General features: G+C 64.3%; 54 protein-coding genes, 5 tRNA genes, 1 pseudogene and 1 riboswitch (2 of these 61 only partly in view). Of the genes and pseudogenes, 27 read left to right on the forward strand and 33 right to left on the reverse strand.

Annotated features, from left to right (window positions below; all coding sequences use genetic code 11):
- Both trmB and OKW45_RS16805 read right to left on the reverse strand, forming a co-directional pair.
- Positions 1-666: the 5' portion of a tRNA (guanosine(46)-N7)-methyltransferase TrmB gene (trmB, locus tag OKW45_RS16800; protein ID WP_429469968.1), read on the reverse strand. It extends 141 nt beyond the left edge of the window; the window shows 666 of its 807 coding nt (coding positions 1-666); the start codon lies at positions 664-666; its stop codon lies beyond the left edge, outside the window.
- A 126-nt stretch (positions 667-792) separates the two neighbouring features.
- Positions 793-866, reverse strand: a tRNA-Gly gene (locus tag OKW45_RS16805).
- A gap of 224 nt (positions 867-1,090) precedes the next feature.
- Here OKW45_RS16805 and OKW45_RS16810 point away from each other — a divergent pair.
- Positions 1,091-2,749: a methyl-accepting chemotaxis protein gene (locus tag OKW45_RS16810; protein WP_429469970.1), complete on the forward strand. Its 1,659-nt coding sequence runs from the start codon at positions 1,091-1,093 to the stop codon at positions 2,747-2,749.
- On the opposite strand, the gene OKW45_RS16815 is transcribed toward OKW45_RS16810, so the two are convergent.
- The 3 genes from OKW45_RS16815 to OKW45_RS16825 all read right to left on the reverse strand — a co-directional run bounded on the left by OKW45_RS16815 (position 2,734) and on the right by OKW45_RS16825 (position 4,796).
- Positions 2,734-3,297: a YggT family protein gene (locus tag OKW45_RS16815; protein ID WP_018421532.1), complete on the reverse strand. Its 564-nt coding sequence runs from the start codon at positions 3,295-3,297 to the stop codon at positions 2,734-2,736. The genes OKW45_RS16810 and OKW45_RS16815 overlap by 16 nt on opposite strands.
- A 157-nt stretch (positions 3,298-3,454) precedes the next feature.
- The gene (locus tag OKW45_RS16820) at positions 3,455-3,775 is read right to left on the reverse strand and encodes an EthD family reductase (protein ID WP_429469971.1); all 321 of its coding nucleotides are present in this window, start codon (positions 3,773-3,775) and stop codon (positions 3,455-3,457) included.
- An 85-nt stretch (positions 3,776-3,860) separates the two neighbouring features.
- Positions 3,861-4,796 carry a Rossmann-like and DUF2520 domain-containing protein gene (locus OKW45_RS16825; RefSeq protein ID WP_429469973.1) on the reverse strand — a complete coding sequence of 312 codons (936 nt, stop codon included), beginning with the start codon at positions 4,794-4,796 and terminating at the stop codon, positions 3,861-3,863.
- A 277-nt stretch (positions 4,797-5,073) separates the two neighbouring features.
- Here OKW45_RS16825 and OKW45_RS16830 point away from each other — a divergent pair, with 277 nt between their 5' ends.
- The 3 genes from OKW45_RS16830 (at position 5,074) to OKW45_RS16840 (ending at position 7,105) form a co-directional block, all read left to right on the forward strand.
- Positions 5,074-5,235, forward strand: a complete 162-nt coding sequence (locus tag OKW45_RS16830; protein ID WP_184011158.1) for a hypothetical protein — start codon at positions 5,074-5,076, stop codon at positions 5,233-5,235.
- 385 nt (positions 5,236-5,620) lie between these two features.
- Positions 5,621-5,932, forward strand: coding sequence for a hypothetical protein (locus OKW45_RS16835; protein ID WP_018421528.1), 312 nt, complete (start codon positions 5,621-5,623; stop codon positions 5,930-5,932).
- Between the two features lie 207 nt (positions 5,933-6,139).
- The gene (locus tag OKW45_RS16840) at positions 6,140-7,105 is read left to right on the forward strand and encodes a threo-3-hydroxy-L-aspartate ammonia-lyase (protein WP_429469975.1); all 966 of its coding nucleotides are present in this window, start codon (positions 6,140-6,142) and stop codon (positions 7,103-7,105) included.
- A 71-nt stretch (positions 7,106-7,176) separates the two neighbouring features.
- On the opposite strand, the gene OKW45_RS16845 is transcribed toward OKW45_RS16840, so the two are convergent.
- Both OKW45_RS16845 and OKW45_RS16850 read right to left on the reverse strand, forming a co-directional pair.
- Positions 7,177-7,857, reverse strand: a complete 681-nt coding sequence (locus OKW45_RS16845) for a LysE family translocator (RefSeq protein ID WP_429469977.1) — start codon at positions 7,855-7,857, stop codon at positions 7,177-7,179.
- Positions 7,858-7,903: 46 nt separating this feature from the next.
- Positions 7,904-9,478, reverse strand: coding sequence for a UbiD family decarboxylase (locus OKW45_RS16850; RefSeq protein ID WP_018421525.1), 1,575 nt, complete (start codon positions 9,476-9,478; stop codon positions 7,904-7,906).
- A gap of 616 nt (positions 9,479-10,094) precedes the next feature.
- On the opposite strand from OKW45_RS16850, the gene OKW45_RS16855 reads away from it, so the two are divergent.
- Positions 10,095-11,309, forward strand: coding sequence for a transglycosylase SLT domain-containing protein (locus OKW45_RS16855; RefSeq protein ID WP_429469979.1), 1,215 nt, complete (start codon positions 10,095-10,097; stop codon positions 11,307-11,309).
- A gap of 99 nt (positions 11,310-11,408) precedes the next feature.
- Here the strand turns inward: OKW45_RS16855 and OKW45_RS16860 are convergent, their stop codons facing one another.
- The 4 genes from OKW45_RS16860 to ribBA all read right to left on the reverse strand — a co-directional run bounded on the left by OKW45_RS16860 (position 11,409) and on the right by ribBA (position 14,890).
- Positions 11,409-12,605 (reverse strand): pyridoxal phosphate-dependent aminotransferase, encoded by a 1,197-nt coding sequence (locus OKW45_RS16860; RefSeq protein ID WP_429469981.1) that lies wholly within the window; start codon positions 12,603-12,605, stop codon positions 11,409-11,411.
- A 159-nt stretch (positions 12,606-12,764) separates the two neighbouring features.
- Positions 12,765-13,199 carry a transcription antitermination factor NusB gene (nusB, locus tag OKW45_RS16865; protein WP_018421522.1) on the reverse strand — a complete coding sequence of 145 codons (435 nt, stop codon included), beginning with the start codon at positions 13,197-13,199 and terminating at the stop codon, positions 12,765-12,767.
- Positions 13,196-13,708 (reverse strand): 6,7-dimethyl-8-ribityllumazine synthase, encoded by a 513-nt coding sequence (gene ribH / locus OKW45_RS16870; protein ID WP_018421521.1) that lies wholly within the window; start codon positions 13,706-13,708, stop codon positions 13,196-13,198. Before ribH ends, nusB begins: the two co-directional genes overlap by 4 nt.
- 48 nt (positions 13,709-13,756) lie before the next feature.
- On the reverse strand, positions 13,757-14,890 hold the full coding sequence (ribBA, locus tag OKW45_RS16875) for a bifunctional 3,4-dihydroxy-2-butanone-4-phosphate synthase/GTP cyclohydrolase II (RefSeq protein WP_018421520.1): 1,134 nt from the start codon (positions 14,888-14,890) through the stop codon (positions 13,757-13,759).
- 328 nt (positions 14,891-15,218) lie between these two features.
- Here ribBA and OKW45_RS16880 point away from each other — a divergent pair, with 328 nt between their 5' ends.
- The 7 genes from OKW45_RS16880 to catA all read left to right on the forward strand — a co-directional run bounded on the left by OKW45_RS16880 (position 15,219) and on the right by catA (position 22,432).
- Positions 15,219-16,340 carry an enolase C-terminal domain-like protein gene (locus tag OKW45_RS16880; RefSeq protein ID WP_429469983.1) on the forward strand — a complete coding sequence of 374 codons (1,122 nt, stop codon included), beginning with the start codon at positions 15,219-15,221 and terminating at the stop codon, positions 16,338-16,340.
- Between the two features lie 28 nt (positions 16,341-16,368).
- Positions 16,369-17,406, forward strand: coding sequence for a hypothetical protein (locus OKW45_RS16885; protein ID WP_429469985.1), 1,038 nt, complete (start codon positions 16,369-16,371; stop codon positions 17,404-17,406).
- Positions 17,403-18,068 (forward strand): gluconate 2-dehydrogenase subunit 3 family protein, encoded by a 666-nt coding sequence (locus tag OKW45_RS16890; RefSeq protein ID WP_429469987.1) that lies wholly within the window; start codon positions 17,403-17,405, stop codon positions 18,066-18,068. Before OKW45_RS16885 ends, OKW45_RS16890 begins: the two co-directional genes overlap by 4 nt.
- Positions 18,058-19,701, forward strand: a complete 1,644-nt coding sequence (locus OKW45_RS16895; RefSeq protein WP_018421516.1) for a GMC family oxidoreductase — start codon at positions 18,058-18,060, stop codon at positions 19,699-19,701. Before OKW45_RS16890 ends, OKW45_RS16895 begins: the two co-directional genes overlap by 11 nt.
- Positions 19,702-19,963: 262 nt before the next feature.
- A complete protein-coding gene (locus tag OKW45_RS16900) occupies positions 19,964-21,100 on the forward strand; it encodes a muconate/chloromuconate family cycloisomerase (RefSeq protein WP_429469989.1) in 1,137 nt (378 codons plus the stop codon).
- Positions 21,101-21,127: 27 nt separating this feature from the next.
- Positions 21,128-21,418 (forward strand): muconolactone Delta-isomerase, encoded by a 291-nt coding sequence (gene catC / locus OKW45_RS16905; RefSeq protein ID WP_090801477.1) that lies wholly within the window; start codon positions 21,128-21,130, stop codon positions 21,416-21,418.
- Positions 21,419-21,496: 78 nt separating this feature from the next.
- Positions 21,497-22,432: a catechol 1,2-dioxygenase gene (gene catA, locus OKW45_RS16910; RefSeq protein WP_429469991.1), complete on the forward strand. Its 936-nt coding sequence runs from the start codon at positions 21,497-21,499 to the stop codon at positions 22,430-22,432.
- 300 nt (positions 22,433-22,732) lie between these two features.
- On the opposite strand, the pseudogene OKW45_RS16915 reads toward catA, so the two are convergent.
- Positions 22,733-23,083 (reverse strand): annotated as a pseudogene (locus tag OKW45_RS16915) (GTPase); the annotation flags it as partial.
- A gap of 143 nt (positions 23,084-23,226) precedes the next feature.
- On the opposite strand from OKW45_RS16915, the gene OKW45_RS16920 reads away from it, so the two are divergent.
- Positions 23,227-23,496: a hypothetical protein gene (locus OKW45_RS16920; protein ID WP_429469993.1), complete on the forward strand. Its 270-nt coding sequence runs from the start codon at positions 23,227-23,229 to the stop codon at positions 23,494-23,496.
- Between the two features lie 8 nt (positions 23,497-23,504).
- Here the strand turns inward: OKW45_RS16920 and OKW45_RS16925 are convergent, their stop codons facing one another.
- From OKW45_RS16925 to OKW45_RS16945, 5 genes are all read right to left on the reverse strand, one after another.
- Positions 23,505-25,043, reverse strand: coding sequence for a TonB family protein (locus OKW45_RS16925; RefSeq protein WP_429469995.1), 1,539 nt, complete (start codon positions 25,041-25,043; stop codon positions 23,505-23,507).
- A gap of 155 nt (positions 25,044-25,198) precedes the next feature.
- On the reverse strand, positions 25,199-25,834 hold the full coding sequence (locus tag OKW45_RS16930) for a riboflavin synthase (RefSeq protein ID WP_429469997.1): 636 nt from the start codon (positions 25,832-25,834) through the stop codon (positions 25,199-25,201).
- Between the two features lie 15 nt (positions 25,835-25,849).
- Positions 25,850-27,001, reverse strand: coding sequence for a bifunctional diaminohydroxyphosphoribosylaminopyrimidine deaminase/5-amino-6-(5-phosphoribosylamino)uracil reductase RibD (gene ribD / locus OKW45_RS16935; protein WP_429469999.1), 1,152 nt, complete (start codon positions 26,999-27,001; stop codon positions 25,850-25,852).
- Between the two features lie 63 nt (positions 27,002-27,064).
- The gene (gene hemL / locus OKW45_RS16940; RefSeq protein WP_429470001.1) at positions 27,065-28,348 is read right to left on the reverse strand and encodes a glutamate-1-semialdehyde 2,1-aminomutase; all 1,284 of its coding nucleotides are present in this window, start codon (positions 28,346-28,348) and stop codon (positions 27,065-27,067) included.
- A gap of 161 nt (positions 28,349-28,509) precedes the next feature.
- Positions 28,510-28,980 (reverse strand): hypothetical protein, encoded by a 471-nt coding sequence (locus tag OKW45_RS16945; RefSeq protein ID WP_018421507.1) that lies wholly within the window; start codon positions 28,978-28,980, stop codon positions 28,510-28,512.
- Between the two features lie 283 nt (positions 28,981-29,263).
- Here OKW45_RS16945 and OKW45_RS16950 point away from each other — a divergent pair, with 283 nt between their 5' ends.
- The 3 genes from OKW45_RS16950 (at position 29,264) to OKW45_RS16960 (ending at position 31,416) form a co-directional block, all read left to right on the forward strand.
- Positions 29,264-30,484 carry a Bcr/CflA family multidrug efflux MFS transporter gene (locus tag OKW45_RS16950; RefSeq protein WP_429470003.1) on the forward strand — a complete coding sequence of 407 codons (1,221 nt, stop codon included), beginning with the start codon at positions 29,264-29,266 and terminating at the stop codon, positions 30,482-30,484.
- A gap of 214 nt (positions 30,485-30,698) precedes the next feature.
- Positions 30,699-30,929: a hypothetical protein gene (locus OKW45_RS16955; protein ID WP_026225987.1), complete on the forward strand. Its 231-nt coding sequence runs from the start codon at positions 30,699-30,701 to the stop codon at positions 30,927-30,929.
- 82 nt (positions 30,930-31,011) lie between these two features.
- A complete protein-coding gene (locus tag OKW45_RS16960) occupies positions 31,012-31,416 on the forward strand; it encodes a RidA family protein (RefSeq protein WP_429356002.1) in 405 nt (134 codons plus the stop codon).
- Between the two features lie 155 nt (positions 31,417-31,571).
- Here OKW45_RS16960 and OKW45_RS16965 read toward each other — a convergent pair.
- The 4 genes from OKW45_RS16965 to rph form a co-directional block, all read right to left on the reverse strand.
- Positions 31,572-31,661 (reverse strand) — tRNA-Ser (locus OKW45_RS16965).
- A gap of 55 nt (positions 31,662-31,716) precedes the next feature.
- Positions 31,717-32,946 (reverse strand): radical SAM family heme chaperone HemW, encoded by a 1,230-nt coding sequence (gene hemW / locus OKW45_RS16970; protein WP_429470005.1) that lies wholly within the window; start codon positions 32,944-32,946, stop codon positions 31,717-31,719.
- Positions 32,943-33,605 (reverse strand): RdgB/HAM1 family non-canonical purine NTP pyrophosphatase, encoded by a 663-nt coding sequence (gene rdgB / locus OKW45_RS16975; protein ID WP_018421465.1) that lies wholly within the window; start codon positions 33,603-33,605, stop codon positions 32,943-32,945. Before rdgB ends, hemW begins: the two co-directional genes overlap by 4 nt.
- Complete coding sequence (gene rph / locus OKW45_RS16980) at positions 33,602-34,339, reverse strand: ribonuclease PH (protein ID WP_429470007.1); 738 nt, start codon at positions 34,337-34,339, stop codon at positions 33,602-33,604. The genes rdgB and rph overlap by 4 nt, the downstream gene beginning before the upstream one ends.
- A 325-nt stretch (positions 34,340-34,664) precedes the next feature.
- Between rph and OKW45_RS16985 the strand changes: the two genes are divergently transcribed.
- From OKW45_RS16985 to OKW45_RS17005, 5 genes are all read left to right on the forward strand, one after another.
- Entirely contained in the window at positions 34,665-35,588 is a 924-nt protein-coding gene (locus tag OKW45_RS16985) for a YicC/YloC family endoribonuclease (RefSeq protein WP_429470009.1), read from the forward strand.
- 19 nt (positions 35,589-35,607) lie between these two features.
- Entirely contained in the window at positions 35,608-36,291 is a 684-nt protein-coding gene (gene gmk, locus OKW45_RS16990) for a guanylate kinase (RefSeq protein WP_018421462.1), read from the forward strand.
- A 60-nt stretch (positions 36,292-36,351) separates the two neighbouring features.
- Positions 36,352-36,555, forward strand: coding sequence for a DNA-directed RNA polymerase subunit omega (rpoZ, locus tag OKW45_RS16995; protein ID WP_008921215.1), 204 nt, complete (start codon positions 36,352-36,354; stop codon positions 36,553-36,555).
- A 98-nt stretch (positions 36,556-36,653) separates the two neighbouring features.
- Positions 36,654-39,014 carry a RelA/SpoT family protein gene (locus OKW45_RS17000; RefSeq protein ID WP_018421461.1) on the forward strand — a complete coding sequence of 787 codons (2,361 nt, stop codon included), beginning with the start codon at positions 36,654-36,656 and terminating at the stop codon, positions 39,012-39,014.
- 123 nt (positions 39,015-39,137) lie between these two features.
- Positions 39,138-39,623, forward strand: coding sequence for a phage protein NinX family protein (locus tag OKW45_RS17005; protein ID WP_429470011.1), 486 nt, complete (start codon positions 39,138-39,140; stop codon positions 39,621-39,623).
- A 74-nt stretch (positions 39,624-39,697) separates the two neighbouring features.
- Here OKW45_RS17005 and OKW45_RS17010 read toward each other — a convergent pair.
- Together OKW45_RS17010 and OKW45_RS17015 are read right to left on the reverse strand one after the other, a co-directional pair.
- Positions 39,698-39,774, reverse strand: a tRNA-Arg gene (locus OKW45_RS17010).
- Between the two features lie 75 nt (positions 39,775-39,849).
- A tRNA-Arg gene (locus OKW45_RS17015) sits at positions 39,850-39,926 on the reverse strand.
- Between the two features lie 123 nt (positions 39,927-40,049).
- On the opposite strand from OKW45_RS17015, the gene greB reads away from it, so the two are divergent.
- A complete protein-coding gene (gene greB / locus OKW45_RS17020; protein WP_018421459.1) occupies positions 40,050-40,619 on the forward strand; it encodes a transcription elongation factor GreB in 570 nt (189 codons plus the stop codon).
- A 134-nt stretch (positions 40,620-40,753) separates the two neighbouring features.
- On the opposite strand, the gene OKW45_RS17025 is transcribed toward greB, so the two are convergent.
- Both OKW45_RS17025 and OKW45_RS17030 read right to left on the reverse strand, forming a co-directional pair.
- Complete coding sequence (locus OKW45_RS17025; RefSeq protein WP_018421458.1) at positions 40,754-41,923, reverse strand: porin; 1,170 nt, start codon at positions 41,921-41,923, stop codon at positions 40,754-40,756.
- 525 nt (positions 41,924-42,448) lie between these two features.
- The gene (locus OKW45_RS17030; protein ID WP_018421457.1) at positions 42,449-42,697 is read right to left on the reverse strand and encodes a hypothetical protein; all 249 of its coding nucleotides are present in this window, start codon (positions 42,695-42,697) and stop codon (positions 42,449-42,451) included.
- Positions 42,698-43,088: 391 nt separating this feature from the next.
- On the opposite strand from OKW45_RS17030, the gene OKW45_RS17035 reads away from it, so the two are divergent.
- The gene (locus OKW45_RS17035; protein WP_018421456.1) at positions 43,089-43,292 is read left to right on the forward strand and encodes a cold-shock protein; all 204 of its coding nucleotides are present in this window, start codon (positions 43,089-43,091) and stop codon (positions 43,290-43,292) included.
- 330 nt (positions 43,293-43,622) lie between these two features.
- A complete protein-coding gene (locus tag OKW45_RS17040) occupies positions 43,623-44,771 on the forward strand; it encodes an exonuclease domain-containing protein (protein WP_429470013.1) in 1,149 nt (382 codons plus the stop codon).
- A gap of 38 nt (positions 44,772-44,809) precedes the next feature.
- Here the strand turns inward: OKW45_RS17040 and OKW45_RS17045 are convergent, their stop codons facing one another.
- From OKW45_RS17045 to pepN, 7 genes are all read right to left on the reverse strand, one after another.
- Complete coding sequence (locus OKW45_RS17045; RefSeq protein WP_018421454.1) at positions 44,810-45,406, reverse strand: chorismate mutase; 597 nt, start codon at positions 45,404-45,406, stop codon at positions 44,810-44,812.
- A 282-nt stretch (positions 45,407-45,688) separates the two neighbouring features.
- Positions 45,689-45,838, reverse strand: coding sequence for a hypothetical protein (locus OKW45_RS17050; RefSeq protein ID WP_018421453.1), 150 nt, complete (start codon positions 45,836-45,838; stop codon positions 45,689-45,691).
- 968 nt (positions 45,839-46,806) lie between these two features.
- Positions 46,807-46,882 (reverse strand) — tRNA-Thr (locus tag OKW45_RS17055).
- 74 nt (positions 46,883-46,956) lie between these two features.
- On the reverse strand, positions 46,957-47,973 hold the full coding sequence (locus OKW45_RS17060) for a class 1 fructose-bisphosphatase (RefSeq protein ID WP_184011079.1): 1,017 nt from the start codon (positions 47,971-47,973) through the stop codon (positions 46,957-46,959).
- An 85-nt stretch (positions 47,974-48,058) separates the two neighbouring features.
- Entirely contained in the window at positions 48,059-48,511 is a 453-nt protein-coding gene (locus OKW45_RS17065) for a HigA family addiction module antitoxin (RefSeq protein ID WP_429470016.1), read from the reverse strand.
- 16 nt (positions 48,512-48,527) lie between these two features.
- Positions 48,528-48,710, reverse strand: a complete 183-nt coding sequence (locus OKW45_RS17070) for a type II toxin-antitoxin system RelE/ParE family toxin (RefSeq protein WP_429470018.1) — start codon at positions 48,708-48,710, stop codon at positions 48,528-48,530.
- A 266-nt stretch (positions 48,711-48,976) separates the two neighbouring features.
- Entirely contained in the window at positions 48,977-51,673 is a 2,697-nt protein-coding gene (gene pepN / locus OKW45_RS17075; RefSeq protein WP_429470020.1) for an aminopeptidase N, read from the reverse strand.
- Positions 51,674-51,996: 323 nt separating this feature from the next.
- On the opposite strand from pepN, the gene OKW45_RS17080 reads away from it, so the two are divergent.
- A complete protein-coding gene (locus OKW45_RS17080) occupies positions 51,997-52,692 on the forward strand; it encodes a DUF4136 domain-containing protein (protein WP_429470022.1) in 696 nt (231 codons plus the stop codon).
- A gap of 1 nt (position 52,693) precedes the next feature.
- Here the strand turns inward: OKW45_RS17080 and OKW45_RS17085 are convergent, their stop codons facing one another.
- Positions 52,694-53,266 carry a TMEM165/GDT1 family protein gene (locus OKW45_RS17085; protein ID WP_026225981.1) on the reverse strand — a complete coding sequence of 191 codons (573 nt, stop codon included), beginning with the start codon at positions 53,264-53,266 and terminating at the stop codon, positions 52,694-52,696.
- Positions 53,267-53,276: 10 nt separating this feature from the next.
- A riboswitch (yybP-ykoY riboswitch) is annotated at positions 53,277-53,490 on the reverse strand.
- Between the two features lie 439 nt (positions 53,491-53,929).
- Here OKW45_RS17085 and OKW45_RS17090 point away from each other — a divergent pair.
- Together OKW45_RS17090 and OKW45_RS17095 are read left to right on the forward strand one after the other, a co-directional pair.
- Positions 53,930-54,655, forward strand: coding sequence for a beta-ketoacyl synthase chain length factor (locus tag OKW45_RS17090; RefSeq protein WP_018421436.1), 726 nt, complete (start codon positions 53,930-53,932; stop codon positions 54,653-54,655).
- A protein-coding gene (locus tag OKW45_RS17095) for a lysophospholipid acyltransferase family protein (RefSeq protein ID WP_018421435.1) crosses the window boundary here: on the forward strand, positions 54,639-55,273 show its 5' portion. It continues 160 nt past the right edge of the window; the window shows 635 of its 795 coding nt (coding positions 1-635); the start codon lies at positions 54,639-54,641; its stop codon lies beyond the right edge, outside the window. Before OKW45_RS17090 ends, OKW45_RS17095 begins: the two co-directional genes overlap by 17 nt.

Genomic DNA, 55,273 nt, shown 5'->3' on the forward strand with positions numbered 1-55,273 from the left:
GCCGAGCACTTCGAGCATTTGTTCGGCGTAGTTCTGCCAGTCGGTCGCGCAATGCAGATACGCATCCGGCTTCAGACGCGACACGAGCAGCGCGACGAACTTCGGCTGGATCAGCCGGCGCTTGTGATGGCGTGCCTTGTGCCACGGGTCGGGGAAAAAGATGTGCACGCCGTCGAGGCTGTCGGGCGCGATCATGTGCTCGAGCACTTCGACCGCGTCGTGCTGGATGATGCGGATGTTCGTCAGCGACTGCTCGCCGATCAACTTCAGCAACGCGCCGACGCCGGGCTCGTGGACTTCGACGCCCAGGAAGTCGTCGGCGGGACGGTGCGCAGCGATCTCCGCGGTGGTGGCGCCCATGCCGAAGCCGATCTCCAGCACGCGCGGCGCTTCGCGGCCGAACACGCCGGTCCAGTCGGGTTGTTGTGGCGCATAGGGCACGACGAAGCGCGGGCCGAACTCATCGAGCGCGCGGCGCTGGCCGGTCGACACGCGACCCGCGCGCGTGACGAAGCTGCGGATGCGGCGGTGATGAAGCGTATCTGCCGGCGTTGCACCCGGCGTGCCGTCGACGTCGTTCGTCTCGTTGCCGGCGGGCTGGTCGGCTGCGCTCGTGGGGGTCGGGGAGAAGTCCGGGAGACCGGAGTCGTTTGGATCGTGGATCATCGTCGATGCTGCTGCAAGGGTGAGGGCTGCGCGGCTTGCGCGCTGTGCCGGGCCGTTGCCACTACAAAAAAGCCGCCTTCAGGGAGGCGGCTCTTGCTGGATTCCGCTGAACACTCAGCGGGCAAGTGGAGCGGGCGATGGGAATCGAACCCACGGCTCTAGCTTGGGAAGCTAGGGTATTACCATTATACGACGCCCGCAGAACTCGCGATTTTACAGGCTTTTGAGCCGTTTGGGCAGAGGTATGGTTCGCGCGCACGAGCAGCCGACCCGTCTTTTCGCTTCTGCGGTTCGAACGGCGCGAGCCTTCAGACTGTGTCTGCGCCTGCCGTTAACGCAAATACAGCCCGACACCGCGCGCTTGCGCACCCGCAAGCCGGCACGAACCCGGCGCTTCCCATCCCGATCAAGAGATTTTCCCAAGATGCAGTGGCTTTCCAATCTGAAACTGAGCCAGAAGCTTGTCGGCTCGTTGATGCTGTGCGCGTTCGTGACGGCCATCGTCGGCACCGTCGGTGTGCTGAAGGTGCGCGAAGTCGCGACGATGCAAACCGAAATGTACGACCGCGAATTCGTGCCTGTGCGCGACGACGGCACCGCCGCGTGGCAGGCGGCTTCGCACTTCCGGCGCCTCTATTCGTACATCCTGAATCCGGAGCCGGCAGGCCGCGCCGATACGGTGCGCCTGAATCACGGCGGTGAAGCGGCGATCCTGTCGGCATTCGACTACGAGCGCAAGCACGCGACCACCGACGCGCAGAAGCAATTGCTGAGCGACTTCGACGCCGCCTATCCGGCCTATATGAGTTCGGTCGCGAAGGTGATGGCGCTGGCCGATCAGGGCGATCAGACCGGCGCGCTCGCCGAGCTCAAATCGACCACCGACCCCCTGCACGTCAAGCTGCGCACGCTGATGATCAAGCTGTCCGACGTGCGGGATGAGTTGGCCAGACAGCGTGTCGCGAACGGCGTCGAGATGGTTCGCTCGGTGACGTGGTGGATCGCGAGCTGCGCGGTCGTCGGCGTCGCGGTTGCAATCGGCCTGGGGCTGCTGGTGACGCGCGCGGTCGTGCGGCAGATCGGCGGCGAACCGGCCGAAGTCGCGAAGGTCGTCGAGCAGATCGCGGGCGGCGACTTGAGCCAGCGACTGTACACCGGCGCCGCCGACGACGGCAGCATCTTGCGCGCGGTCACGCACATGCAGGAGCGTCTCGCGGCGACGATCGGTTCGATTCGCGAAAGCGCCGAGTCGGTCAGCATCGCTTCCCAGCAGATCGCGAGCGGCAACATCGATCTGTCCGCTCGCACCGAAGAGCAGGCCGCTTCGCTCGAACAGACCGCGGCGAGCATGTCGGAGTTGACGCAGACCGTCAGCCGCAACAGCGACAACGCGCGCAACGCGAGCGCGCTCGCGACTGAGGCGGCACAGGTCGCCAACACCGGCAACACTGCCGTCGAGGGCATGGTGCGCACCATCGGTGATATCAGCGGCAGTTCGACGAAGATCTCGGAGATCACCGGCGTGATCGAGGGCATCGCGTTCCAAACCAATATTCTCGCGTTGAACGCGGCAGTCGAGGCCGCGCGCGCGGGCGAGCAGGGGCGGGGTTTCGCGGTGGTCGCGAGCGAGGTGCGCAACCTCGCGCAGCGCTCGGCGAGCGCGGCCAAGGAGATCAAGGAGATGATCACGACGTCGGTCGCGATCATCGAAGGCGGCACGCAGCAGGCAGCCGAAGTCAGCACAACGATGTCGGATATCAAGGCCGCGATTCATCGCGTGTCGGATATCGTCAGCGAGATCGCAACGGCCTCCGAAGAGCAGAACCGCAGCATTCACCAGGTCGGCCAGGCCGTCACGCAGATGGACGAGACCACGCAGCAGAACGCGGCGCTCGTCGAACAGGCCGCGGCGGCCGCGCAATCGCTCGAGACGCAGGCGCGCAAGATGAAGCAGACGGTGTCGGTGTTCCGGACGGGGGAGAGCCGCGGTTTCGCGGCAGCCGTGTCGAAGCCGGCGCCGAGTCAAGCGGCCGCCGCGCGTCAGCCCAACTTTCCCGCGCAATCAGCTCAGATCACAAAATAAGTCAGCTGAACCGCCGCGCGCGTGACGACCATCTGCAGCACCTGCACGATCACGAACAGCAGGATCGGCGACAGATCGATACCGCCGAATTTCGGCAGCACGCGGCGCAACGGATTCAGAAACGGCGCGGTCAGCTGATACAGAATCGGCATCGCGGGCGAACGCGGATTGAGCCACGACAGCAGCGCCATCAGGATCGTCATCCAGATGATCAGATTGAGCGCCCACTTGATCGCGGTGAGCACCGCGACGATCAGCAGCGTCGGCACGAGCGTCAGCGGATCGGCGCCCGTCAGCACGATCATCAGGACGACGTAGATGATCGCGGCGATCAGCGTCGCGACCACGCTCGCCCAGTCGATGTTGCGCGTGCTCGGCAGGATGCGCCGCAGCGGCAGCACGATCCAGTTGGTCGCCTGCAGCACGGCGTTCGAGACCGGGTTGTACGGCGGCAGGCGCACAACCTGCAACCACGCGCGCAACAGCAGCGCGGCGCCAAACAGCGTGAAAACGGTATTGAGCAGAAAACGGGCGATATCGCCAAACATCTCGTGTCCTTATGCTTCTGATGGCGGCCGCCGACCGGCCGCGGGCTGCCGGCGTCGCCCGATCGGTGCGCGCCGGCGGTTTTCTGGATTTACCCGGTTAGCCAACCGGAGGTTCGACGTCATTGCGCGCCGCCTCCCGATGGCTGTCTGTCCGGCATCACACGGAAGTCCGGACCTCGCTGATCAGGATCGTGCCGTTGCCGCCGTCGGTGTAGTTCGGGATATCCGCTAATAGCTGCTCGGACGCGGGCTTGAACACTTTATAGAAGTCATCCGCGCTATCGAACAGGAAGTGTCCCGCGGCCACGTAAGGCGGTGTCGTGCCGGGCGGCCCGGCGTTCAGGCCCGCGTCGACCGACCAGCCTTTCAGCGCCGGCCCGAACAGCTTCGCCGCGAGCGGCATATGGGTCGCGCAGTAGTAGTCCATGTCGAAGCGGCCGTTTTCCCGGTACGGGTAGAGGATGCTGACCTTGATCATTGTGCGTTCTCGTCTGTTGGTCCCGAAGCGCGGCGCGGGTCGTCGCGTGGTTCGCCCAGCGTGCCGGACGTCACATTATCACGGCTTACTTGACGCTTGCACCTGCCGCGGCCTGATTCAGCGAGCGGCCCAGCGATTTTTCCACAGCTTCGGAGATCGCTTCAATCGTCGCGGCCGGCGTTGCGCGACGTCGGGCGAGATTGACCGCGCGGCGCGTCAGCAGACCATACAGCGCGGCATGGTCGCCGCCGAAGCCTTCGAGCAGCGCAAGCTGCTTCTCGACGACACCCGCGTCGCCGCGCGATACCGGCCCCGCGAGCGCGTTCGGCAGGCCCTTGTCGCGCGCGGTTTCGATCGTGCCGGCGAGCATCGGCAGCAGCGCGCGCAGCGCGTCGTCTTCGGCGAAGCCGAGCGTGCGCCACAACGCCACGCATTCGGCGAGGCTGCAGAGCGCGAAGCTCGCCGCGTAATGCGCGGCGGCGTGATACAGCATGCGGCCGCCCGGCGGAATCGACAGCGGATGGCAGCGCAGCGCGAGCGCGAGCGCGGTCAGCGTCTCCTTCAGTTCGCCGTCGGCTTCGATCGTCACCGAGCAGCCGACGATACGCTCGAGATCGGCGAACTCGCCGCTAAATAGATACAACGGATGAAAGCCGCCGATCGCCGCGCCCTGATCCCGCGCTGGTGCGAGCAGTTCGACCGGCGAGGCGCCGCTGCAGTGCACGAGCGCCTTGCCGGGGTGGCTTGCCGCATCGCCTCCAAAGCGAAGTGTGTGCGCTGTCGTACCGATGCTGTCGTCAGGAACGGCTAAAAAAACGATATCGGCGGCGTCGACGACCTGTTGCGGGTCGTCAGAGGCCGCGCAGTGTGCGATCTGGGCGGCGAGCCGGCGCGCGGAATCGGCCGAGCGGCTCGCCACCGCGGTGACCGGATAGCCGACGCGCGCAAACGCGAGCGCGAGACAACGCGCGAGCCGCCCCGCGCCAATGAAGCCGACGCGCGGCAAGGAAGACTGGGACATGGTCACCTGCTCCAGACGGATCGTGTGAACGGGAAAGCAGCAGTATCTCGCATCCGGCGAAGCGCGGGCGCGATCCGGCCCCTTGCACGGTTCGACAGCGGTCGTCGGATAAGTTTGCGGGCGATATGGCGCCCACGGTCGGTCATCGGGTGGCGTGACGCCCGCGGATGTGAAAACTGTTCACAATCGTACGTGACAGGGACAGTGGTCGATGAGCCGGTTTGGCAGTCGTATTTTCAAATACTTCGTTCACAGTCGGAAATTCGGGAGGGTCGAGATGAGTATTTTTTCTTACCGAAAGCACTTGCGGTTCCTGACGCATGCCCAGCGCCGTCGCTGGTGGGATCAGAAAAAGCGCCTTACGCCGCGCGTGCAGATCAGCGGCGCATACGTGCCGCCCAACGTGTCCCGCGAATTCGTGTACGTGAAGGTCGGTTAGTCGCGCCCTCTTTGCAGCTCAGAAAATGCCCGGCTCGAGCCATTGAGCCGGGCATTTTTATTGGGAAATTCCTTTCGGCTGTCAGGATTGAAGCGAATTTGTAATTAAAGATTACCGATGCGCGAACTCAAACTCCCGCGCTCGATCAGACCTGTGACGCGCGGCTCGTCGCCCGCGCGCAACCCCTTGATTCCCGGCTGATTTCGCTCAGGGCGGGGCGGCGGGTCGGCAAGCTCGCGCCGCGCTCGGCAAAACGCTTCGGCTCCCCTTTGCAATTTGCAACAAATGCGAACAGTTCGGCCGGGGCTTTTTAGATACATTGTGTCCAGAGCATGCGAGGCATGCGCAGTCGGCGACCTTGGCAGGCCGCGCTAGGAGAATAGAAGTGAAAAAGATCGTTCCGTTTGTCGTTGCAGCCGCACTCGGCTTGGGACTTGCCGGGGCTGCTGAGGCAGGTGTTTCCGTCGGTATCGGCCTTGGGGTGCCGATCGCGCCGGCCTATCCGGTCTATGCGGCGCCGCCGCCTGTCTATTACGCGCCGCCGCCTCCGCCGGTGTACGCGCCGCCGATTGTGGTCGCACCGGCTCCGGTGGTGGTCGGAGGCTATTACGGCTATGGCCGACCTTACTATCGTGGCTACTACCACGGCTACCATGGCTACTATCGCGGCTACGGGCACCCGTACTATCGTCGTTAAGAAGTGCGGGCGCGCTTGACGCGCGTGGGAACGTCGACGACGTAACGCCGGCTTGTGCCGGGTTACGTCGTTTCTTTTTGCCTCGCTGGCTTTTTGCTTTCCGCAGCGTTCCTGGCTGGTGTCGCGCGCTCGCGCGAGCGCCGTTCCAAAGCATTGAGGAAGCTGGGAGAATGGCGGCTTCGCCACCGCTCCAGGAGAGTTTCGCCGATGCAAGCGCTTCCCGCTCCCACCTTCGATGACGTCCTCGACGCCGCCGCGCGTCTCGAAGGCGTCGCGCACCGTACCCCCGTTCTGACGTCGAGCACGTTCGACGAGCGCACTGGCGCGTCGGTGTTCTTCAAGTGCGAAAACTTCCAGCGCATGGGCGCGTTCAAGTTCCGCGGCGCGTACAACGCGATTTCGCATTTCGACGAGGAGCAGCGCAAGGCGGGCGTGCTGACCTATTCGTCGGGCAATCACGCGCAGGCGATCGCGCTGTCGGCGCGCCTCGCCGGCATTCACGCGACGATCGTGATGCCGCACGACGCACCCGAGGCCAAGGTTGCCGCGACCAAAGATTACGGCGGCGAAGTGATCACCTACGACCGCTACAAGGAAAATCGCGAGGAAATCGGCCGCCGGCTCGCCGAAGAGCGCGGCATGACGCTGATCCCGCCGTACGATCATCCGCACGTGATCGCCGGCCAGGGCACCGCGGTCAAAGAACTGATCGACGAAACCGGCCCGCTCGACATGTTGTTCGTGTGCCTTGGCGGCGGCGGGTTGATCAGTGGCAGCGCATTGTCGGCGGCCGCGCTGAGCCCGGCCTGCACGGTGATCGGCATCGAGCCCGAGGCGGGCAACGACGGCCAGCAGTCGCTCGCACGCGGCGAGATCGTTCATATCGACACGCCGCGCACGATTGCCGATGGCGCCGCCTCGACGCATCTGGGCCATTACACGTTCGCGGTCATCCGCCAGCTCGTCGCGCGAATCGAAACGGTCAGCGATGCGCAACTGATCGAGACGATGCGCTTTTTCGCGCAGCGCATGAAGATTGTCGTCGAGCCGACTGGTTGTCTCGCGGCGGCGGCGGTGCTGAACGGCCTCGTGTCAGTGAAGGGCAAGCGCGTCGGCGTGGTGGTGAGCGGTGGCAATGTCGATCTGCCGAAGCTCGCGCAGTACCTCGCATGAGCGGCTCACGTCGAGTCGCATGAAGAAAACGGCTCGCCGATGCGAGCCGTTTTTTTTGTTCGCGAGCCGCTTCAGCTTGCCACTTGCGCGGTGCTCTGCACGATCAGATCGTGATACCCGTTGACGATCACGCTGTACGAGAAATAGGCGAACAGCAGCGCTGACAGAACGTGACACACGCGCAGCAGACCGGCGCCCGCGCGCTTGCGTCCCTGGCTGCCGAGCCCGCAGATGAAAAGCGTCCAGCACAGGCCGCCCAGAAAGAATCCGCCGAGGAAGATCAGCGCGGTTGTCGGGCTCGTTGCGCCGGCCTTCGCGATCAGCGCGCCGCCGACCGCCGCGAACCACAGGATCGCCGAGGGCGACGACACCGCGAGTAGCACGCCGCGCAGAAACCCGCGCCATGCCGACTGATGCGGCGCAGCCGCGTCGCCTTCGCCGGCAACGGCTGGCGCCGTGGCTGGGAACACCGCTTCACGCGCCATCTTCCAGGTGAGAAACAGGAGGATCGCCGCGCCGCCGATCCATACGACCCAGCGCACCGATTCGAACTGGAGCAGCGCGGCCATGCCCGCGAGCGCGAGCGTCGCGTAAATGAGATCGCCGACGCACGAGCCGAGGCCGAGCCAGAAGCCCGGCCGAAAGCCGTGCGACAGCGTCAGCGAAATGATCGCCACGTTGACGAGACCGATATCGAGGCACAGCGACAAGGACAGAAAAAAGCCGTCCGACATCATTGAAAAAGCGTGCATGCGCGCGAGCGCTCCATCCGTTATTGATCGTGTTGTCCGGCGCGCGTTACAGGCCGAGGCCCAACTCGTTCCACAAGCTATCGACACGCTGCTTGACCGCGTCGTCCATCACGATCGGGCGGCCCCATTCGCGGTCGGTTTCGCCCGGCCACTTGTTGGTTGCATCGAGCCCCATCTTCGAGCCGAGGCCGGCTACCGGCGACGCGAAATCGAGATAATCGATCGGCGTGCGGTCGACGAGCACCGTGTCGCGCGTCGGGTCCACTCGCGTGGTAATTGCCCAGATCACTTCCTTCCAGTCCCGGATATTGACGTCCTCGTCAACGACGACGATGAACTTCGTATACATGAACTGCCGCAGGAAGCTCCACACGCCGAACATCACGCGTTTTGCGTGGCCGGGGTAGCTCTTCTTCACTTGCACGATCGCCATGCGGTAACTGCAGCCTTCGGGCGGCAGATAGAAGTCCGTGATCTCGGTGAACTGCTTCTGCAGCAGCGGTACGAACACTTCGTTCAGCGCGACGCCGAGCACCGCCGGCTCGTCGGGCGGTTTGCCGGTGTAGGTGGAGTGATAGATCGCGTCGCGGCGCATCGTGATGCGCTCGACCGTGAAGACCGGGAACCACTCCTGTTCGTTGTAGTAGCCGGTGTGATCGCCATATGGGCCTTCGAGCGCGTGTTCGTATGTGGCCGACGCACCCTTCGACGGACGCGGCGGTGCGCCCGCCGGGGCGGGCGAGGGTGCGCCTTCCTGCGGATAGATGAAGCCCTCGAGCACGATCTCGGCGCGCGCGGGGACCTGCAGACCGTCGACGCCCGGTGTGACGCATTTCGCGAGCTCGGTGCGCCCGCCGCGCAGCAGGCCGGCGAACTGGTATTCGGACAGCGTGTCGGGCACCGGCGTGACCGCGCCGAGAATCGTCGCGGGGTCCGCGCCGAGCACGACGGCCACCGGATACGGCTTGCCGGGATTTTTCAGCGCGAACTCACGAAAGTCGAGCGCGCCGCCGCGATGCGCGAGCCAGCGCATGATCAGTTTGTTACGCCCGATCAGTTGCTGGCGATAGATACCCAGGTTTTGTCGACTCTTGTTCGGCCCTTTCGTGACGGTAAGACCCCAAGTGATCAGCGGCCCGGCATCGCCGGGCCAGCAGGTCTGGATGGGCAATTTGGCAAGGTCGACGTCATTGCCTTCCCAGACGATTTCCTGGCAGGGCGGTGCGCTGACCGTCTTTGGGGCCATGTCCCACACGGCCTTCGCTAGCGACAGCAGCTTGCCGGCGTCCTTGAGCCCTTTCGGCGGCTCGGGTTCCTTCAACGCGGAGAGGAGCCGACCGACGTCGCGCAGCGATTCGAGCGCCGCCTGATCGCCCGCGCCGGCTTCGGCATCGATGCCCATGCCAAGCGCGACGCGGCGCGGCGTGCCGAACAGATTGCCGAGCACCGGGAACGCGTGCCGCTCAGTGTTCTCGAACAACAGAGCCGGGCCGCCCGCGCGGAGCACACGGTCGCACAGTTCGGTCATTTCGAGATTCGGCGACACTTTTTGCGAAATTCGGCGCAATTCACCGATCGCCTCGAGGCGGCCGATGAAATCGCGTAAGTCTTTGTATTTCATCTGTGACGGTTCAGGGCCGCATGCGCGGCGCATAGGACGGGGAGGGCAGGAGGAACGGCGTTGGTACCTATCTGACGCAAAAAACGATTGTCGATTTTACCTGCGTTGGCCACCGCACGTAGATCAACCAAATGGTCTAATCCAAACAGCCAGGGTCGGATCGCCCGAAACGCGCGTTGAGCGCGGTTCTCGGACGACTGAACACTGTTCATAATTACAAATAGTTATAGTTCTTGCATTCTATAGTGTTGACGATCTATAAAACCGTGCATAGAATCCGTCCACATTGGGTTGCAGGGCGTTAACCTTTTTACCGTCGCCCCGGTCCTCAGACGCAACGCGTCACCGTTTTGCTTCCCTGCAGGGTAGAACGGCATTGTTGAAGTCCCTCACCAGCGTCCACCAACGCTGGTTTTTCGCGTGGGAGCCAAGCCCGATACACATCGAGTATGTGTGGGCTGTTTTTGAGATGGCTCCCCAAACGGTATTTGTTGCCGTTTTCCCGATGTCGCTGCTGCTCAACCAGAGAGCACGCGATGTCTTGACTCTGCGAGTGCGCTGTACCGCCTGATTTGTCCCGGCGGAGTTCGCGGATCATGCAAGATGGGAGATCTGAATGAACGCCTGGTTATCGTGGCGTCCCGATGAGCGTATTGCGCAGGTTGTGCGCGGTGCGCTGCGCCGCGGGACGCGATTGAGTCATCACCTGTTCAGTATTGTCGGCGGGATCGCCGTAGTGCTGGCTCTCGCACTGTGGCTGATGCCGACCTGGCGCGGCGCGCTCGCCGCGCGTCTGATGCCGGTTATTTCCGCCGCCGTGCAAGCGGGCCCCGCCCGCCTGCTTCAAGGCAATCCGCTGCCCGCCATCGGACCGACCAGAAACGCCGGCGCATCCTCCGACGAATCGCTGTCGGCCAATTCGCCGACCACGCTGACCGCGCCGAGTCCCACCGATGACTCGAACGACGGCAGCATGACCCTCACCGCGGCCACCACCAGCTTCGACGGCGCGTTCGACGGCGCTGGCACGTCGGGCACGAGCGCCGCCGCGCTCAACGGCCTCGATCCGCGCACGATGCAGGGCGTCAGCGCGCTCGCACGTCTGATTCCGCAGCAGCGCGTGTCCGCCGATGCGCGCGACGATCGCGTGCTCGTGTCGAGCCGCGAGCAGGACCTGGTCGCGTCGTACCTCGCGCGGCGTTATCGCGTAGCTCAGGAGCCCGTCGGCGAGCTCGTAAAAGCCGCGTTCGACACCGGCCGCGAAGTCGGCCTCGATCCGCTGCTGCTGCTGTCAGTGATGGCGATCGAATCGGGCTTCAATCCGTACGCCGAGAGCGGCGTCGGCGCGCAGGGCCTGATGCAGGTGATGTCGAAGGTGCATTCGGACAAATTCCAGTATTTCGGTGGCCAAAGCGCGGCGCTCGAGCCGCTCGCGAACATCAAGGTCGGCGCGCTCGTGCTGAAGGATTGCATCGCGCGTGGCGGCTCGCTGCCGGGCGGTCTGCGTCTGTACGTCGGCTCGACCACGCCGGATGACGGCGGCTACGGCGCGAAGGTGATGGCCGAGCGCGGCCGTCTGCGCGACGTCGCGCGGGGCCGTAAGGTGCCGATCAATGCGCCGCAGGCCCCGGTGCTGACCGCGTCGGCCACGCCAGCGCCAGCCGCGGCGACGAGCGGTGGCAACGGTAAGCGCGTTGAGGTGACGCTGCAAGGCGGTCACGCGCTGAGTCCGGCGACGTCGGCGGTGCACACGCAGCCGGCCGATCAGGACGACGCGAGCGCCAATTCGACGACGCGCCACGTGGCGTCGGCGTCGGAGCTGGGGGCTTGAGTTAGACGTTGCCGTGCCAGACGCAAAAAAGGACACCCTCGCAGGTGTCCTTTTTTTTGCGTCTGGCAGGCCGGTTGCTGCCGAATCAATCCCGATGCGTCAATGCCGCCCGAACAGCTTTGCCAGCCGCTCGACCGCCTCTTCGAGCTTTGGATACGCGGTCGCATACGACAGCCGGATGTAGTCCTTCGGCGCGTGCGTGCCGAAGTCCATGCCCGGCACCAGCACGACCCCGGCATCGTGCAGCATCGCCTTCGTGAGCGCCGCGCTGTCGCCGGCCGCCGGATGCGCGACGCCACGGCAGTCCGCGTACACGTAGAACGCGCCGTCCGGCATCACCGGTACGGAGAAGCCGAGCGATTCGAGCGCCGGCGCGATGAAGTCGCGGCGTCGCTTGAATTCGAGGCGCCGCGCTTCGTAGATCGCGATCGTCTCCGGCTCGAAACAGGCGAGCGCCGCGTGCTGCGCGAGCGCCGACGCGCAGATGAACAGGTTCTGCGCGAGCTTTTCGAGCGCGCTGACCATCGCGGGCGGCACGACGAGCCAGCCGAGGCGCCAGCCGGTCATGTTGAAGTACTTCGAGAAGCTGTTGACGGTGACTACGTCGTCGCCGAACGACAGCGCCGACACCGGCTTCGCGTCGTAGCTGAGGCCCTGATAGATCTCGTCGACGATCGTGAAGCCGCCGCGCGCGCGCACGGCCTTGACGATGCGCTGGAGTTCGGCGGGCTCGATCGACGTGCCGGTCGGATTCGACGGCGACGCGAGCAGCACGCCGCGGGTGCGCTCGCCCCACAGGCGTTCGACGTCGGCGGCGGTCAGCTGGAAGCGCTTGGCCGGCCCGCTCGGCACCATCACCGGCTTGCCTTCGGCGGCGATCACGAAATGGCGGTTGCACGGATAGCACGGGTCGGGCATCAACACTTCGTCATCGCGATCGACGAGCGCCGCGCAGGCCAGCAGCAGCGCCGCAGACGCACCCGCCGTGACCACGATCCGCGCCGGATCCACGTCGATGCCGTAGAACTCGGCGTAATGTGCGGAAATCGCATCGCGCAGCGCGTGCACGCCGAGCGCGCTGGTGTACTGCGTGACGCCGCGGCGCAGCGCGCTCGCGGCCGCCTCGATGACCGGCTCGGGCGCCGTGAAATCCGGCTCGCCGATGCCCATGTGAATGATGTCGCGCCCCGCGCGTTCGAGCAGCGTGGCCTCCTTGGCCAGTTCCATCACGTAGAAAGGCTGGATGGCATCGACGCGCGCGGCAAGCCGCACGAGAGGTTCGGTCACGGAGTTCATACGGTCAGTCCAGTTCAGAAGCAGGACGGCGCCTACCCATCAAACGATGCGCTCATCGATGCGCGCAGCGCCGTCCTCGCGGGCGATCGAGGTGCTTCGCCCTGTGCAGTGCGACGTGGCAAGGAGCCGATGCGCGGCATGGCCCCACCGGCGCCGCGCTCAGCTCTTGCGAGCCGCCTGCGTTTCAGTGGCCCGCAGTTGCGCCGAGAGCTTGTCGAGCACGCCGTTCACGTACTTGTAGCCGTCCGAGCCGCCGAACGTCTTGGTCAGCTCGACCGCTTCGTTGATGACCACGCGATACGGAATGTCGACGTGATTCTTCAGTTCGAACGCGGCGACCAGCAGCACCGCGCGTTCGACCGGCGACAGTTGATCGATCGGACGGTCGAGGCACGGCGCGATCGCGGCGGAAAGCGCTTCGGAATCGCGCATCACGCCATGCAGGATCGCGTTCAGATGCTCGTGGTCGGCCTTGTCGTAACCTTGCGCGCCGCGCAGTTGCGCGTCGATCTCACCGCCGGGCGAGCCCGACAGCAGCCACTGGTAAAGCCCCTGCGTGGCCAGTTCGCGGGAGCGTCGGCGTGCGCTCTTCATGCCTCTTCCTCGTCGCCTTCGTCTTCATCTTCGTCGTCATCGCCGCCGAGCTGCTCGAGCGCGACCGCGAGGTTCGCCATTTCGACAGCCACGCGCGCGGCGTCGCGACCCTTCTCGGTCATGCGCGCGACGGCTTGCTCGTCGTTCTCGGTGGTCAACACGGCATTCGCGACCGGAATGCCGAAGTCGAGGCCGATGCGCGTGATGCCCGCGCCGCTTTCGTTCGAAACCAGCTCGAAGTGGTAGGTCTCGCCGCGGATCACCGCGCCGAGCGCGATCAGCGCGTCGAATTGCGCGCTTTCCGCGAGCTTTTGCAGCGCGAGCGGGATTTCCAGCGCGCCCGGTACCGTGACGAGCAGCACGTCCTGGCCGGTCACGCCGAGGCGTTCGAGTTCTTCGATGCAGGAGTCGGCGAGGCCGTTGCAGACGGGTTCGTTAAAGCGCGCCTGGACGATGCCGATGCGCAGTCCGTCGCCGTCGAGATTCGGTTGGTATTGTCCGATTTCCATATGAATTCCGTAGTGTTTGAGTGGGCGCGAGGCGCGTGAGTGGCAGGATCAGACTTGCGGGGCTTGCGTTTTGCTGCCGGGCATCGGAATGAAGCCCGTGACTTCGAGACCATAACCCGACATGCTGCCGAGCTTGCGTGGGTTCGACAGCACCTGCATCTTGCCGACGCCGAGTTCGCGCAGAATCTGCGCGCCGATGCCGTAGGTCTTGAAGTCGACCGGCCGGCGCTTCAGCGCGTCCGCTTTTTCCTTCGAGTCGAACGCCTTGAAGACGTCGATCAGATGATCTTTCGAGTCGCCGCAGTTCAGCAGCACAACCACGCCGAGATCGCGTTCTGCGATTTCTTTGATGGCCGCGTCCAGCGTCCACGAATGGGTGGATTCGCCGACTTCGAGCAGATCGAGCACCGACAGCGGCTCGTGCACGCGCACCGGCGTGTCTCGATCGGGCATCGGCGTGCCGCGCACCAGCGCGATGTGCGGCTGGCCACTCGGCTGATCGAGATACATGACCGCGCGGAACGCGCCGTGCGCGGTTTGCATCGTGCGTTCGCAAATACGCTCGACGATCGACTCGGTGCGGCTGCGATAGTGAACCAGATCGGCGATCGTGCCGGTCTTCAGGCCGTGTTCCTTGCTGAACTCGAGCAGGTCCGGCAGACGCGCCATCGTGCCGTCGTCCTTGATCACTTCGCAGATCACCGCGGCCGGCGTGAGGCCCGCGAGCCTCGTGAAGTCGCAGCCGGCCTCGGTATGGCCGGCGCGCACCAGCACGCCGCCCGGCTGGGCCATGATCGGGAAGATATGGCCCGGCTGCACGATGTGCTCGGCCTTGGCGTCCGGCGCGACCGCGGCCGCGATCGTGCGGGCCCGGTCGGCCGCCGAGATGCCGGTCGTCACGCCTTCGGCCGCTTCGATGCTGACCGTGAACGCGGTGCCGTACTGCGTGCCGTTGCGGTAGGTCATCAGCGGCAGGTTCAGCTGCTTGCAGCGATCCTGGGTCAGCGTCAGGCAGATCAGGCCGCGGCCGTAGCGAGCCATGAAATTGATCGCCTCCGGAGTGACAAACTCGGCGGCGATCACGAGGTCGCCCTCGTTTTCGCGGTCTTCTTCGTCGACGAGGATCACCATCCGGCCGGCTTTCAGTTCGGCAATGATCTCTTGGGTGGAGGCGAGCGTCATGTTGGCGAGTTTTTCGGGAAAGCGCGTATTTTACGCCACGCGCGAGTCCAAGTCGCCTCCGCCAGACGACATAGGCCGTTTGGCCGACTGTGACGAGCCGGGCGGGGTTGCCATGCTCCTCGAAACGGTGGGCGAGCGCGCGACTGGCGTTGGCGGCAACGCGAAGTGTGCTCCAGCGCGGCCCGCTTTACGGATTGCAATAGTGCGGAACGGTACTTGCGACGCAGCAGGCAGCTTCGTCTCACTACCACCCGGAGACCGGAATGTCGGGGACCGTCGGCTGTTGCATCAATGAAGGGCGTCACGCATGCGCGCAAGGAGCGCGTCGATGAAGCGCGGCGCCACGAGCGGGGGCGCGTCGCAGGCGCCCGTGACCGCGCTGCGCGCGAGCGCGTACCGCATTCCGACCGACGCGCCGGAGGCCGACGGCACGTTCGCGTGGGACGCGACCACGCTGGTCGTCGTCGAGGTCGACGCGGGCGGCGACACTGGCCTCGGCTACACGTACAGCGATGCCTGCATCGTCGCGCTGATCCAGGGCGCGCTCGCCGCCTGCGTGCTGAATCACGACGGATTGGACGTCGGCGCGCATTGGCAACGGTTGCAACGCCAGGTGCGCAATCTCGGCCGCGCGGGACTGGCCGCGACAGCCATTTCGGCAATCGACTGCGCGCTGTGGGACCTGAAGGCGAAGCTGCTCGGCGTGCCGCTCGTCGGGCTGCTCGGCGCGTTGCGCCCGGCCGTGCCGGCTTACGGCAGCGGCGGCTTCACCACGTATACGAACCAGCGCTTGCAGCAGCAGTTCGCCGGTTGGGTCGCGCAGGACGGCTGCCGGTGGGTAAAGATGAAAATCGGCAGCGAGCCGGACAAGGACCCGGCGCGCGTCGCGGCGGCGCGCGCGGCGATCGGCGGCGCGGGCCTGTTCGTCGACGCGAACGGCGCGTTCACGCCGCAACGGGCGCTGTACTACGCGCAACGTTTCGCCGAGCACCAGGTGAGCTGGTTCGAGGAGCCCGTGTCTTCGGACGACGAAGCGGGTCTGCGCGGCGTACGCGAGCGCGTGCCGGCCGGCATGGACATCGCCGCCGGCGAATACGGCTACACGCTCGACGACTTCCGCCGCCTGCTCGCGGCGGGAGCCGTCGACGTGCTGCAGGCCGACGCGAGCCGTTGCGGCGGCATCACCGGCTTTCTGCAGGCAGCCGCGCTGTGCGACGCGTATCACGTGCCGCTGTCCGCGCATTGCGCACCGGCGCTGCATCTGCACGTCGCGTGCGCGGCGCCGCGCTTGCGCCATCAGGAGTGGTTCCATGACCACGCCCGGATCGAAGCCATGCTGTTCGACGGTGCGCCGCGGTTGCGCGACGGCCAGATGGAGCCGGATCTGTCGCGGCCCGGTTGCGGGCTCGAGTTCAAGCATGGCGACGCCGAGCGCTACCTCATCAAATAAAGCAGGCCACGACAAGGAAGCGATATCGATGGGCTCTTCACGCGTACCCGGATTGCTGTGCACGGCGGCGGCGGTCACGGCCGTCGCGGCGTTGGCCGCGCGCGGCGCGGGAAGACCTGAGTCGCATCGCGAACGGCGTGAGACCGGCCCGCAACACCACGGGCGTCGGGCATCCGTGACGTTCCCGACGTGTGCCGTCCGCAGCCATCAGCGCGCGCCGGCGCGCGTGCACGCGAGCGAACCCACCGCCGAGGTGGAGGCACACGTCGAAGCGGCCCGCACCTTCAACCACAGCTCCGCGCTGCTCGCGCTGTCGGTGCTCGCCGACAGCGCGATGGAGCACTACCGCGGCTCGTTCGACAACCCCGCGATGTTCACGCCACTCGTCAGCGCGAGTCTGTCGCTCGCCGCGGGCCTGCATGGTGGCGCGGATCGTCGCGGCCAGACGCACCGCGCGCGCCATGCGATCTATCTGGCCGCGGCGGCGACGGGCATCGCTGGCACGGGCTTCCATTTCTACAACGTGATGAAGCGGCCGGGCGGCTGGAGCTGGAACAACCTGTTTCACGCGGCACCGCTCGGCGCGCCGAGCGCGTTGCTGCTGTCAGGCGCGCTCGGTGCCGTCGCCGAACGCTTGCGCGACGAGCCCGCGGACGACCCGCAACTGCTCGGCATGCCGGCCGGTCAGGCGCTCGGTCTGCTGGTCGCGGCGGGTCTCGTCGGCACGGTGGGGGAGGCCGCGCTGCTGCATTTTCGTGGCGCGTTTCAGCATCGCGCGATGTACGCGCCGGTCAGCATTCCGCCCATCACCGCCGCGCTGCTCGCGCATGCCGCGCTGTCCGCTCCGCGCGAGCGCTGGTACACGCGGCTCTGGTTACGCATCACGACCGTGCTCGGCTTTGTCGGCGCGGGTTTTCACGCGCGCGGGATCGCGCGTCGTCAGGGCGGCTGGCGCAACTGGAGCCAGAATCTGTTCGACGGGCCGCCGCTGCCCGCGCCGCCGAGCTTTTCCGCGCTGGCGCTCGCCGGGCTCGCCGCACTGCGTCTGCGGGAGACTGAAAAATGACTAACCGACCACGCTCGACCCGAGCCACCCGCTATCCCGGCTATGACGTGCTCGACAAACGCACGACGCCGTCGTGGGACGCGCACACCCGCGCGGTGATCGCCGAACGCCTCGCGACACCGCTCGAGCCGCGCTTTTTCAACGCGGTGGAATGGCTCGCGGTCACGTCGCTGTGCGCCCGCATCGTGCCGCAAGCGAATGCTCAACCGGTGGTGCCCCTCGCCGTCCTGCTCGACGCGCGGCTCGCCGGCAATGGCAACGACGGCTACCGCGACGCCCGTTTGCCGCCGATGCGCGACGCCTGGCGTATCGGCCTCGCCGCGCTCGATGCCGAGTGCCGCGAGCGCGGCGGCCTGCCGTTCGCGAGCCTCACGGAGGACACGCAGATCGCGCTGCTCGGCCAGATGCAGCGCGGCGAACTGACGAACCCCGCGTGGCGCGGCATGCCGTCGAAGCTGTTCTTCGGCGAGCGCGTGCTGCACGACATCTGCGGGCTCTACTACTCGCACCCGCACGCGTGGAGCGAGATCGGCTTCGGCGGCCCGGCGAATCCGCGCGGCTATGTGCGCATGTACCTGAACCGGCGCGATCCGTGGGAGGCGGTCGAAGCGACGCCCGACACCCATGAGCAGGCCGCGAAGGAGAACCGCCGTGTCCGATGACGCGCAGCAACGGCCGCGCGGCAAGGACGGCCGCGCACCCGACGTGTTTCAGCGCGGCGGCTGGGTGCCGATGCGCACGTACCCTGACGGCGAGGAGGTCGATTTCGCGATCGTCGGCACCGGCGCCGGCGGTGGCACGCTCGCGTGCCGGCTCGCGGAGAAAGGCTTCAAGGTCGTCGCGTTCGATGCCGGCGCGTGGTGGCGCCCGCTCGAAGAGTTCGCGTCGGACGAAGCGCATCAGGAAAAACTGTTCTGGACCGACGAGCGTATCTGCGACGGCGACAATCCGCTGAAGCTCGGCAACAACAACAGCGGCAAGGCGGTGGGCGGCAGCACGGTCCATTTCGCGATGGTGTCGCTGCGTTTTCGGCCCGAGTGGTTCAAGTCGCGCAGCGTGCTCGGCTATGGTGCCGACTGGCCGCTCGACTGGCGCGAGATGTGGCACTACTACGGCCAGGTCGAGGACGCGCTGAAAATCTCCGGACCGGTGAACTATCCGTGGGGGCCGAAGCGGCCGCGCTATCCGTATCGCGCGCATGAGCTGAACGCGGCGGCGCTGGTGCTCGCGCGCGGCGCCGAGGCGCTAGGCATCGGCTGGAGCCCGACGCCGCTCGCGACCCTCTCCGCGCCGCGCGGCCGCGCGCATCCGTGCGTGTACCGCGGCTTTTGCGTGTCCGGCTGCGCGACCAACGCGAAGCAAAGCGCGCTCGTCACGTGGATCCCGCGTGCGCTGCGAGCCGGCGCCGAGGTGCGCGATCTGGCGATGGTCGGCCGCGTCGTCACCAACGACGCGGGGCTCGCCACCGGCGTCGAATATCTGCGCGAAGGACGCTGGCGATTCCAGCGCGCGAAGCACGTGGTGGTGGCCGGCTACGCGATCGAAACGCCGCGCCTGTTGCTGATGTCGGCCAACAGCCGCTTTCCCGACGGACTCGCGAACAGTTCGGGACTTGTGGGCAAAAACCTGATGGCGCAGTCGAATCAGGCCGTCTACGGCACCTTCGATGAAGACATCCGCTGGTACAAGGGGCCGCCGTCGCTCGCGCTCACCGAGCACTGGAACTACGAAGACAAGGGCAAAGATTTTTTCGGCGGCTACTGCTACATGAGCCAGGGGCCGCTGCCGAACGCATGGGTCGCGGTGCAGAACGGCCGCGGCTTGTGGGGCGACGCGCTCGGCGCGGAGATGCTCAAGTACAACCACCAGGCGGGGCTGAAGATCGTCGGCGAGATGCTGCCGCAGGAGCCCAACCGCGTGACGCTTGCCGACGAGAAAGACCAGTACGGGCTGCCGATCGCGCGCGTCACCTATTCATGGTGCGACAACGACAAGCGGCTCATCGCTCATTCGCTCGACTTCATGGAGCAGGCGCTCGCGGCCGCCGGCGGCAAGGAGATCTGGCGCGAGACCGACGACACCTGCCACCTGAACGGCACCGCGCGCATGGGTGACGATCCGTCGACGAGCGTCGTCGACGCGGACTGCCGCAGTTGGGACATCCGCAACCTGTGGGTGTGCGACGGCTCGGTGTTTCCGACCGTCGGCGGCGTGAATCCGTCGCTGACGATTCAGGCGATCGCGTGCCGCACCGCCGAGCGCATCGCCGCGCTGGCCGCGCGCGGCGAGTTGTAGCGTACTCACTGCGCGATCCGGGTGGTTACACAACATGCTCTGCATGCATCGAACATTGACTCACGTCATGTTTGCGGCGCAAAAACGGCCTCTTTTTCGATGCCCCAGCTGCATGGTGCAGTGCGATAACCATAGAAAGGCCGGGCTTGCTGACCTCACCATACCCTGCAGGTATGAAAAAGGACAGGAAAAGTATTGGACGGCCCAAACGGGCGAAGGGTATAAAAACATCCAATGAACTCACTTCCCCCCCGCAGCCGCCATGCCCCAAGCGACCATCGAACGTATCGAAACCCGCCTCGTCGATTTGCCGACGATCCGCCCTCACAAGCTGTCGGTCGCCACGATGTACGGGCAGACGCTGATGCTGGTCAAGGTGTACTGCAGCGACGGCATCGTCGGGATTGGCGAAGGCACCACGATCGCCGGCATGGCCTATGGCCCGGAAAGCCCCGAAGCAATGAAGCTCGCGATCGACGCCTACTTCGCCCCGGCGATGATCGGCAAGGACGCGACGCAGATCCAGGCGCTGATGGCGCACCTCGGCAAGCTGGTCAAGCTCAATCATTTCTCGAAGAGCGCGCTCGAAACCGCGCTGCTCGACGCACAAGGCAAACGTCTCGGCGTGCCGGTGAGCGAGCTGCTCGGCGGCCGTCGTCGTGAGCGCCTGCCGGTTGCGTGGACGCTCGCGTCGGGCGATACCGCGAAGGACATCGCCGAAGCCGGGCACATGCTCGACGTGCGCCGCCACAACGTCTTCAAGCTGAAGATCGGCGCGAAGGAACTGAAGACCGACATCCAGCACGTCGCCGAGATCAAGAAAGCGGTCGGCGAGCGCGCCGCGGTGCGCGTCGACGTGAACATGGCGTGGAGCGAGACCCAGGCCGCCTGGGCGATTCCGGCACTGGCCGACGCGGGCTGCGATCTGGTCGAGCAGCCGGTCGCGTCCGCCGCGGCGCTCGCGCGACTGATGCGCCGCTTCCCGGTCGCGCTGATGGCCGACGAAGTCTTGCAAGGCCCGGACAGCGCGTTCGAGATCGCGAAGAACGGCGGCGCCGATGTGTTCGCGATCAAGATCGAACAGAGCGGCGGCCTGTTCGCCGCGCAGCGCGTGGCCGCGATCGCGGATGCCGCCGGCATCGAGCTGTACGGCGGCACGATGCTCGAAGGCGCGTTCAGCACGGTGGCGTCGGCGCACCTGTTCGCGAGCTTCGCGAATCTGCAATGGGGCACCGAGCTGTTCGGGCCGCTGCTGATCACCGAAGAAATTCTGACCACGCCGCTCGACTACAGCGACTTCGAACTGACCGTGCCGAACGGCCCGGGTCTCGGCATCGAACTCGACGAGGCGAAGGTCAAACGATTCACGCGAGACGGGTTGATGAAGGTCACCCGCTAAACGGATTTAGATCAAGAGGATTCAACGATGCTTTTCCATGTGCGAATGGACGTGCACCTGCCGGTCGACATGCCGGCCGAAGTGGCGAACGAAATCAAGACCCGCGAGAAGGCTTACTCGCAGGAGCTCCAGCGTAGCGGCAAGTGGCGTCATATCTGGCGCCTCGTTGGCGAGTACGCGAATTACAGCATCTTCGATGTAGAGAGCAATGCCGAACTTCACGACATTCTGTCCGGCTTGCCTCTGTTCCCGTACATGAAGATTTCGGTGACGCCTCTGTGTCGTCACCCGTCGTCGATTCGGGACGGCGACATCTGAGCCCAGGGGCCAGGCGCTTTTGACGGCGAGCGCATCCAAAGCCATCTTTTCCCCCTATACCAACTGGAGACAGTCATCGTGAGCGTCAAAGTATTTGAAACCAAAGAAGTGCAGGATCTGCTGAAAGCCGCTTCCAACGTCGATGCCGGGAATGGCAACGCGCGTTTCCAGCAGATCGTTTTCCGTCTGCTGGGCGACCTGTTCAAGGCAATCGATGACCTCGACATCACGCCCGACGAAGTCTGGGCCGGCGTCAACTATCTGAACAAGCTCGGTCAGGACGGCGAAGCGGCGCTGCTGGCGGCCGGCCTCGGTCTCGAGAAGTATCTCGACATCCGCATGGACGCCGAGGACAAGAAGATCGGTCTCGAAGGCGGCACGCCGCGTACGATCGAAGGCCCGCTGTATGTCGCCGGCGCGACGATGCACGAGGGCGTCTCGAAGATCGACATCAACGCCGACGAAGACGCGGGCCCGCTGGTGATCCGCGGCACGGTCAAGGATCTGGACGGCAAGCCGGTCGCCGGCGCGGTCGTCGAGTGCTGGCACGCGAACTCAAAGGGCTTCTACTCGCACTTCGATCCGACCGGCGCGCAGAGCGACTTCAACCTGCGCGGCGCGGTGAAGACCGGCGCCGACGGCAAGTACGAATTCCGCACGCTGATGCCGGTAGGCTACGGCTGCCCGCCGCACGGCTCGACGCAGCAGCTGCTGAACGTGCTGGGCCGTCACGGCAACCGTCCGGCGCACGTGCACTTCTTCGTCAGCAGCGACGGCCATCGCAAGCTGACCACGCAGTTCAACATCGAAGGCGATCCGCTGATCTGGGACGACTTCGCGTATGCAACGCGCGAAGAGCTGATTCCGCCGGTCGTCGAGAAAAGCGGTGGCGCGGCGCTGGGCCTGAAGGCCGACGAGTACAAGGAAATCGAGTTCAACTTCACGATCACCCCGCTCGTCCAGGGTAAGGACAACCAGCTCGTCCATCGTCCGCGCGCTTCGGCCGAAGCGTAATCGCACGAGGCGGCGCCGTGGCGACACGGCCGCCGCCTTTCGTTGCCAACGGCCGGCGGTCCTGCCGGCCGAATCCCTGATGCGTCGAGGGGTAGACGGTGTCGAGCAAACTTCGTGAGCAGGCAGCACGCGATCTCGCGTCCGTGCAGCCCGATCGGGCCCACGATCTGGCGCGTCTGCTGATTCTGATCGACGACAGCGAACCGGGTTGCTTTGCAAGCTGCCGAGCGCGTTCTCTTCCAGATGATGCAGCAGCACTTCGGCCCGCTTGCGCCGTTTATACGCGAGCGCCGGTCCGGTGATGTCGAGCAACGCGGCGTCGTCGGGGAGCTGGTCGACTTGCGACAGCACGAACAGCGTTTGCCGCCCGGTCCTGACGCGGTCGGCGTCGAGCTCGGTCAACATCGTCAGTTCTTTCGCGTGGAGTTCGCCCTCTTTCGCGGCATGCACGAACAGGCGAATATCGGACTTCAGCCACGCGGCGCGCAACGCTTCGCGGTCGTCTTCGCTGCCGACGTCGGCGTCGAGTCCGGGTGCGTCGAGCCAGCGCACTCCCTGATGCACGCTATCGCCCAGGCGCACTGTTTCGCGCCGGTCGGAGACCGCGAACGCATCGCGGCCCAACAGCTCGTTGAGCAGGCTGCTCTTGCCGGCGACGCATGACGTGATCGGGCTGTGCAACGCTCTGTCGCAGTCGATCTTCGAGCTGTATCGTCGCGAGGCAGACAGGCTGTTGGGCGATGATTATCTGATCGAGCCCGACGCTTCGGTCGCGACCATCGAACTCGCTGACGATGTGGGTTTCGACGATATCGTCGTCGGGCGTGCGGGCGCAAATGGGAGCGGTGCGGGAAGTTGCGGACGTCGACTACGGACGCCTTCGCGCCGCGCTCAGCCACGCGATTCGCGAGTGCGTGCTGAGTCTGTCCGGCCATGCCGCGCAACGGTGCCGCGCGTCGATCGCTCAGCTGACGATGCTCGCGCGACGTCTCGAGGCGTCGTTGGCGATGCATGAGGAAGGCTTGCTCGATCTGAGGTCGCAGGTGCGGTCGGAAACTTTCTGAAGCGCCCTTCAAACGCCAGGCCTCAGCGTGATCGTGAACAATCGTGGTGTCTCACCGTTTTCATCGCGCGGCATCGGGTCGGAGCGCTTGACCGCCTCGATGGCGGCTTTGTCCCACGCCCGATCGCCACTTGATCGAACGATCTTTACCGATTCGAGACTTCCAGACGACGTGCAGTGCACTTCGACCACGGTTTCGCGATGCCCGGTCTTGCCATTCCAGACGATATTGGACTGCACGCGTTGCCGGACGAGTTCTGCGTAGTCGAATACTTTCGGCGCGGACGCCGGTTGTCGAGGCGCCGCCGAAGCGAAACTTGTCAGCGCCGAGATCAGTGACGCCGCCGAACGTCTGCTGCTGTCGAGTTCCGCTAGCGTGATCCATTCGCGCGCGGGTTGCGGCGTTTTATCGAACGCCTGGCGGTAAAAGCGCATGGCCTTGCACCACGCCTCGGGCGAAAGCTCGCCTTGGCGGCCGCTCGTCAACAGCCCCAGATCATCGGCCTCGGAAGGGTCGCGATTCAGCGCGTCCGCGAGCGACGCCGACAGCGCCAGCTGCCCGCGCAGCCGTTGTCCTGGCGTGACTTGCGGCAGCGGCGTGGTTTGCGTCGACTGTTTGACGAGGTTGAACATCGCCTGCAGTTGCGCCTGCAGTTCCGCGTCGGTCTCCTTATCCATCGACAGATAGCGCGACGTGATCAGTTGCAGATTCTTGAGCCCGCCGCAATCGGGCGGTGCGTCGTTCAGCGCGCGCGACGTCAGGCTCATCAGCTGTTCGCGGTCCTGCTGCGAGATGCGCGCCATGCCGTCCAGCACGCCTAGCGCGCGAGCGAGCACAGCGGAACCCGCCGTAGCCGCATTGCTATCGGACGAAAAGTAGTAACGCTGAATGTCCGGATCGGCTGTCAGTTTCTGCGCCCAGTCCGCGAGCAGCTTCGCTTTGGACGAGCCGGCCGCGATGCCCAAGCGGTTGGCCAGTTCGGCGGCATCGAGCGGTTGGCCGGGTAGAAACGGCAGGGCGGTTGACAGCAGCGAAGAACCGGTCGCGCCCGCGGGAGAAGACGGCAGTCGTGTGGAGTCCGCGTTGCTCGCGGCCGCCGCGACGCCTGCGCCGGAGCGAGCCGTATCGCCGCTCGCGTGCGGCAGCTTGAAAACGAAATTCGTTTCGACCGCCACAGGCTGATTGTCCATGCCCGTGAAGGGGCTGCACTGGGCACGCCGCGATGCCTGAAGGGCAAGGTTGTCGAACGCCGGATTGCCGGACGAGACTTCGACGGCCGCGTCGCTGATCTGTCCACGTTCGTCGACCCATGCGCGCACGATCGCATTGGGACGCGGCGACTGCGCGACCGCAGCGCCGGCGGACTTCAGATCGTCGTTGGACAAGCCGTAGGTGCAGGCCAGGCTCTGCGCGGACACGAAGTGCGGTGTCGACGTGATCGTGGCACTGGCTACGCCGGTACCGACGATGCAGGCGAGGATTAGCGACGCCTTCGTCAGGTGCACACGCAGCGGATTCCAGCGACTGAGCAGGTGCGGCTCTTTCATTGTGTTTGTCAGCTTCGGATCGTGCACGCGCGCTGGGTCACGGCCCCGGATTCGCCTCGCCCAAACCGGCTTGCTGCGCAGATCGATCGCTTTCCCGATACGCACCGAGCATGTGCTCCAGGTATCGCGTAACGGTCTCGAGGCACGTGGCCAGGTTACGTCGAGGATGGATCGCCATCGCGCGGCGCATTGAGCATCCGCTCCACATAGCGCGCAATCAGATCGATCTCCAGATTCACTTTTCCCCCGTCGTGCAGATGCTTGAGCGCCGTCACCTGCACGGTATGCGGAATCAGATTGATCGAAAACTCGCAGCCGTCGTCGCGATCAACGACGGAGTTCACGGTCAGGCTCACGCCATTGACCGTAATCGATCCCTTGTACGCGAGATAACGACCGATGTCGCGCGGCGCGAGAATGCGCAGCTCGTGCGATTCGCCGACCGGGGCGAAACGCGTGACGATACCGAGCCCGTCGACGTGTCCGGACACGATATGTCCACCGAGCCGGTCATGCGCGCGCAGCGCTTTCTCGAGATTGACCTCGCCGGTTTCGCCGAGACCGGCCGTGCGGTTCAGGCTCTCGCGCGACACGTCGACCTCGAACGAATGAGCGGTCTTCGCGACCACCGTCATGCAGGCGCCCTGGATCGTGATGCTGTCGCCGAGCTGCACATCGGCGAGGTCGAGCCCGCCCGCCTCGACGTTCAGGCGCACGCCCGCGTCGCCGCCCGTGCCGAGCGGCTCGACTGATTCGATGCGGCCCACTGCCGCGACGATTCCTGTAAACATCGTGCTAGTCCTTGATCATTTCGAAACGGTGGGGGACACGGCATCGGTCCCGGGTAAGGCTGCCGGCGCGAAACGCGCGAGGATCCGCAGATCGTCGCCGATCCGCTCGACCGTGTGGAAATTCAGCTTCACGCGGTCTTCGAGCCGGTCGGGCGCGTCCAGGTTGAACATGCTCATCGAGTCCACGCCGAGCAGGCTCGGCGCGAGATAGACCAGCAGTTCATCGACGCAGCCTTCGCGCAGCAGCGAGCCGTTCAGCTTGTAGCCGGCTTCGACGTGCAGCTCGTTGACGTGACGCTCGCCGAGCACGCTCAGCATGCGCGGGAGATCCACCTTGCCGAACGCGTTCGGCAGCGGCACGATCTCGGCGCCGCGCTCGCGCAGCGCGCTCGCGCGTTTTTCGAGCCGCGCGTCGAGCTCGCCGCAGAAGATCAGGGTCGGCGCGCCGGCCAGGATCTGCGCGTCGAGCGGCACGTCGAGCTGGCTGTCGATCAGCACGCGGTGCGGTTGGCGTGGTGTATCGACCGCGCGCACTGTCATGCGCGGATTGTCCCCTCGCACAGTGCCGATGCCGGTCAGGATCGCCGACGCGCGCGCACGCCACGCATGACCGTCGGCCCGCGCGGCCGCGCTCGTGATCCACTGGCTCTCACCCGACGGCAAGCCGGTGCGGCCATCGAGCGACGCCGCCACTTTCATGCGCACCCACGGACGGCCGCGCGTCATGCGCGACACGAAGCCGATGTTCAGCTCCCGCGCTTCGTTCGCGAGCAGACCGCAGCGCACTTCGATACCGGCTTCGCGCAGCATCGCGAGACCGCGGCCGGAGACGTGCGGGTTCGGATCTTCCATCGCCGCGATCACGCGGCCGATCTGCGCTTCGATCAGCGCGTTCGCGCACGGCGGCGTGCGGCCGAAATGGCTGCACGGTTCGAGCGTCACGTAGGCGGTCGCGCCGCGCAGGTCGTGGCCGCGCGAGCGCGCGTCCTTCAGCGCGCGAATTTCGGCGTGATCCTGGCCGGCCGGCTGCGTGAAGCCTTCGCCGATCACCTCGCCGTTTCTGACGAGCACGCAACCGACCCGCGGGTTCGGGTCGGTCGTGTACATGCCGCGCTTCGCGAGCGCGAGCGCGCGTTCCATGTGGACGAAATCGGTTTGCGAGAACATCGGTGTCCGTTGTGGTGCGGTGTCTGGGTCGTGCGGGTTGCGGCCTTTGCTTCGGGCCCGGCTTCAGCCCTTCAACGCTGTGAACGCGCCGCGCGCGGCGTCGATCGTCGCGTCGATCACCGCGTCGTCGTGCGCGCTCGACACGAAGCCGGCCTCATACGCGGACGGCGCGAAGTACACGCCCGCGTCGAGCATCTTGTGGAAGAACGCGTTGAAGCGCGGCACATCGCTCTTCGTGACCTCGGCGAAGCTCGTTGGGATCGATTCCCGAAAGTAGATGCCGAACATGCCGCCGAGCGCATCGGCCGCGAACGGCACGTCCGCTTCGCGTGCCGCCCGCGCGAGCCCTTGCGCGAGACGCGTGGTGCGCGCGGCGAGCGTGTCGTAGAAGCCGGGCGCCTGGATCAGCTGCAGCGTCTTCAGGCCGGCCGCGACCGCGATCGGATTGCCCGACAGCGTGCCCGCCTGATAGACGCCGCCGAGCGGCGCGAGGTGAGCCATGATGTCGCGCCGGCCGCCGAACGCCGCCGCGGGCATGCCGCCACCGATTATCTTGCCGAGACAGGTGAGGTCCGGCGTGATGCCGTAGAGTTGCTGCGCGCCGCCGAGCGCGACGCGGAAGCCGCACATCACTTCGTCGAAAATCAGCACCGCGTCGTACTCGGTGCACAGGCGCCGCAGCGCCTGCAGGAATTCAGGGGTCGCGCGCACGAGGTTCATGTTGCCCGCGACCGGCTCGACGATCACCGAGGCGATCTCGTTGCCGAACGCCTTGAACGCTTCTTCGAGCTCGGCGACGTTGTTGTATTCGAGCACGGTGGTGTGCTTGGCGATATCGACCGGCACGCCCGCCGAGGTCGGATTGCCGAAGGTCAGGAGGCCCGAGCCGGCCTTCACGAGCAGGCTGTCCGCGTGGCCGTGATAGCAGCCTTCGAACTTGACGATGCGGCTGCGGTTCGTGAAGCCGCGCGCGAGACGCAGCGCGCTCATCGTCGCCTCGGTGCCGCTCGACACCATGCGCACCTGTTCGATCGACGGCACCAGCTTGCAGATTTCCTCGGCGATCTCGACTTCCGACTCGGTCGGCGCGCCGAACGAAAAGCCATTCACGAGCACGCGCTGCACGGCTTCCAGCACTTCGGGATGAACGTGGCCGAGGATCATGGGGCCCCACGAGCCGATGTAGTCGGTGTAGCGCTGGCCGTCCGCGTCCCAGAAGTACGGGCCTTGCGCGCGCTCGACGAAACGCGGTGTGCCGCCGACGGAACGGAAAGCGCGCACCGGCGAATTCACGCCGCCGGGGATCGTGCGTTGCGCGCGTTCGAAGAGGGTTTCGTTTCTGGACATGGCGATGGCTGGAATAGGGAGCAGGGGTTGCGCAGCGGCGCGAGGGGCCTCGGACGATTCCCGCGGACACTTCGCGCGATGCTGGGATGGATCGAGAAATTGTACCGGAGTCGGCGCCGGCGGGCTGTGCGGACGGGCGGTCGCGCCGGCGCGTGTTTCGCCTAGCTGCCCGGTGCGGGTATCGTCGGCGACTTGCGCCTGCCGGTCAATTCGGCCCAGCGCTTCTCCAGCGCGCCTTCGGCGATCGGCTTGATGATCGTGCCCGAGCTTTGCGCATCCCACGTCTGCACCGACAACGGATGCACACGCAGCTGATCGCGCGTGATGACCGGCGCGTGATGCGCATCGACGAGCCAGTCGTAGACGAAATCGATGCACAGCCGGTAGCCGCGTTTGGTCGACGCGTCGGGGACTTCGTAGGGCGCGCGCGTCACGTAGCCCGAACCGAAGATGCCCTTCGGCTCCTGCGCGACGCGATGCAGGAACACGCGATCGCCGGGCAGGATGCCGCGCGCAAAGCCGCAGCCCCACGCGTCGGCCACCGCGTCGCCGGCCGCCACGCGTTTCGCGATGTCGGGCAACTCGGGCCACGGCCATTTTTTGGGGCTCCAGATCAGCAGGAAGGCGGTCATCGCGGGTTCGAACGGGATCAGGGGAGGGCGGTTGCGCGACGTCGAGCCTTTTATGTCGGGCCGTCAAGCTGCGCATACGTGAGCGCGTTGGACATGCTGGCGGCAGCCTAACCGATCGAGGCTGATTGCGCCGCGCGGCGCTGTCGCGCAACGTCCACGCAGCGGGCCACGAGCGCCGTCAGCGGATTAACCGTCGCGTACAATCGAGCCGGTCAACTGATGGCTGTTCCCGCTTCACCCGTTCCGCTGCCGATGCCGGCGCGGCGTTCCATTCGGATTTCCCATGTCTCACGTCGTCAGACGCCGGCCCGATGGCCGGCTGATCCTGTTGCTCGGCGCGCTGGCCGCGTGCGGGCCGATCTCCATCGACATGTATCTGCCGAGCCTGCCGACCATCGCGCAGGCATTCGCGGTCGGCACGGGCGCCGCGCAATCGACGCTCACGAGCTTCATGTTCGGCTTTTCGATCGGCATGCTGCTGTACGGTCCGCTGTCCGATACGTATGGCCGTCGGCCCATCCTGCTTGGCGGCATCATCATGTATGCGCTCGCCAGCATCGCCTGCTCGCTGTCGGTCTCGATCGGCTCGCTGGTCGGTTTCCGCTTCGTGCAGGCGTTGGGCGCGGGCGCGGCGTCGGTGCTGGCTCGCGCGATCGCGCGCGACGCGCACGAGCCGGGCGACGCGGCGCGCGTCCTGTCGATGATCGCGATCGTCACGGCGATCGGTCCACTGCTCGCGCCGCTGATCGGTGGACAGTTGCTGCTGCTGGGCGGCTGGCGCGCCGTGTTCGTCGCGCTGACGCTGTTCGGTTCCGTGTGCGCGGTGACCGCATTCCTGAAGGTGCCGGAGACGTGGCCGCGCGAGATGCGCGCGCAATCGGCGCTGCTGAAGTCGTTCGGCGCGTATGGCACGCTGCTGCGCGATCCGGTCGCGTGGGGACACATGTTGTGCGGCGGCATGGCGTTCGCGTCGATGTTCGCGTACATCACGGCGACGCCGTTCGTATACATCGAGTATTTCCACGTGTCCGCGCAGCACTATGGATTCCTGTTCGCGCTGAACATTGTCGGCATCATCTTCGGCAACTACCTGAACACGCGGCTCGTCGGCCGGCTCGGGCCGGTGCCGATCATCTCGTTCGCGGCGACCGTGAGCTTCGTCGCGTCGCTGTTCGTGTGTGTCGTGTCGCTGACGGGGTGGGGCGGCTTATGGTCGATCGTGTTCGGGCTGTTCTTCGTCGTCAGCGTGGTGGGCGTGTTGTCCGCCAACTGCACGACCGATCTGATGCATCGCTATCCCGCCAACGCGGGCGCCGCGGCGGCCGTGCTCGGCGCGGTGCAACTCGCGCTCGGCGCACTGTCGAGCCTCGCGGTCGGACTGTGGCAGGACGGCACGCCGAAGGGCATGGGTATCGTGGTCGGCGTGGCGGGCTGTCTGTGCTTTGTCGGACGCATGCTCGTGATGCGTTGGCACGGGACGAAGTCGCCGGTTGCGGCTGTGTGAGCGCGTTGTTCGGATATCGAGGGTGAGCACTGCGCGAGCGCTGTGAAAACGGCGTGAAAACTGGATGACGATCGTGCTATTCCGGCGGTGGGCATCGGCCGACGCGTGAGTTCATCGGACGCGTCTCCGGAAAACACCTGGTGTTGCGCGCGCACCACCGTGCGTCGCGGTGTGCATTGCTATGATGAAGTCACTGTTCCTCGGAGCGGCATTCATGGCGATCAAAGACCTGATGAACGGCGAACGGCAATTTGCCGCATTCGCCGAAGCGCAACGGCTGGCCGACAGCGGCGCTTATTACGATTACACCGACATCGAATACTTCTTGCGCTTTGATCACGGTTTGACGGATGTATCGGCTCTGCTCGATAGCCAGTTGATGCATCGCGATCTGAATCGTCGTTGCGCTGATGCGCGCGAAAAGCTCGAGATGGCGGGCGCGTGATGCGTGTTGCGTCCTGCGCGGGTTCGTGCGGAATGAAGCACGGCGATGAATCGCTCCGAGATTTTCACTTCTGGAGTGGTTGATGACCGATAGCACGCACGCCTTACGTTTGCCCCATACCGACAATCCGGCCGCGCTGGCGAAACCCGGCGGCCACTACAGTCATGTCGCGGTCGCGAATGGCTTCGTCTTCGTGTCCGGGCAATTGCCGATCAACGCGCAAGGCGAAAAGCTCGCCGATGCGTCGTTCGACGCGCAGGCCGAACAGGTTCTGGCCAATGTGAAGGCGGCGCTCGAAAGCGTCGGCAGCAGCGTCGCGCAACTGGTGCAGGTGCGCGTGTATGTCGTCGATGTCGAACATTGGGCGAGCTTCAATCAGATCTATGCGGGCTGGGCCGGCGAGGCAAGGCCGGCGCGCGCGGTCGTGCCGGTGCCGCAGTTGCACTATGGGTTCAAGATCGAGGTTGAGGCGGTGGCGGTGGTTTGAATTCGACATTAGCCGGCTACTGCATGGGCTCCTGAACGCGATTAATTGCAACGAAACCGGACAACTACATTTGGGAGTTTTGCGCTGAGAGCCTTAGCTGGTAAGGCTTTGCGCGATTGAATCGGATTGATCCGGACGGATTAAAACAAGCGTCCTGGCGGAGGCGGTGAGATTCGAACTCACGGAAGGATTGCTCCTTCGCCGGTTTTCAAGACCGGTGCCTTAAACCACTCGGCCACACCTCCAAGCCGCGAATTGTAACCTGAAAAGACCTCGTTGCGAGTCCCGGCCGACCGGCCATCACTGCGCATCTTTCAGAAACAGCGCCTGCAAGTCGTTCAGGAACGCCTGCCCAAGCGCCGTCGGCGCGATCCGTTCGTGGTCGCGTGTGATCAGCTTGCGCTGTTCCGCTTCCTGCAACGCCGGCTCGATCGTCGTGATCGACAGGCCCGTGCGCTCGATGAACCGATGCACCGGAAATCCTTCTACCAGGCGCAGCGCGTTCAGCATGAACTCGAACGGCAGATCGCGCGGCCCGACCTCATGCTCTTCCTGCACGCCTGCACCAGCCCTGGCCTGCTCGATGAACGTGGTCGGATGTTTGTAGCGCGCCTGGCGCACGATGCGATTAGGAAACGACAGCTTCGTATGCGCGCCCGCGCCGATGCCGAGATAGTCGCCGAAGCGCCAGTAGTTCAGATTGTGTTTGCTCTGCCGATGCGGCTGCGCATACGCGGACACCTCATAGCGCCCGTAGCCGGCCTCGGCGGTGCGTTGATGAATCCAGTCCTGCATGTCTGCGGACGCGTCATCGTCGGGCAACGCGGGAGGAAACTTGGCGAATAGCGTGTTCGGTTCGAGCGTCAGGTGATACAGCGACAGATGCGGCGGTGCAAACGACAACGCCGTCTCGACGTCGGTCTGGCATTCGGCGAGAGTTTGCTTGGGCAGCGCGAACATCAGGTCGAGGTTGAAGTTGTCGAACGTGGTCGCGGCGACTTCGACCGCGTGACGCGCCTGCGCCGCGTCGTGAATACGGCCGAGCGCCTTCAGATGCGTTTCGTTGAAACTCTGGATGCCCACCGACAGCCGGTTCACGCCACTTGCGCGAAACTGCGCGAACTTATCGGCTTCGAACGTGCCGGGGTTCGCTTCGAGTGTGATTTCCGCGTCGGCGTCGAGCGGCAGCAGCGCGCGAATATCCGACAGCATGCGATCGAGTCCCGCCGCCGACAGCAGACTCGGCGTGCCCCCGCCGATGAACACCGTATGCACCTGGCGCCCCCAGATCAGCGGCAACGCCATTTCCAGATCGGCGCGCAGCGCGTCGAGGTAGTCGTTCTCCGGAAACGTCTCGCCTTTCCACTCGTGCGAATTGAAGTCGCAGTACGGGCACTTGCGCACGCACCACGGGAAATGCACGTACAGCGCAAGTGGCGGCAGCGACGTCAAACGGATGCTGCCCGGCGACGTGAACGCACTGACGACACCTTTGCCGATGTCCGCCGGCGTCGATCGGATCGGAATCACGCTTCCTCCGATAGACGCGCGAGCAGTTGCCGCAGCGCGATCGCGCGATGGCTGCTCGCGTTCTTGACCGCCGGCTCGAGTTCGGCGGCGCTCGCGTTCAGCGACGGCAGATAGAAGTACGGGTCGTAACCGAAGCCATGCTCGCCGCGCGGCGCGTTCAGGATTTCGCCATGCCAGCGGCCTTCGGCGATCAGCGGTTCGGGATCGTCCGCGTGACGCACGAGTGCGAGCACGCAGTAGTAATAGCCGCGGCGGTCGCTCACGTCCCGCAGTTCGTCGACGAGGCGCGCGTTGTTCGCCGCGTCGCTTTTCTCGCCGCCGGCGAGTTGCGCGAAGCGCGCCGAATAGACGCCCGGCGCGCCGAGCAGCGCGCGCACGCAGAGGCCCGAATCGTCGGCGAGCGCGGGCAGACCGGTGAGCCTCGCGGCGTGACGGGCCTTCGTCAGCGCGTTTTCGACGAAGGTGGGATGCGGTTCTTCCGCTTCCGGCACGTTGAGCTCGCCTTGCGCGATCAACTCGATGCCGGCCGCGCCGAGCAGCGCCGCAAATTCGCGCAGCTTGCCCGCGTTGTTCGACGCGAGCACGACCTTTTTCAGAGGCATTCCCGACGTTACGCCGTGAGCATTGTTCGCGCCGCCGTCCTGACGAACCTCATTCACTGCTGCACTCCCAGCGCGTCTTTCTGCTTCGCGATCAGCGTGCTGATGCCGTCGCTAGCGAGATCGAGCAGCGCATTCATTTCTTCGCGCGAGAACGGCACGCCTTCCGCGGTGCCCTGAATTTCGACGAAGCCGCCCGCCCCCGTCATTACGACGTTCATGTCGGTGTCGCACTGCGAGTCTTCGTCGTAGTCGAGGTCGAGCACCGGCACGCCGTCGTACACGCCGACCGAAATCGCGGCGACGTAATCCAGGATCGGCGAGCTTTCGATGCGGCCCGTAGCGAGCAATCTGGCGACCGCATCATGCGCGGCGACGAACGCGCCGGTGATGCTCGCGGTGCGTGTGCCGCCATCGGCCTGGATCACGTCGCAGTCGAGATTGAGCGTGCGCGCGCCGAGCTTCTCGAGATCGAACACCGAGCGCAGCGCGCGGCCGATCAGCCGCTGGATTTCTTGCGTGCGGCCGGTTTGTTTGCCGCGCGCGGCTTCACGGTCGCTGCGGGTATGCGTGGCGCGCGGCAGCATGCCGTATTCGGCGGTGAGCCAGCCCTGGCCACGATCGCGCAGAAACGGCGGTACGCTCTCGCTGACGCTCGCGGTGCAGATCACCTTGGTGTCGCCGAATTCGACCAGCACCGAGCCCTCCGCATGCTTCGTGTAGTGACGCGTGATGCGCACGTCGCGCAACTGGTGGGGCTGGCGGCCGCTGGGGCGTTGGGTGTCGTTGCTCATGTCGGAATGGGTCGGGATGGGCCGGAGGAGGGCGGAAGAAAAACACTGATTTTACCGCCGATCGGATAGGGCGGTTGCCCAGACGGATGGCACGCGAGGTTGGGGGCGACGCGTGCGGCATGAGTACGTAAGCGCATCTTAACGACGAGCGGCAATCTGTAGTGATATGACGACCACGTCCGGAGCCGTATCCCTGCTCGCTCGCGAGGGGATGGCTGCGACAAAAATGGGATAATGCCGATTCCCCGCCCCGCGTCTCGTACACGCCGGGCGATCCGCTTCCCAGGCCATCGTTCAACGCATGGCCGCAATCGCGAGAAAAACGATGATCTACAGCATGACTGGCTATGCGAGCGCCACGCGCGAACTCGTGGCAGCCTCGGGCACGGGTGGCGTCAGCGTGTCGGTCGAATTGCGCACGGTGAACTCGCGCTTTCTCGATCTGAACTTCCGCATGCCGGAAGACGTGCGCGTCGTCGAACCGACGCTGCGCGAGATGCTGATGAACAAGCTGTCGCGCGGCAAGGTCGACATTCGCGTGAATCTGCAGCGCAGCGAGCAGTCGGCGAACGCGGGCGCGATCAACCGCGACGCGCTCGCGCAACTCGCGCAGCTGGAACGCACGGTGCTAGGCACGTTTCCTGAAGCTGGCCGTCTGCGCACCGGCGAAATTCTGCGCTGGCCGGGCGTGCTCGCCGAAAGCGGCATCGCGCCCGAGACGCTGCGCGAAGCGGTGCTCGGATGCGGCAAGCAGGCGATCGCGGACCTGATCGACGTGCGCGCGCGCGAAGGCGCGCAACTCGCGACGATGCTGCTCGCCAACGTCACCGAAATGGAGGCGATCGTCGTGAAGATCACCCCGCTCGTGCCCGAGCTGATTGCGCGACATCAGCAGAAAATCGTCGAGCGTCTGCAGGAAGCGCTCGGCATCGCCGCGCCGGATGCGGCCGTGACGATCGTGTCGCGCGAAGAGATCAACGAGCGGATTCGCCAGGAAGTGACGATGTACGGGATTCGCATCGACATCGCCGAAGAGCTGTCGCGCCTCACCGCGCACCTGAACGAAACGCGTCACGTGATCGAGAAGGGCGGCAAGGTCGGCAAGCGGCTCGACTTCATGATGCAGGAGCTGAACCGCGAAGCGAACACGCTCGGTTCGAAGGCGGCGGCGAAGGAACTCGCGGATTCGTCGATGACGCTGAAGCTCTTGATCGAACAGATGCGCGAGCAGGTACAGAATCTCGAATAAGGCTGGAGCACGACACATCATGACCGACCACCATCCACGCGAAACCGGCGCGGCGCGCCATCCGTACGCCGGCGCTTATCCCGGCAACCTGTTCATGGTCGTCGCGCCGTCGGGCGCGGGCAAGTCGACGCTCGTGAACGCGCTGCTCGCGGGCGACGACGCGATCCGTCTGTCGATCTCCTACACGACTCGCCCGCCGCGTCCGAAGGAGCAGGACGGCGAGCACTATCACTTCACGACCGTCGAAGATTTCATGCAGCGTCACGACGCGGGCGAGTTTCTCGAAAGCGCGGAAGTGCACGGCAACTATTACGGCACGTCGCGCGTGTGGATCGAGGAGCAGATGAAAAACGGCCATGACGTGCTGCTCGAAATCGACTGGCAGGGTGCGCAGCAGGTGAAGAAGCAATTCCACAACGCGGTGGAGATTTTCATTCTGCCGCCGTCGCTCGAAGCGCTCGAGGAGCGTCTGAGAAAACGTGGCCAGGACCAGCCGAACGTAATCACGCGACGCCTGCTCGCGGCGGGCGGCGAGATGGCGCACGCGGCCGAAGCGGAGTACGTCGTGATCAACGAGAACTTCGATCGCGCGCTCGCCGAACTGCAGTGCCTCGTCGGCGCGACGCGCTCGCGCTTCGCGTCGCAGTACGCGCGTCACACGCAGCTTTTCATGCAGCTCGGCATCCACCTGCCGCACGCGTGAGCGCGGCGTGGTGTCAAGCACATAAGGTAGAATGAGCAACATACTGAGAAGGAACCCAACATGGCCCGCATTACCGTCGAAGACTGCCTCAAACAGATCCCGAACCGTTTCGAACTCGCGCTTGCCGCAACCTATCGCGCGCGTCAGCTCGCTCAAGGCCACACGCCGAAAATCGAAAGCCGCGACAAGCCCACCGTCCTCGCGCTGCGTGAAATCGCATCGGGGCAGGTCGGCGTCGAAATGCTGAAGAAGGTGCCGGTCTAAGGCCCAGGGATTTTCGTTTTCGACTTGCCGGTATTCGCCACACCGGATTGCTCAACGTGCAGAACTGCGTCCAACCCTGACCGCTACCGGAGGCGACCATGAGTGCTACCCCGCCCACCGCCACGGAAGCGGAGCACGACACCGACTCGCCGTCGTCTGCACGCAAGTACATCGACGCAGTCCTCGAGCAATCGTTTCGTCATCTGTTCGGGCCGACCGCCACGCCGGAGCAGCCGCGCCGGCATGACGTCGTCTCCATCGCCAATCTGACGTCTGCGCTGTCCGGCTATCTGCAGCCGGAAGAGATCAAGGACATCAAGGCGGCGTTCCACTTCAGCGACGAAGCTCACCTCGGCCAGTATCGCCAGAGCGGCGAGCCCTACATCACGCATCCGGTCGCCGTCGCGGAAATCTGCGCGGGCTGGAATCTCGACGCCCAGGCGATCATGGCGGCGCTGCTGCACGACGTGATGGAAGACCAGGGCGTAACCAAGGCGGAGCTCGCCGAGCGCTTCGGCGCGAAGGTCGCGGAGCTGGTCGACGGTTTGTCGAAGCTGGACAAGATGGAGTTTCGCAATCGCGAGGAGGCGCAAGCGGAGAACTTCCGCAAGATGCTGCTCGCGATGGCGCGCGACGTGCGCGTGATCCTCGTGAAGCTCGCCGACCGGCTGCACAACATGCGCACGCTCGGCGCGGTGCCGCCGGAGAAACGTCGCCGTGTCGCGCGCGAAACGCTAGACATTTACGCGCCGATCGCTCACCGGCTCGGCCTGAATAATACCTATCGCGAGCTGCAGGACCTGAGCTTCGCGAACTTCAACCCGCACCGTTACGCGACACTCGAAAAAGCCGTGAAGGCGGCGCGCGGCAATCGTCGCGAGGTGGTCGGCAAGATTCTCGAATCGGTGCAGCGCGCGATTGCGGACGCGAAGCTCGACGCCGAAGTCACCGGTCGCGAGAAAACCATCTTCAGTATCTACAAGAAGATGCGCGACAAGCAGCTGTCGTTTTCGCAGGTGCTCGACGTGTATGGTTTTCGCGTGGTCGTCGAGAGCGCGCTCGAGTGTTATACCTGCATCGGCGCGTTGCATGCGCTTTTCAAGCCTGTTCCGGGCAAGTTCAAGGACTACATCGCGATCCCGAAGGTGAACGGCTATCAGTCGCTGCACACCACGCTCGTCGGCCCGTTCGGCGCACCGATCGAGTTTCAGGTGCGCACGCGCAAGATGCACGAGATCGCCGAGGCGGGCGTTGCCGCGCACTGGCTGTACAAGAACGGCAGCGCGGATCTGAACGACGTGCAGATGCGTGCGCACCAGTGGCTGAAGTCGCTGCTCGACATTCAGAGCGAAGCGGGCGATTCGAGCGAATTCCTCGAGCACGTGAAGATCGACCTGTTCCCGGATGCGGTCTACGTGTTCACGCCGAAGTCGAAGATCATGGCGCTGCCGCGCGGCGCCACCGCGCTCGACTTCGCGTACTCGATCCACAGCGACCTCGGCAACCAGTGCGTCGCGGTGAAGATCAACAACGAGCTGTTGCCGTTGCGTACCGAGCTGAAGAGTGGCGACATCGTCGAAGTCATTACGGCGCCGTATTCGAAGCCGAACCCCGCATGGCTCGGCTTCGTGCGCAGCGGCAAGGCGCGCTCGGCGATCCGTCATTATCTGAAGACGATGCGTCTGAACGAGTCGGTGCAGCTCGGCGAGCGTCTCGTCGATCAAGCGTTGAAGGGCTATGGCCTCGCGCTATCGGATGTGACGCCGGAGGCGTGGGAAAAGCTCGTGCAGTGGACGGGCAACAAGAACCGTCAGGAAATTTTCGCGGACATCGGTCTCGGCCGGCGGGTCGCCGCGGTGATGGCCAAGCGCATCGAAGTGTTGATGAGCGGGCGCGACGCCGACGACGACGGCTCGCGCTCCGAGTCCGGCTCGACGCCGCACGCGCCGCCGGTCGTCATCACCGGTACCGAGGGCATGTCGGTGCAGCTGTCCGCGTGTTGCCGTCCGATTCCAGGCGACGACATCATGGGCTATATCGGCATCGGTCTCGGCATGGCGATTCATACCACCGACTGCCGCGTCGCGCAGCGTATCCACCGGCGCGATCCGGGCCGCTGGATCGACGTCGCGTGGGCACCGCAGCCGGGGCGGCTGTTCGATGTCGCGGTCAAGGTACTCGTCAAGAACACCAAGGGCGTGTTCGCCCGCGTAGCGGCCGACATCACATCGGCGGACGCGAACATCGTCCATATCGCGATGGACGAGGATCTGTCGCAGGAATCCACGATTCTGCGCTTTGTGATTCAGGTCAGCGACCGTGTGCATCTGGCCAACGTGATGCGGCGCGTGCGCACGAATCTCGACGTGATGCGCATCACGCGTGAGCGGCCGAGCGAAGAGGGGCATCACCGCCACGACGGCGGCATGCGCATCGACCGCGAGCGCGCGGATTACTGAACGGCTTCAGGCTGGGCGTCGGCGCGGCTTGGACTGGCGCTTCGCGCCAGTCAGGCATCTTTCGTGCGGCGGCTCAGGATACAACTCAAGGCAGGTCTCACCTGAACTCCAGGGGGAACGCAGATGAACGTGTCCGACCTCGCTGGCGTGGCGCTCGATTACTGGGTGGCGCGCAGCCTGCACGACTTCGTGCGCGAAATCTACTTTACCGATAGTGGCGAGACTGTTGCGATCCGAGGCAACGATCGTGGTCGTCCGTGGGACGGGCGTTTCGCGCCTTCCGCGTCATGGGAGGCGGCTGCCGTTGTGCTCGAGCGCGCGATGCGGCTCGACGTGCGGGAGCAGAGCGATAAAGGCGCGGTATGCGTCGCTGAGTTCAAGGGTGGGCAGCGAGCCTCGGAGGGAATGGGCGATTCGCTGCGCATTGCTTTGCTGCGGGCGTTTGTCGTGAGCCATTTCGGCGATACCGTCGACGACGTGCTGCGCGAGCGCCAGGCACTGACCGGCATACGGACCGAGACGATCAGCGAGCAAACGGTGGGCGGGGTCGTCGAGGACTTGCCGCACCCGGATGGGCAAATTGGGGATATCCAGTCGCCGCCGCGATGAGTGCTGGCGCACGGGCACGGCATGGTGCGCCAGAAAAAACAAAGGGCCTTCTGGTTTGGAAGGCCCTTCATAGGTGGTGCGGCTGGCAGGATTCGAACCCACGACCCCTTGGTTCGTAGCCAAGTACTCTATCCAACTGAGCTACAGCCGCACGCAAAACGGTGATGCTTACTGTAAAAACTGATGAAACCTGAGAGCTCACTGTAAGGAGCGCCCTCGAATAAGGTGGCGCGGCTGGCAGGATTCGAACCCACGACCCCTTGGTTCGTAGCCAAGTACTCTATCCAACTGAGCTACAGCCGCACACAGAAACGAGATTATAGCCAACGGATTTGAAAAACGGAAGCCCATGACGGCGATTTGTGTCGCCGGCCCGATCGTGTAACCTCTTATGAGATTGTTGCTAGTTGCTGTTAACGGATGATTATGAACAAGGCCTTTGTCAAAGAGTCGAGCGAAGACAACGATGATGATCTCGACATCGCCCAGCCCGACGTGCCCGCAGGCACCAAAAACTACATGACTCCCGCGGGTCATCGGCGTATGCGTGATGAATTGCTTCGTCTGATCGATGTCGAGCGGCCCGAGGTTGTCAAGCTCGTGTCGTGGGCGGCGTCGAACGGCGACCGCTCGGAGAATGGCGACTACATCTACGGCAAACGCCGTCTGCGGGAAATCGACCGGCGCATCCGTTTTCTGACCAAGCGACTCGATCTAGCCGAGGTCGTCGATAGCAGCCGGCAGGAAAACGTCGACCAGGTGTTTTTCGGCGCGACGGTCGACTATGCGACCGAGGACGGCGAAGAGCATCAGGTGACGATCGTCGGTGTCGACGAGGTCGACCTGGACATCGGGCACGTAAGCTGGATTTCGCCCATTGCGCGTGCGCTGCTAAAGGCTAAAGTCGGCGATACGGTCACGCTGTTCACGCCGGCCGGTCCGCAGTCGATCGATATTCTCGACGTCAAGTATCCGCTGCCTGATAGCGGCCGCTAGGCCTCTGGCGAGGACCTGGGCTCACGTGCACGCACGCAGGCCTGCGCACAAAGCGGCAAAAACCCACGTCGGCACGGACATAAAAAAAGGCGCCGCGAACGGCGCCTTCTCTACTGCCAGTCCTTGCGCAGTGCCTAGAAGCGGTGACGCAGACCTGCGGTCACAGCGACTTGCTTGTTGTTGCCCGAAGCACCGCCCACGCCATTGATGTAGGCGTTAACGATCGAGTCTTCGTTTGCTGCCTGATACACGCCTTGCAGATACACGTCGGTACGCTTGGACAATGCGTAATCGGTTTGCAGGTTGACCTGGTTCCAGTGCACGTGCGAGCTGGAGAGGTTGGCGCGGGTGTACGTGTACGCGCCAGCGATGCTGATTGCCGGCGTCAGCGCGTAACGGGCGTTGGCTTCAAAGTTCTGGAACTGAGCGCTGTTGGTCGGAAAGCCGACGCCGCCCGTTATGCCCGATGCGGCCGCGCTGATACCTGCCAAGCCATGCAGGTTCGTCTGCGAGTACACGAGGCCGACCGTTGCCGGGCCGAACGCGTAGTTGGCGCCTGCGCCCCACGTTTGCTGACGCTGAGCGAAGAACGTGTTGTCGCCCGACACCGCGCCACCCGAGTTGAACGCAGCGGCTGCGCTGTTCGCGCCATTGCTGTTCAGTTGCATGTACGCAGCGGCAACGTTCAGGCCGCCCCAGTTATACGACGCGCCCGCACTGTAAGCGCGGTTGTTGGCGAAGCCGGCAGCCTGGTTCGAGAAGCCGTACAAGCCGCCAAACTTGAAGCCGCCGTAGTTCGCGCTCTGGAATTTGGCCGAATTGTTGATACGGAACGAGTTGTTCAAGTTGTCGTTGTCGAACGGGTGCGCGAACTGCGTGCCGCCGTACTGCGTGCCGGTCAGTGCCAGCGGGCCGACGTAGTCGACCATGCTGTCGTATTGACGGCCGAGGGTCACGGCACCGAACTGGTCGCTCGACAGACCGACGAAGGCCTGACGGCCGAACAGACGGCTGTTCTGCTTGAGCGTGCCGTCATTGATGCCGAAGCCGTTCTCCAACGTGAAGATGGCCTTCAGACCGCCGCCCAGATCTTCAGCGCCACGCAGGCCGAAACGGCTACCGTTCACCGAGCCGCTCGTCATCGCCACGTTGGCGCCGTGCTGGTTACTACTCGGATTCGGATGCTGGTTGTTCGTATAAGTGATTCCGGCGTCGATCAGGCCATACAGGGTGACGCTACTTTGTGCGTGCGCTGCAGTTACGAAAACGCCCGACAGGGCAGCGACCATGAGTGTCTTCTTCATTGATATAACTCCAAGAGCGAGAGAGGTATAAAACCCTGGCTTAGGAGACCTTCACGCGAGCGCTGCGAGAAGCGGAATCAGCGTGAGAAGCGCGTTGACCAGATCCGCGCCGGTTTCCGATTAGCCAGAGTGTAGAGAGACACTTCCAGGAGTTGGCGTTCCGATTCGCGCAATAAAGTATTACGCGAGGAGAAACGATCGTTAATCGCCATTCGAGCCTTATAGATAAAGGCTTTGCGCCGACTGGGCGGATTCAGCGTCTGAATTTTGCTAAAGTTCGTTGCTGATTCGCGACATCGAACGATGCGGAAAAACAACGGGAAGAAACGCGGAAAACGATTGTTGTAGTTGCGGCAATAGACGATTGTTAATTGTGTGAATAATCGAACTCGCATACGACCGTTATACTGTGATTTCTGCTTTCCGAAGCAGACTTTTTCACTGACGAAAAAGATCTCCAAACCTTTTGTCAGCGCGACCTTCGAGTCGCGCTTTTTTTATCGCGGACGAGCTTCGCGAATGTCTTTAATGAGCGGGCGCGGTACCTTCCGCGTCGTCCCAGTCCGCCTGCGCGGACACGCTCCAGTCTTCCATCACATAACGGCGCGCATCCATTGGCGAGGAGAGCAGGTTCTGCCAGTGGTCTCCGTGCCACATTGGATCGAAGTCGAAAACGGTGAATGAATCCCCGGTCCGTGCGGGCTGGTCGGATACGACCTTTGCATGCGAATGAGTGAGCCAGGCGAAGAGACGGCGAATTTCCTTGGGCAGCATGGCAACCTCCTGAAGCGCATCGCTACAACTGATTTACATCATGCGAGTGAGGCGGCGCCGCAACAAGTCGGACAAACACTTACGCAAAGATGGACTTTGTTACATTCGCATTGCATATTTTCGCAAATTTTCCCGTTTTTTGCCTCGGATTATTTTCGTTCAGGTAAATCTGACGCGCCGATCTGTATCCGTGGCATTTGAACTCTTATCTTTTTATACGCTAAACGCATTGAAAAGTTTACTTGACGGTCATTCTCTGTTCCCCGTATAACGGCAAAGCCCGAATTTGATTGGCTGTTTCTGTATTAATCAGATATAGGCAACTGAATCGGGGTTGGATCGATTCAAGGGCAATGCCCGCTTTGGATAAATCACAGAGGGAAACAGGAAAATGGAAACTGGTGTCGTCAAATGGTTCAACGATGCTAAGGGTTTTGGCTTCATCACGTCGGACGTGGGTGGCGAGGATCTGTTCGCACACTTTTCGGAGATCCGCAGCGAGGGCTTCAAGTCGTTGAAGGAAAATCAGCGCGTTTCTTTTGAAGTCAAGACCAGCCCGAAGGGCAAACAGGCGGCCAACATTCAGCCGCTGTAAATGCGCTGTGCGGGGCGCGTCGCCCGCGCGGTCGGGAGCGAAAAAACCCTCGCCGTCGCGCGAGGGTTTTTCATTTTTATCTAGATGCGCCTAAGTTGGATCTTCGGTAACTGCGTGGTTCAACAATACGCATTATTGTCGGAAGAAAATCCGTCGAAACCAATTGACTACGTCTATTAATGGTCTGGTTTAAGCGTCTGCTGGATTTCAGCGTCAAATCGACGGCCCATGCCGACGCAGTTTCCAACTGCGCACGCGTTGCGGTCTGGATGCGCAACGTCCAACTGGTGCATACTTGCCGCAAATTCATGCGCCCGAATCCCTTGTCCCATGTCTGAACTGCTTTCGCCGGAACCGGCACTCGATGCACCCATCGTTTTCGTAGATCTCGAAACGACCGGCGGCTCCACTAGCGAGCACCGCATTACTGAGGTTGGCGTCGTCGAAGTCGGGCTGGCCGGCGTCTCGCGCTGGAGCAGCCTGATCGACCCGCAGCAGCCGATTCCGTCGTTCATCCAACAGCTGACCGGCATCACGAACGACATGGTGCGCGGCGCACCGACGTTCGAGTCGATCGCGCCCGCGTTGTTCGAGCGTTTGAACGGCAAGCTGTTCGTCGCGCACAACGCGAGTTTCGATCGCGGATTTTTACGCAGCGAATTTCGTCGCGCGGGAATCGCGTTCGATCCGGACGTGCTGTGCACGGTGCGACTGTCGCGCGCGCTGTTTCCCGGCGAAAAGCGCCACGGTCTCGATGCGCTGGTCGAACGCCATGCGCTGGTGCCCTCCGACCGCCACCGCGCGCTCGCCGACGCCGATCTGATCTGGCAGTTCTGGCAGCGTCTGCCGACGTTCGTGCCGCTGGAAGCGCTGCGCGCACAGATCGAGCGCACGACGCGTCGCTACCGGCTCGCCGGCGACATAACCGAAGATTTGCTCGACACCGCGCCGGCGGGCTGTGGCGTGTATGCGTTTTACGGCGAAGACGATGCGCCGCTGTATGTCGGTCGCAGCGTGCGCGTGCGTCAGCGGCTGCGCTCGCATCTGACGGGCGAGCGGCGTTCGTCGAAGGATATGCGGCTAGCGCAGCTCGTGCGACGCGTCGAATGGCGCGCGACTGGCGGAGAACTCGGCGCGATGCTCGCGGAGGCGCAGTGGATCGCAACGCTGCGGCCGGGCCACAACCGCTTGCCGCGCGTGACGAAGAGCGATCCCGCGAACGCGCCGTGGCCATTCGAGGGGCCCATCGTGTTCGAAGAGCGTGAGGACGCGCAGCGTATCTTCCACGTGGTCGATCGCTGGCGCTACCTCGGGAACGCGCCGTCGCTCGTCGCGGCGGAGCAACTGCATGCGTCGACGCTGGCTGGGTCGTTCGAACTCTGGACGTACCGTATCCTGCAAAGCCATCTGGCGCGAGGTCTGCGCGTGATGCCGTTGAGCGTGTCGCGTGACAGCCCGGAGTCGAGCATCGTCGCGTGACGCTTATGCGACGTGCGCGCGCCGTCGCGTTACCAGAATCAGCCGGTGGCGCCGACTCCGCCCGTCTCGCACACATGACCTAGTGCGCGCGTCAACGCGCTCGAATGCGCAGAGTCATAGCGCGTCAACGCCTTCCAGTTAGCCAGCGATTGCGCGACCCGCGACGGACAATCGTCCGCCGCGCGCAGCGGCTGCACGCGCGCCAGGCTCGCCATCAACGATTGTGTCAGCTTGTCGAGCTGCGGTCGCGTACTGGTTGCGAGATCGGGTGCGGGACCTTGCGGCGGCTGGGTGCGACGCCAGTTCGCGAAGAGCGCGTTCTGCACGTCTTTGCTCGCATCGATCTGATCCTGGAAGAACGCGCGGGCGAACACCGGGTCGACGTTTGCCGCAGCGGCGCGCTTTTCCACCTCGGCGAGCAGCGCGTTTTCACGCGGCGTATCGGTGATCGGCTGGTGGTTTGCCCACTTCCAGCGCGCGACCGGCTCTGCGAGTGCAAGGCGCTGCGAAACCAGCGCGATCAGGCTCGTGAGCGCGGTGTCGCCGCCCTCGGCGAGGGCGGGGGCGGGCGAGAAGGCGAAGGCGGCGGCGATGACGAGCGCGCATGACGCGCCGAAGCGATGCAAATGATTCATGAGATGGACGTGGCCGGGCGGCCGTTGACGGAAAAAACCAGAAGAATAAATGATGCACCGCAAAGTGCGAGCACCGGGCCGATTCACACGGATTGTCGGGGGAAGTGGGCGCGAGAAGGACGCGCGCATTCGCGCGCTCGAGCCGCGTAGCCCAGCGCAACTGCTGTGATCAGGCGAGGTGATCCAGCGTCATGACGGAGGTGTCGGACGCGTAATGAGCGCGCGAGTATTCGCCGCGCGTGAATTCAACGAGCGCGTATGCTGCGTTGCGCCAGTGGTCCGTTACTTCGGATCGCACGACTTGCGTTGTTCGTCAAAGAAAGCGCGAACATGCTCGGGCAGCTCGGCTCCCAAAAACTCGACGGCCACAGGTTCCGGATCCGGGTAAAGAACTTTGTCCGGGGTCGGAATCTTCGGTGGTTTGGCATCCATGATCTTTCTCCTTTGCGAATCGATTATCGGCCTCGTTCCCTGCATCGCACCAGTGTCCGATGCGAGTCATACACACTCTGTTGCTTTAACGGCACAAGCCGACACGCCAGCCGAGGGATTGAATAAAATTTATCGTCTGACTATCGCCTACGTTTCGCGATCTGCTGATCCACTTAATTGCCAGCGCGAAATCACCTCTTTGCCGCTCCTTCTGCCAGTCCCTGTCGACCCTTGTCCAGCATAGGTTTCAGCACGACCGATCGATATTGTCGCTGCACTGCACCTAACGTTTTCGCATGACTAAAACGTGACAAACTTGTGCATTCCCGCATCGACAGATTTTCGCTTTCCGAACTGAACGTACGTAATTTGCCGATTGCATAACTCGCGGTCTAATTCTTTGTAAACGACCCATTCCCCGTCGCGTTGACCGCGCAAGCACTATTTAAAGATTTTTGTCGTTAATCAGCTGAGTGACAGTTGGTTGGCAAACTCACTCCCGCATTGCTGTGACAAAAGGACCTCAGTTGGTGACAAGTCATGCGCAGCGCACCGGGCCACCTGTGATTGAAGCAACTACTGATGGCTCGACGTGCGTTGGCAGACGGACACGCGAGGCGCAGCGCGGTTGATCGAGGCTGCGTGCGTTCGCGCCGTTGCCCGCGGTCGTTCATCACTTTGCCGACAACGAAAGGGGCTCCCACTCGGCATCGAGCAACTCGTCGATAACCAGGGTCTGGGGAGTCGACATCTTTTTCGTGCTGAGCGGCTTCATCCTTGCCTGGACGTATCTGCCTTCATGCGAGACTGCGTTCGGCTGGGCCGCCATCGATGTGCCTATCGTTTCTGTTTCCGCTGTGCGCGAGAGTGCTCTGGCGCGTCGCTCGATCATCGCGAAGTCGCAGGGGTGGCGCGACGGCAAAACAAAAAGCCCAGTCGCGAGGACTGGGCTTTTTGCTTGAACTTGATGGTGCCGGAAAGAGGAATCGAACCCCCGACCTTCGCATTACGAATGCGCTGCTCTACCGTCTGAGCTATTCCGGCATCAGGAGAAGCGAGATTATAGGGACTACTTTAGTGCCTTGGCAAGCCCCCTTGAGGCATTTTTTCTTTCGAGATCACTTCTTCGCTTCGATGTGATAGCGGGTCACGCGATCGACCTCGTTCTTCGAGCCGAGGAACACCGCGACGCGCTCGTGCAGGCTCTTCGGCTGGATGTCGAGAATGCGCTTCTCGCCGTTGGTTGCGGCGCCGCCGGCCTGCTCGACGATGAATGCCATCGGATTGGCTTCATACATCAGACGCAGCTTGCCCGGCTTGTCCGGCGTGCGCTTGTCGGCCGGGTACATGAAGATGCCGCCGCGACTCAGGATGCGATGCACGTCGGAGACCATCGACGCGATCCAGCGCATGTTGAAGTCGGCCTGACGCGAACCTTCCTTGCCCGCTTTCAGTTCGCCGATGTATTGCTGAACCGGCGGATACCAGTGGCGTTCGTTCGAGGCGTTGATCGCGTACTCGCGTGTTTCGACGGGAATGCGCATGTCGCTTTGCGTGAGCACCCACGAGCCGAGCTCGCGATCGAGCGTGAAGCAGTTCACGCCGTTACCGGTGGTCAGCACGAGCACCGTTTGCGGGCCGTACACCGCATAGCCCGCGGCGACCTGCTGCGTGCCCGGCTGCAGGAACGATTGCTCGGTGGCCTGATGGCCGTCCGGGCAGCGCAGCACCGAGAAGATCGTACCGATCGACACGTTCACGTCGATGTTCGACGAGCCGTCGAGCGGATCGAATACGAGCAGATATTCGCCCTTCGGATAGTTGGCCGGAATCGGGAAGAATTGTTCCATTTCCTCGGAGGCCATGCCCGCGAGGTTGCCGCCCCATTCGTTCGCCTCGAGCAGAATTTCGTTCGAGAGGATGTCGAGCTTCTTCTGCACTTCGCCCTGGACGTTTTCGCTGCCCGCCGAGCCGAGCGCATCGCCGAGCGCGCCCTTGCTGACGTGGTAGCTGATCGCCTTGCACGCGCGCGCGACGACTTCGATCAGCAGGCGCAGGTCGGCGGGCAGGTTGTTGGTTTCGCGCTGCTGCTCGATCAGGTACTTCGTGAGAGTGGTACGACGTTGCAAAGACATTGCTGTACTCCGGAAGGCTAGAAGAATGATGGGATTCTAACCGCTCGTTTGTGTCGGCTCCGTGCTTTTGGTCGCACGGCCGGCTTCAGGTCTTGCGGCGCGCCTTGGCCGAGACGGTGCCGCTGACGCTGGCCGCGAGGGCCGCGGCCCGGGCGTGTCCGGCCGGCACGCGGGGTAGTTTCGGGCGCTCGGCGCGCGGCATCGGTTCGATTTCCCGTTCGATCTGCTCGCCGGCGGCGGCGGTGGCGACGCGCAGGTCGTAGGCGATTTGCAGATTGAGCCAGAACTGCGCGCTGGCGCCGAAGTAGCGCTCGAGCCGCAGCGCAGTATCGGCGGAGATTGCGCGGCGGCCGCGCACGACGTCGTTGATGCGCGGCGCCGGCACCCGCAGCGCGAGCGCGAGCGCGTTGACGGACATGCCGAGCGGCTCGAGGAACTCGCTGCGCAGAATTTCGCCCGGATGGATCCCGGCAATGGCCGCGCCCGTATCGACGTCGGAGAAATCGATGCTGTTGAGCGCGGAGCGTTTGATGACCATGTCGGTCTCCCAGTAGTCAGTGATAGGCGATGATCTCGACATTCAGCGCGTCCTCGTCGACGAAGTGAAAACAGACGCGCCACTGCGCATTGATGCGGATGCTCCATTGCCCGCTGCGCTGGCCTTGCAAGGCTTCGAGCCGGTTTCCGGGCGGCGCGTGCAAATTCGAGACGGAGCTCGCGGCGTCGATCGTCAGCAACTTGCGATGCGCTAGCGCCTGGATCGAGCGTGGAAAATTGCGGTGGCCTTGTCTGCGAATGTCGCGATCATCGAATCGTATAACGCTTGCGTTAAATGCAAACCATCAAACCTGCACGTATACTTTCTGCCCGGCGAGGTCCGATGAACACTCGGCCAAGCGGCTAACGGCGCGACACGAGCGCGTGAACGCAGCTGAAAACAACGCGAAAAAAAGCCGGCAACGCGTGCCGGCTTTCCGATGTGACTCGAGAACTCAGAGAGGCATCACGCCAACGCCTTCTCGACGATCTCGCGCACGTCGCGCGACTTGACCTGTGCGGCCACTTTCTCGAGCGCCGCGCGCATGCTGTCGCGCAGCGCCGGCGTGAAGCGTCGCCACAGTTCGAGCGAGCGCGCGAGGCGCGCGGCCACCTGCGGATTGAGCGCGTCGAGCGCGATCACCTGGTCGGCCCAGAATGCGTAGCCGGAGCCATCTGCCGCGTGGAACTGCGCGGGGTTCGCCGCGCAGAAGCTGAAAATCAGCGAACGCGCCCGGTTCGGGTTCTTCAGGTTGAAGGCCGGATGCGTCATCAGCTTGCGCACCGTATCGATCACCGGATGTCGTGCGCCGCCGCGCTGGGTGGCCTGCAACGCGAACCATTTGTCGATGACGAGCGGCTCCTTCTCGAAGCGTCGATAGAAGTCGTCGAGCGCGTGCTGCGCCTCAGGGCTGCCGCCTTGCGGTGCGGCCGCGTTGAGCAGCGCCGACAGCGCGGCCGCGCGGTCGGTCATGTTGTTCGCCGCTTCATATTGCGCGGCCGCGAGGCGCACGGCGTCCGCGGAGTCGTCGAGTTCGGTCAGATACGACAGCGCGAGATTCTTCAGCGCGCGATGACCGCCGGCCTCGGGCGTCGTTTCATAGGCGCCCGGCGTGCGATGCTGCTCGTAGACCTTCAGCCAGTCGTCACGCAGCGCATTCGCGAGGCGCTTGCGCACGAACTGCCGTGCCGCGTGCACCGCGGCCGGATTCGATTCGGCCATCTGCTCGGCGAGATACGCTTCGGACGGCAGCATCAGTGCGAGCTCGCGGAACGCCGGCGACAGCGTCTCGTCGGTCAAAACGCGCGCGAACGCGGCGACCACCGAGTCGTCGAACTGCAGCGCCGCGCCCGTGGCCGCGCGCGTGGCCAGCGCGAGCAACTCGCGCGTGGCAAGCCGCTGGCCGGCTTCCCAGCGGTTGAACGGATCGCTGTCGTGCGCGAGCAGGAACGCGAGCTGTTCGCCCGTGTAGTCGTATTCGACGATCACCGGAGCCGAGAAATTGCGCAACAGCGACGGCAGCGGTTCCTGCCCGACGTTGACGAACGTGAAGGTCTGCTCGGTCTGCGTGAATTCGAGCACGCGCGTGGTCGACTCCGACGCCTTCGCCTCGCCGTCGAGCTGCAGCGGCAGGTCGCGGCCGTCCTTGCCGATCAGACCGATCGCGAACGGAATCAGCAGCGACCCCTTCTGCGTTTCGCGCGCGGCCGGCACGGCATCGCCGTAGCCCTGGCGCAGTGTCACGCTGTAGCGCTGCTGCGCGGCGTCGTAGCGCGTGCGCACCGACACGCGCGGCGTGCCGGCCTGGCTATACCAGCGCTCGAACTGCGCGAGGTCGCGGCCGTTCGCGTCGGCGAGCGCGTGACGGAAGTCGTCGCAGGTCACGGCCTGGCCGTCGTGACGCTTGAAGTACAGGTCCATGCCGTTGCGAAAGCCGTCGCGGCCGAACAGCGTCTGATACATCCGCACGACTTCCGAGCCTTTCTCGTAGACGGTCATCGTGTAGAAGTTGTTGATCTCGACGTAGCTTTCCGGGCGCACCGGATGCGCCATCGGGCCCGCGTCCTCGGCGAACTGCATCTGGCGCAGCACCCGCACGTCCTCGATGCGCTTGGTCGCGCGCGCGGCTTCGTCGGTGGCGCCGCCCGCCATGTCGGCCGAGAACTCCTGGTCGCGGAACACCGTCAGGCCTTCCTTCAGGCTCAGCTGGAACCAGTCGCGGCACGTCACGCGATTGCCGGTCCAGTTGTGGAAGTACTCGTGGCCGACCACCGCCTCGATGTTGGCGAAGTCGTTGTCGGTGGCCGTTTCGGGGTTCGCGAGCACGTACTTCGTGTTGAAGATGTTGAGCCCCTTGTTCTCCATCGCGCCCATGTTGAAGTCGCTGACCGCGACGATCATGAAGCGGTCCAGATCGAGCTCGAGCCCGAAGCGCTGTTCGTCCCAGCGGATCGAGTGGATCAGCGAATCCATCGCGTGACGGGTCTTGTCGAGATCGTGCGGCTCGACCCACACCTGCAGCAGCTTTTCCTTGCCCGAGCCGGTCTTCACGCGTTCTTCGAGCGCGACGAGCTTGCCCGCGACGAGGGCGAACAGATAGCTCGGCTTCCTGAACGGGTCTTCCCAGCGCGCGAAATGGCGGCCGTCGGGCAACTCGCCTTGTTCCAGAAGATTGCCGTTCGACAGCAGCACCGGATAGTCGGCCTTGCTCGCGCGCAGCGTGACCGTGAAGCTCGCCATCACGTCGGGGCGGTCGAGGAAATAGGTGATGCGACGAAAGCCCTCGGCCTCGCACTGCGTGAAGAAGTTGCCGCTCGACACGTATAGCCCCGACAGCGTGGTGTTTTCCGCGGGATTGCAGATGCTCGTGAGCGTCAGCTCGAAGCTGTCCGGCACGTCGTCGAGTAACAGGCCGTGCTCGTGCGGGTGCGCGTTCGGGAACGGCTTGCCGTCGATCGCGGCGCTGACGAACTCCAGTTGCTCGCCCATCAGTTCGAGATGCGCGGCGCGCGACGCATCCGGGTTGCGGCGAACACGCATCGTGTTCCTGACGACCGTGCGTTCGGGGACCAGATCGAACTCCAGCGCGACGGTGTCGATCAGGAAGGCGGGCGGCGCGTAATCGGCGCGGCGGATCACATTGGGCGTTGCGGTATCGGCCATGGCGTTCTTTGGTGGTGTACTCGAGCGGTCGGGCGCGCAAACGGCGCGCGAGCCGGGCTTGGTCGACTCATTGTACAAAGCCTCGGGCAATCGTGCGGAAGGGAAGGTGGCGGAGTCTCGGCGCCGGGTAGCGCTGCCGCTTTCGACGGACAGGGGAAGAACCTTTTACCGGCTGGCGAGGTCAGCGTATTATCGGGCGCCGCGCGTGGCGGAGCGCCGGGATCGTCCGCCGGGCAGCGGATCGCGCGACGGAATAATCTCGACTGAAGCAGAGTTTTAACTGAAGCAGAATAGATGCAATCAGAGGCATCACGAGGCAAACCATGAACATCGATCGATGGACCCGCCGCGTCGCGCCGCTGCTCGTCGCGCTGACGGTGCTGCTATCCGGCTGCACGACCTACGTGACCACGCAGGTCACGGCGTTCTCGGACTGGAGCGGAAGCGACGCGACGCGCACCTATGCCTTCACGCGGCACGAGGATCAGAAGAACAATCTCGAACTGAGCGCGTACGAGCGGATCGTCGCGAACGAACTCGCCTTGCACGCGTTCCGCGAAGTCGCGCACGACGACGCGCGTTATCTGGTCGAGCTCGCCTATGGCATCCGCTCGGACATCGTGACCGTCGCGCAGCCGGTCTACTACAACCCGTGGCCCGGTCCTTACTGGGGCCGGCCGTTCGATCCGTGGGGACCGTGGGGGCCTTTCCCGGCGACGTACGTGGACCAGAGCTATCCAGTGTTCACGCATCTGCTCGGCATCCGGATCACCGAGCGCGCGAGCGGCCGGGAGGTCTACAACGTCACGGCGCGCAATTTCGGCGAGGAGTCGTCGCTGGTGCGGGCAATGCCATATCTTGCGCGTAGCGCGCTGGCTGATTTCCCGCTGGCCAACGGCGCGGTGCACACCGTGAAGATTCCGCTCGGCGGCGGTGGCGGCGCGAACGCGAACGAAGTGTCGCTGCCGGCGGCGGCGCCCCCCGCGGGCGCGGCGTCGGCGCCGAAGGCCGCGCAGTAGCTCAGACCCCGACCCCGAACAAAGCCATCGCGCCCAGCACGACGAACATGACCGCGGCGATGCCGTGCACGAGCGTGGTCGGCAGACGATGCGCGAAGCGGTCGCCGAGCAGGATCGCCGGCACGTTCGCGATCATCATGCCGAGCGTCGTGCCGGCCACCACGCCGAAGAAATCGTGAAAGCGCGCGGCGAGGGCGACCGTCGCAATCTGCGTCTTGTCGCCCATCTCCGCGAGGAAGAAGGTGACGACCGTCGCGCCGAACACGCCGAAGTGCGTGCGGTTCGTGTTGGCTTCTTCGTCGTCGAGCTTGTCGGGCACGAGAATCCACAGCCCCATGCCGATAAACGACGCCGCCAGCGCCCAGCGCATGATGGTCGGCGTCAGCATCGAGCCGAGCCAGGCGCCGAGCGCGCCGGCGCCCGCGTGATTGATCAGCGTCGCCGCGAACACGCCGAGAATGATCGGCACGGGCTTGCGATAGCGCGCGGCCAGCACGAGCGACAGCAGTTGCGTCTTGTCGCCGATCTCGGCGAGCGCGACCGCTCCGGTCGAAATCAGAAAAGCTTGATTCACGTTGAATGGATTCCTCGGGCCGAAGATGAACGAGCGACGACCCACGACACGCCGGGCCCTGTTGCGGCGCGTGTGGATCATCGGTCTCGCCAGGCCAGAGGCTGCGACTGCCATGGCCGTGCAGGCCAAGTCTGTTGACAGGCGCCCCCGCGAACCACACGTGCGACGCACCGGCGAAGCGGTGCGGACGTGCCGCGGGGCGGCTACTCCCCAATGAGGGCCGGAGTATAGCAGGCGCGGACGTACCGTTGCGGCGAAGATTGCTTGCGCAGGCGCACCGGTATCGCGCCGTACCGCTCTGTAACAGATGCGCTGAAAGTCGAATGAAGGGTTTCGCCGATTGTCGGCGGCGGCGTCAAATCGCCTGACATTCCGTTGTTTCGCGGACGCGGATACAGATGGATACGTCTTTTCTGGCTGATTTAATCCAGAATATTCAGTATTATTTCGGCCACAAAAGGAGCCCGAGCCACAATCCGTGTGCAGGATTGTCAGCGGAGCCTAAATGATTGGGGCCGATTGCCGATAATCCTGTATTTCCCGCAAAGAAGACTGCTCGATCCCGGCTGAAAGTTTCCGGTCCGCGCGGCGCCGCTTGCTGTGACGGCTGCGTATTCCGTCAGGCGCCTGAGTCCTTCCTCGTTTCTACGCGCGAACACCGATATGCCCGATCTGCACTGGACCATTCCGGTCGGTCGCTGGTCTAGCTGGCCGGCGGTCGCATCTGCCGCACCCGACATCGGCTTTATCGAGCCGATCGTGCGGCGGCGTCTCAGCACGCTGTCCAAGGTGGCGCTCAAGGTCGCGCACGACTGTGTGGCGCAGGAGCCAGCGCGCGTGGTGTTCGCCTCGCGGCATGGCGAACTGCGGCGCACCACCGACATCCTGCGCAGCATCAGCGCGGGCGAGCCGGTGTCGCCGACCGCGTTCAGCCTGTCGGTGTTGAACGCGATGACCGGCGTGTTCGGCATCGCGCGCGGCGACCGTTCGGCTGCGAGCGCGGTGTCGGCCGGTGCGCAAACGCTCGGCTATGCGCTGCTGGAAGCGTATGCGCAATATGCGACGCATGCCGATGCGCCGGTGTTGCTCGTGTATGCCGACGAACCGGCCGATCTCGCGTACGGCACGATCGAAGACGAAGTGCAGGGCGGCGCGATCGCGCTATTGCTGGAGAAAGACGCGTCGGCCGGGCACATCGTCTGCTCGCTGAGCCGCGCTGACGAGGATGCGGGCGACCCCCGGGATGCGTCCCGGACCGCCTCGAGCGATGCCGCCAGCTTTCCGACCCAGAGCCAGGCGCTGCTGCACTGCCTCGAAACCGGCGAGCCCGCGCGCTGGCACGGCGCCGGCGCGGTATGGCATTGGAGGTGGGATGACCGGGCGGCTTGATTACGCATGGCGTCTATGCGCAACCGGCCTTGCCTTCGTCGGGTTCGGCGTGTGCGGCGTGCTGTTTTCGGTACTGGTGTTTCCGTTCGCGTGGCTCTGGCCGCATCGCGCGTCGCGGCAGCACGCGGTGAGCGCGGTGATCCACTGGTTTTTCCGCGCGCTCGTCGCGGTGCTGCGCGGTCTCGGCGTGATGGAACTCGAGGTGTCCGGTGCACAGGCGTTGCGCGCCGGGGAGCCGGCGATCGTCGTCGCGAATCACCCGACTTACCTCGACGTCATGGTCCTGCTGTCGTTGACGCCGCGCGCGTGCTGTGTCGTGAAGCACGCGCACTGGCGCAACCCGTGTTTTTGGGGCATCGTGCGAGCGGCCGAATACGTGAGCAACGCGGATGCGACCGCGCTGGTCGACGCGGGCGCGAAGCAGCTCGCGGCCGGCTATACGATGATCATTTTTCCCGAGGGCACGCGCAGCCCCGCGCCGAACCGGCTGCACGCGTTTTCGCGCGGCTTCGCGCATATGGCGCTGAAGGCCGGCGCGCCGATCGTGCCGGTGTTGATGGATTGCGATCCGCCCGCGTTCACGCGGCAGATGCGCTGGTACGACGTGCCGGCGCGCGC

The sequence above is a fragment of the Paraburkholderia lebeckiae genome, from assembly GCF_050436225.1.
Lineage (GTDB): Bacteria > Pseudomonadota > Gammaproteobacteria > Burkholderiales > Burkholderiaceae > Paraburkholderia > Paraburkholderia tuberum.

Coding starts and splice junctions, on each gene's coding strand:
- OKW45_RS16850 (WP_018421525.1), bottom strand. CDS start 9,478: ATGAAATACAAAGACTTACGCGATTTCATCGGCCGCCTCGAGGCGATC.
- OKW45_RS16925 (WP_429469995.1), bottom strand. CDS start 25,043: ATGAAAGAGCCGCACCTGCTCAGTCGCTGGAATCCGCTGCGTGTGCAC.
- OKW45_RS16885 (WP_429469985.1), top strand. CDS start 16,369: ATGGGCTCTTCACGCGTACCCGGATTGCTGTGCACGGCGGCGGCGGTC.
- OKW45_RS16950 (WP_429470003.1), top strand. CDS start 29,264: ATGTCTCACGTCGTCAGACGCCGGCCCGATGGCCGGCTGATCCTGTTG.
- OKW45_RS17030 (WP_018421457.1), bottom strand. CDS start 42,697: ATGCTGCCCAAGGAAATTCGCCGTCTCTTCGCCTGGCTCACTCATTCG.
- OKW45_RS16860 (WP_429469981.1), bottom strand. CDS start 12,605: ATGAACTCCGTGACCGAACCTCTCGTGCGGCTTGCCGCGCGCGTCGAT.
- OKW45_RS16855 (WP_429469979.1), top strand. CDS start 10,095: ATGAACGCCTGGTTATCGTGGCGTCCCGATGAGCGTATTGCGCAGGTT.
- OKW45_RS16845 (WP_429469977.1), bottom strand. CDS start 7,857: ATGCACGCTTTTTCAATGATGTCGGACGGCTTTTTTCTGTCCTTGTCG.
- OKW45_RS17040 (WP_429470013.1), top strand. CDS start 43,623: ATGTCTGAACTGCTTTCGCCGGAACCGGCACTCGATGCACCCATCGTT.
- OKW45_RS16890 (WP_429469987.1), top strand. CDS start 17,403: ATGACTAACCGACCACGCTCGACCCGAGCCACCCGCTATCCCGGCTAT.
- OKW45_RS17050 (WP_018421453.1), bottom strand. CDS start 45,838: ATGGATGCCAAACCACCGAAGATTCCGACCCCGGACAAAGTTCTTTAC.
- rpoZ (WP_008921215.1), top strand. CDS start 36,352: ATGGCCCGCATTACCGTCGAAGACTGCCTCAAACAGATCCCGAACCGT.
- OKW45_RS16960 (WP_429356002.1), top strand. CDS start 31,012: ATGACCGATAGCACGCACGCCTTACGTTTGCCCCATACCGACAATCCG.
- OKW45_RS17000 (WP_018421461.1), top strand. CDS start 36,654: ATGAGTGCTACCCCGCCCACCGCCACGGAAGCGGAGCACGACACCGAC.
- OKW45_RS17090 (WP_018421436.1), top strand. CDS start 53,930: ATGCCCGATCTGCACTGGACCATTCCGGTCGGTCGCTGGTCTAGCTGG.
- greB (WP_018421459.1), top strand. CDS start 40,050: ATGAACAAGGCCTTTGTCAAAGAGTCGAGCGAAGACAACGATGATGAT.
- OKW45_RS16955 (WP_026225987.1), top strand. CDS start 30,699: ATGGCGATCAAAGACCTGATGAACGGCGAACGGCAATTTGCCGCATTC.
- nusB (WP_018421522.1), bottom strand. CDS start 13,199: ATGAAGAGCGCACGCCGACGCTCCCGCGAACTGGCCACGCAGGGGCTT.
- OKW45_RS17025 (WP_018421458.1), bottom strand. CDS start 41,923: ATGAAGAAGACACTCATGGTCGCTGCCCTGTCGGGCGTTTTCGTAACT.
- catC (WP_090801477.1), top strand. CDS start 21,128: ATGCTTTTCCATGTGCGAATGGACGTGCACCTGCCGGTCGACATGCCG.
- OKW45_RS17005 (WP_429470011.1), top strand. CDS start 39,138: ATGAACGTGTCCGACCTCGCTGGCGTGGCGCTCGATTACTGGGTGGCG.
- OKW45_RS17080 (WP_429470022.1), top strand. CDS start 51,997: ATGAACATCGATCGATGGACCCGCCGCGTCGCGCCGCTGCTCGTCGCG.
- OKW45_RS16825 (WP_429469973.1), bottom strand. CDS start 4,796: ATGTCCCAGTCTTCCTTGCCGCGCGTCGGCTTCATTGGCGCGGGGCGG.
- ribD (WP_429469999.1), bottom strand. CDS start 27,001: ATGTTCTCGCAAACCGATTTCGTCCACATGGAACGCGCGCTCGCGCTC.
- OKW45_RS16840 (WP_429469975.1), top strand. CDS start 6,140: ATGCAAGCGCTTCCCGCTCCCACCTTCGATGACGTCCTCGACGCCGCC.
- OKW45_RS17045 (WP_018421454.1), bottom strand. CDS start 45,406: ATGAATCATTTGCATCGCTTCGGCGCGTCATGCGCGCTCGTCATCGCC.
- OKW45_RS16985 (WP_429470009.1), top strand. CDS start 34,665: ATGATCTACAGCATGACTGGCTATGCGAGCGCCACGCGCGAACTCGTG.
- OKW45_RS16880 (WP_429469983.1), top strand. CDS start 15,219: ATGAAGCGCGGCGCCACGAGCGGGGGCGCGTCGCAGGCGCCCGTGACC.
- OKW45_RS17065 (WP_429470016.1), bottom strand. CDS start 48,511: ATGGTCATCAAACGCTCCGCGCTCAACAGCATCGATTTCTCCGACGTC.
- hemL (WP_429470001.1), bottom strand. CDS start 28,348: ATGTCCAGAAACGAAACCCTCTTCGAACGCGCGCAACGCACGATCCCC.
- OKW45_RS16930 (WP_429469997.1), bottom strand. CDS start 25,834: ATGTTTACAGGAATCGTCGCGGCAGTGGGCCGCATCGAATCAGTCGAG.
- OKW45_RS16900 (WP_429469989.1), top strand. CDS start 19,964: ATGCCCCAAGCGACCATCGAACGTATCGAAACCCGCCTCGTCGATTTG.
- OKW45_RS17035 (WP_018421456.1), top strand. CDS start 43,089: ATGGAAACTGGTGTCGTCAAATGGTTCAACGATGCTAAGGGTTTTGGC.
- OKW45_RS16920 (WP_429469993.1), top strand. CDS start 23,227: ATGTGGGTTTCGACGATATCGTCGTCGGGCGTGCGGGCGCAAATGGGA.
- gmk (WP_018421462.1), top strand. CDS start 35,608: ATGACCGACCACCATCCACGCGAAACCGGCGCGGCGCGCCATCCGTAC.
- OKW45_RS16810 (WP_429469970.1), top strand. CDS start 1,091: ATGCAGTGGCTTTCCAATCTGAAACTGAGCCAGAAGCTTGTCGGCTCG.
- ribBA (WP_018421520.1), bottom strand. CDS start 14,890: ATGACGCTCGCCTCCACCCAAGAGATCATTGCCGAACTGAAAGCCGGC.
- ribH (WP_018421521.1), bottom strand. CDS start 13,708: ATGGAAATCGGACAATACCAACCGAATCTCGACGGCGACGGACTGCGC.
- OKW45_RS17060 (WP_184011079.1), bottom strand. CDS start 47,973: ATGTCTTTGCAACGTCGTACCACTCTCACGAAGTACCTGATCGAGCAG.
- OKW45_RS16815 (WP_018421532.1), bottom strand. CDS start 3,297: ATGTTTGGCGATATCGCCCGTTTTCTGCTCAATACCGTTTTCACGCTG.
- OKW45_RS16820 (WP_429469971.1), bottom strand. CDS start 3,775: ATGATCAAGGTCAGCATCCTCTACCCGTACCGGGAAAACGGCCGCTTC.
- OKW45_RS16945 (WP_018421507.1), bottom strand. CDS start 28,980: ATGACCGCCTTCCTGCTGATCTGGAGCCCCAAAAAATGGCCGTGGCCC.
- OKW45_RS16830 (WP_184011158.1), top strand. CDS start 5,074: ATGAGTATTTTTTCTTACCGAAAGCACTTGCGGTTCCTGACGCATGCC.
- pepN (WP_429470020.1), bottom strand. CDS start 51,673: ATGGCCGATACCGCAACGCCCAATGTGATCCGCCGCGCCGATTACGCG.
- rph (WP_429470007.1), bottom strand. CDS start 34,339: ATGAGCAACGACACCCAACGCCCCAGCGGCCGCCAGCCCCACCAGTTG.